The 56,317-nt window shown below is 73.1% G+C and carries 48 protein-coding genes and 5 tRNA genes (1 of these 53 cut by a window edge); 29 read left to right on the top strand and 24 right to left on the bottom strand.

Translation table 11 applies throughout. The features are described from left to right. The first annotated feature begins 350 nt into the window (after positions 1 to 350). Positions 351 to 530: a DUF397 domain-containing protein gene (locus FYW95_RS16765; RefSeq protein WP_159945723.1), complete on the top strand. Its 180-nt coding sequence runs from the start codon at positions 351 to 353 to the stop codon at positions 528 to 530. 118 nt (positions 531 to 648) lie between these two features. Here FYW95_RS16765 and FYW95_RS16770 read toward each other — a convergent pair whose 3' ends face one another. The 10 genes from FYW95_RS16770 to FYW95_RS16815 all read right to left on the bottom strand — a co-directional run bounded on the left by FYW95_RS16770 (position 649) and on the right by FYW95_RS16815 (position 11,613). Then, positions 649 to 2,388, bottom strand: a complete 1,740-nt coding sequence (locus FYW95_RS16770; RefSeq protein WP_160050551.1) for an ABC transporter ATP-binding protein — start codon at positions 2,386 to 2,388, stop codon at positions 649 to 651. Between the two features lie 134 nt (positions 2,389 to 2,522). Then, positions 2,523 to 4,277, bottom strand: a complete 1,755-nt coding sequence (locus tag FYW95_RS16775; RefSeq protein ID WP_160050552.1) for an ATP-binding cassette domain-containing protein — start codon at positions 4,275 to 4,277, stop codon at positions 2,523 to 2,525. Between the two features lie 138 nt (positions 4,278 to 4,415). Beyond that, positions 4,416 to 4,553: a SapB/AmfS family lanthipeptide gene (locus FYW95_RS16780; RefSeq protein WP_236567739.1), complete on the bottom strand. Its 138-nt coding sequence runs from the start codon at positions 4,551 to 4,553 to the stop codon at positions 4,416 to 4,418. A gap of 25 nt (positions 4,554 to 4,578) precedes the next feature. Then, positions 4,579 to 7,239, bottom strand: coding sequence for a class III lanthionine synthetase LanKC (gene lanKC / locus FYW95_RS16785; RefSeq protein WP_160050553.1), 2,661 nt, complete (start codon positions 7,237 to 7,239; stop codon positions 4,579 to 4,581). A gap of 884 nt (positions 7,240 to 8,123) precedes the next feature. Further along, positions 8,124 to 10,364: a phosphodiester glycosidase family protein gene (locus FYW95_RS16790; protein WP_159942302.1), complete on the bottom strand. Its 2,241-nt coding sequence runs from the start codon at positions 10,362 to 10,364 to the stop codon at positions 8,124 to 8,126. 227 nt (positions 10,365 to 10,591) lie between these two features. Further along, positions 10,592 to 10,665: transfer RNA gene (locus FYW95_RS16795), tRNA-Val, on the bottom strand. A 29-nt stretch (positions 10,666 to 10,694) separates the two neighbouring features. Next, positions 10,695 to 10,766: transfer RNA gene (locus tag FYW95_RS16800), tRNA-Cys, on the bottom strand. 48 nt (positions 10,767 to 10,814) lie between these two features. Next, a tRNA-Gly gene (locus tag FYW95_RS16805) sits at positions 10,815 to 10,887 on the bottom strand. A gap of 72 nt (positions 10,888 to 10,959) precedes the next feature. Then, positions 10,960 to 11,032, bottom strand: a tRNA-Gly gene (locus FYW95_RS16810). A 149-nt stretch (positions 11,033 to 11,181) separates the two neighbouring features. Further along, positions 11,182 to 11,613: a roadblock/LC7 domain-containing protein gene (locus FYW95_RS16815; RefSeq protein ID WP_159942301.1), complete on the bottom strand. Its 432-nt coding sequence runs from the start codon at positions 11,611 to 11,613 to the stop codon at positions 11,182 to 11,184. Between the two features lie 382 nt (positions 11,614 to 11,995). On the opposite strand from FYW95_RS16815, the gene FYW95_RS16820 reads away from it, so the two are divergent. Next, positions 11,996 to 12,838 (top strand): aminotransferase class IV, encoded by an 843-nt coding sequence (locus FYW95_RS16820; protein WP_159942300.1) that lies wholly within the window; start codon positions 11,996 to 11,998, stop codon positions 12,836 to 12,838. Positions 12,839 to 12,914: 76 nt separating this feature from the next. Here the strand turns inward: FYW95_RS16820 and FYW95_RS16825 are convergent, their stop codons facing one another. Further along, complete coding sequence (locus FYW95_RS16825; RefSeq protein ID WP_159942299.1) at positions 12,915 to 13,337, bottom strand: SsgA family sporulation/cell division regulator; 423 nt, start codon at positions 13,335 to 13,337, stop codon at positions 12,915 to 12,917. Between the two features lie 474 nt (positions 13,338 to 13,811). On the opposite strand from FYW95_RS16825, the gene FYW95_RS16830 reads away from it, so the two are divergent. Further along, positions 13,812 to 13,885: transfer RNA gene (locus tag FYW95_RS16830), tRNA-Val, on the top strand. 77 nt (positions 13,886 to 13,962) lie between these two features. Here FYW95_RS16830 and FYW95_RS16835 read toward each other — a convergent pair. Further along, complete coding sequence (locus FYW95_RS16835; protein WP_160050554.1) at positions 13,963 to 14,253, bottom strand: PGPGW domain-containing protein; 291 nt, start codon at positions 14,251 to 14,253, stop codon at positions 13,963 to 13,965. Positions 14,254 to 14,759: 506 nt separating this feature from the next. On the opposite strand from FYW95_RS16835, the gene thrS reads away from it, so the two are divergent. Further along, on the top strand, positions 14,760 to 16,733 hold the full coding sequence (gene thrS / locus FYW95_RS16840; RefSeq protein ID WP_159942297.1) for a threonine--tRNA ligase: 1,974 nt from the start codon (positions 14,760 to 14,762) through the stop codon (positions 16,731 to 16,733). 86 nt (positions 16,734 to 16,819) lie between these two features. Here thrS and FYW95_RS27760 read toward each other — a convergent pair whose 3' ends face one another. The 3 genes from FYW95_RS27760 to FYW95_RS16850 all read right to left on the bottom strand — a co-directional run bounded on the left by FYW95_RS27760 (position 16,820) and on the right by FYW95_RS16850 (position 20,104). After that, complete coding sequence (locus tag FYW95_RS27760; RefSeq protein ID WP_201294898.1) at positions 16,820 to 16,981, bottom strand: hypothetical protein; 162 nt, start codon at positions 16,979 to 16,981, stop codon at positions 16,820 to 16,822. Positions 16,982 to 17,071: 90 nt separating this feature from the next. Next, the gene (locus FYW95_RS16845; RefSeq protein ID WP_160050555.1) at positions 17,072 to 17,716 is read right to left on the bottom strand and encodes a hypothetical protein; all 645 of its coding nucleotides are present in this window, start codon (positions 17,714 to 17,716) and stop codon (positions 17,072 to 17,074) included. A gap of 492 nt (positions 17,717 to 18,208) precedes the next feature. Beyond that, the gene (locus tag FYW95_RS16850) at positions 18,209 to 20,104 is read right to left on the bottom strand and encodes an AfsR/SARP family transcriptional regulator (protein ID WP_159942295.1); all 1,896 of its coding nucleotides are present in this window, start codon (positions 20,102 to 20,104) and stop codon (positions 18,209 to 18,211) included. A gap of 313 nt (positions 20,105 to 20,417) precedes the next feature. Between FYW95_RS16850 and FYW95_RS16855 the strand changes: the two genes are divergently transcribed. The 5 genes from FYW95_RS16855 to FYW95_RS16875 all read left to right on the top strand — a co-directional run bounded on the left by FYW95_RS16855 (position 20,418) and on the right by FYW95_RS16875 (position 24,084). Beyond that, positions 20,418 to 20,624 (top strand): hypothetical protein, encoded by a 207-nt coding sequence (locus FYW95_RS16855; RefSeq protein ID WP_159942294.1) that lies wholly within the window; start codon positions 20,418 to 20,420, stop codon positions 20,622 to 20,624. Positions 20,625 to 20,711: 87 nt separating this feature from the next. Further along, positions 20,712 to 21,266 carry a TlpA family protein disulfide reductase gene (locus tag FYW95_RS16860; RefSeq protein ID WP_159942293.1) on the top strand — a complete coding sequence of 185 codons (555 nt, stop codon included), beginning with the start codon at positions 20,712 to 20,714 and terminating at the stop codon, positions 21,264 to 21,266. Positions 21,267 to 21,269: 3 nt separating this feature from the next. Beyond that, positions 21,270 to 23,105 carry an ABC transporter ATP-binding protein gene (locus FYW95_RS16865; RefSeq protein WP_159942292.1) on the top strand — a complete coding sequence of 612 codons (1,836 nt, stop codon included), beginning with the start codon at positions 21,270 to 21,272 and terminating at the stop codon, positions 23,103 to 23,105. Continuing rightward, on the top strand, positions 23,099 to 23,554 hold the full coding sequence (locus tag FYW95_RS16870) for a S26 family signal peptidase (RefSeq protein ID WP_159942291.1): 456 nt from the start codon (positions 23,099 to 23,101) through the stop codon (positions 23,552 to 23,554). The genes FYW95_RS16865 and FYW95_RS16870 overlap by 7 nt, the downstream gene beginning before the upstream one ends. After that, positions 23,554 to 24,084 (top strand): MauE/DoxX family redox-associated membrane protein, encoded by a 531-nt coding sequence (locus FYW95_RS16875; protein WP_159942290.1) that lies wholly within the window; start codon positions 23,554 to 23,556, stop codon positions 24,082 to 24,084. Before FYW95_RS16870 ends, FYW95_RS16875 begins: the two co-directional genes overlap by 1 nt. Positions 24,085 to 24,242: 158 nt before the next feature. On the opposite strand, the gene FYW95_RS16880 is transcribed toward FYW95_RS16875, so the two are convergent. Genes FYW95_RS16880 through FYW95_RS16890 form a run of 3 tightly spaced genes read right to left on the bottom strand, consistent with a single transcriptional unit; the run spans position 24,243 to position 29,129 of the window. Continuing rightward, positions 24,243 to 25,400 carry an acyl-CoA dehydrogenase family protein gene (locus FYW95_RS16880; RefSeq protein ID WP_159942289.1) on the bottom strand — a complete coding sequence of 386 codons (1,158 nt, stop codon included), beginning with the start codon at positions 25,398 to 25,400 and terminating at the stop codon, positions 24,243 to 24,245. After that, the gene (locus tag FYW95_RS16885) at positions 25,397 to 27,496 is read right to left on the bottom strand and encodes an ATP-binding protein (protein WP_159942288.1); all 2,100 of its coding nucleotides are present in this window, start codon (positions 27,494 to 27,496) and stop codon (positions 25,397 to 25,399) included. The genes FYW95_RS16880 and FYW95_RS16885 overlap by 4 nt, the downstream gene beginning before the upstream one ends. Before the next feature lie 7 nt (positions 27,497 to 27,503). Next, the gene (locus tag FYW95_RS16890; protein WP_370462374.1) at positions 27,504 to 29,129 is read right to left on the bottom strand and encodes a carboxyl transferase domain-containing protein; all 1,626 of its coding nucleotides are present in this window, start codon (positions 29,127 to 29,129) and stop codon (positions 27,504 to 27,506) included. A 99-nt stretch (positions 29,130 to 29,228) separates the two neighbouring features. Between FYW95_RS16890 and FYW95_RS16895 the strand changes: the two genes are divergently transcribed. After that, a complete protein-coding gene (locus FYW95_RS16895; protein WP_159942287.1) occupies positions 29,229 to 29,807 on the top strand; it encodes an SACE_7040 family transcriptional regulator in 579 nt (192 codons plus the stop codon). Positions 29,808 to 30,018: 211 nt separating this feature from the next. On the opposite strand, the gene FYW95_RS16900 is transcribed toward FYW95_RS16895, so the two are convergent. Further along, a complete protein-coding gene (locus tag FYW95_RS16900) occupies positions 30,019 to 30,423 on the bottom strand; it encodes a hypothetical protein (protein WP_159942286.1) in 405 nt (134 codons plus the stop codon). A gap of 276 nt (positions 30,424 to 30,699) precedes the next feature. Here FYW95_RS16900 and FYW95_RS16905 point away from each other — a divergent pair, with 276 nt between their 5' ends. Then, positions 30,700 to 32,079 carry an NAD(P)/FAD-dependent oxidoreductase gene (locus FYW95_RS16905; RefSeq protein ID WP_159942285.1) on the top strand — a complete coding sequence of 460 codons (1,380 nt, stop codon included), beginning with the start codon at positions 30,700 to 30,702 and terminating at the stop codon, positions 32,077 to 32,079. 96 nt (positions 32,080 to 32,175) lie between these two features. Here the strand turns inward: FYW95_RS16905 and FYW95_RS16910 are convergent, their stop codons facing one another. After that, positions 32,176 to 32,466, bottom strand: coding sequence for a metal-sensitive transcriptional regulator (locus FYW95_RS16910; RefSeq protein ID WP_160050556.1), 291 nt, complete (start codon positions 32,464 to 32,466; stop codon positions 32,176 to 32,178). A gap of 250 nt (positions 32,467 to 32,716) precedes the next feature. Between FYW95_RS16910 and FYW95_RS16915 the strand changes: the two genes are divergently transcribed. The 4 genes from FYW95_RS16915 (at position 32,717) to FYW95_RS16930 (ending at position 36,660) form a co-directional block, all read left to right on the top strand. Next, a complete protein-coding gene (locus FYW95_RS16915; protein ID WP_159942283.1) occupies positions 32,717 to 32,962 on the top strand; it encodes a DUF2630 family protein in 246 nt (81 codons plus the stop codon). Positions 32,963 to 33,066: 104 nt separating this feature from the next. Beyond that, on the top strand, positions 33,067 to 33,693 hold the full coding sequence (locus tag FYW95_RS16920; protein WP_159942282.1) for a DUF4126 domain-containing protein: 627 nt from the start codon (positions 33,067 to 33,069) through the stop codon (positions 33,691 to 33,693). Positions 33,694 to 33,762: 69 nt separating this feature from the next. Further along, complete coding sequence (locus FYW95_RS16925) at positions 33,763 to 34,437, top strand: HAD family hydrolase (RefSeq protein WP_160050557.1); 675 nt, start codon at positions 33,763 to 33,765, stop codon at positions 34,435 to 34,437. Positions 34,438 to 34,665: 228 nt separating this feature from the next. Continuing rightward, positions 34,666 to 36,660 (top strand): acetoacetate--CoA ligase, encoded by a 1,995-nt coding sequence (locus FYW95_RS16930; protein ID WP_160050558.1) that lies wholly within the window; start codon positions 34,666 to 34,668, stop codon positions 36,658 to 36,660. An 82-nt stretch (positions 36,661 to 36,742) separates the two neighbouring features. On the opposite strand, the gene FYW95_RS16935 is transcribed toward FYW95_RS16930, so the two are convergent. Beyond that, positions 36,743 to 37,291 (bottom strand): hypothetical protein, encoded by a 549-nt coding sequence (locus tag FYW95_RS16935; protein ID WP_159942279.1) that lies wholly within the window; start codon positions 37,289 to 37,291, stop codon positions 36,743 to 36,745. Positions 37,292 to 37,412: 121 nt separating this feature from the next. Here FYW95_RS16935 and FYW95_RS16940 point away from each other — a divergent pair, with 121 nt between their 5' ends. Beyond that, positions 37,413 to 38,684, top strand: coding sequence for a heparan-alpha-glucosaminide N-acetyltransferase domain-containing protein (locus FYW95_RS16940; protein ID WP_236567738.1), 1,272 nt, complete (start codon positions 37,413 to 37,415; stop codon positions 38,682 to 38,684). Here the strand turns inward: FYW95_RS16940 and FYW95_RS16945 are convergent. Next, positions 38,662 to 39,348, bottom strand: a complete 687-nt coding sequence (locus tag FYW95_RS16945; RefSeq protein ID WP_159942277.1) for a hypothetical protein — start codon at positions 39,346 to 39,348, stop codon at positions 38,662 to 38,664. The genes FYW95_RS16940 and FYW95_RS16945 overlap by 23 nt on opposite strands. A gap of 9 nt (positions 39,349 to 39,357) precedes the next feature. Further along, a complete protein-coding gene (locus tag FYW95_RS16950) occupies positions 39,358 to 39,957 on the bottom strand; it encodes a GNAT family N-acetyltransferase (RefSeq protein ID WP_159942276.1) in 600 nt (199 codons plus the stop codon). A 356-nt stretch (positions 39,958 to 40,313) separates the two neighbouring features. Here FYW95_RS16950 and deoC point away from each other — a divergent pair, with 356 nt between their 5' ends. The 5 genes from deoC (at position 40,314) to FYW95_RS16975 (ending at position 46,174) form a co-directional block, all read left to right on the top strand. After that, positions 40,314 to 41,261, top strand: a complete 948-nt coding sequence (gene deoC, locus FYW95_RS16955) for a deoxyribose-phosphate aldolase (RefSeq protein ID WP_159942275.1) — start codon at positions 40,314 to 40,316, stop codon at positions 41,259 to 41,261. A gap of 7 nt (positions 41,262 to 41,268) precedes the next feature. After that, positions 41,269 to 42,699 (top strand): aldehyde dehydrogenase family protein, encoded by a 1,431-nt coding sequence (locus tag FYW95_RS16960; RefSeq protein WP_159942274.1) that lies wholly within the window; start codon positions 41,269 to 41,271, stop codon positions 42,697 to 42,699. Next, entirely contained in the window at positions 42,692 to 43,621 is a 930-nt protein-coding gene (locus tag FYW95_RS16965; protein WP_159942273.1) for an aldehyde dehydrogenase family protein, read from the top strand. Before FYW95_RS16960 ends, FYW95_RS16965 begins: the two co-directional genes overlap by 8 nt. A 73-nt stretch (positions 43,622 to 43,694) precedes the next feature. Beyond that, positions 43,695 to 44,492, top strand: a complete 798-nt coding sequence (locus FYW95_RS16970; RefSeq protein ID WP_159942272.1) for a purine-nucleoside phosphorylase — start codon at positions 43,695 to 43,697, stop codon at positions 44,490 to 44,492. An 11-nt stretch (positions 44,493 to 44,503) separates the two neighbouring features. Continuing rightward, positions 44,504 to 46,174 (top strand): phospho-sugar mutase, encoded by a 1,671-nt coding sequence (locus FYW95_RS16975; protein WP_159942271.1) that lies wholly within the window; start codon positions 44,504 to 44,506, stop codon positions 46,172 to 46,174. Between the two features lie 7 nt (positions 46,175 to 46,181). On the opposite strand, the gene FYW95_RS16980 is transcribed toward FYW95_RS16975, so the two are convergent. Then, on the bottom strand, positions 46,182 to 46,673 hold the full coding sequence (locus tag FYW95_RS16980) for an Lrp/AsnC family transcriptional regulator (protein ID WP_159942270.1): 492 nt from the start codon (positions 46,671 to 46,673) through the stop codon (positions 46,182 to 46,184). Between the two features lie 662 nt (positions 46,674 to 47,335). On the opposite strand from FYW95_RS16980, the gene FYW95_RS16985 reads away from it, so the two are divergent. From FYW95_RS16985 to FYW95_RS17020, 8 genes are all read left to right on the top strand, one after another. Further along, entirely contained in the window at positions 47,336 to 48,373 is a 1,038-nt protein-coding gene (locus tag FYW95_RS16985; RefSeq protein WP_159942269.1) for a thiamine pyrophosphate-dependent enzyme, read from the top strand. Next, positions 48,370 to 49,386, top strand: coding sequence for an alpha-ketoacid dehydrogenase subunit beta (locus FYW95_RS16990; RefSeq protein WP_159942268.1), 1,017 nt, complete (start codon positions 48,370 to 48,372; stop codon positions 49,384 to 49,386). Before FYW95_RS16985 ends, FYW95_RS16990 begins: the two co-directional genes overlap by 4 nt. Before the next feature lie 5 nt (positions 49,387 to 49,391). Next, positions 49,392 to 49,730, top strand: a complete 339-nt coding sequence (locus FYW95_RS16995; protein ID WP_159942267.1) for a biotin/lipoyl-containing protein — start codon at positions 49,392 to 49,394, stop codon at positions 49,728 to 49,730. 168 nt (positions 49,731 to 49,898) lie between these two features. Beyond that, positions 49,899 to 50,600: an alpha/beta fold hydrolase gene (locus FYW95_RS17000; RefSeq protein ID WP_236567745.1), complete on the top strand. Its 702-nt coding sequence runs from the start codon at positions 49,899 to 49,901 to the stop codon at positions 50,598 to 50,600. A 364-nt stretch (positions 50,601 to 50,964) separates the two neighbouring features. Continuing rightward, positions 50,965 to 52,020 carry a BMP family lipoprotein gene (locus FYW95_RS17005; protein ID WP_159942265.1) on the top strand — a complete coding sequence of 352 codons (1,056 nt, stop codon included), beginning with the start codon at positions 50,965 to 50,967 and terminating at the stop codon, positions 52,018 to 52,020. Between the two features lie 183 nt (positions 52,021 to 52,203). Beyond that, positions 52,204 to 53,778: an ABC transporter ATP-binding protein gene (locus FYW95_RS17010; RefSeq protein WP_159942264.1), complete on the top strand. Its 1,575-nt coding sequence runs from the start codon at positions 52,204 to 52,206 to the stop codon at positions 53,776 to 53,778. Continuing rightward, a complete protein-coding gene (locus FYW95_RS17015) occupies positions 53,771 to 55,336 on the top strand; it encodes an ABC transporter permease (protein WP_159942263.1) in 1,566 nt (521 codons plus the stop codon). Before FYW95_RS17010 ends, FYW95_RS17015 begins: the two co-directional genes overlap by 8 nt. Then, positions 55,333 to 56,317: the 5' portion of an ABC transporter permease gene (locus tag FYW95_RS17020; RefSeq protein WP_159942262.1), read on the top strand. It continues 278 nt past the right edge of the window; 985 of the gene's 1,263 nt are visible here — the first part of the coding sequence; its start codon is at positions 55,333 to 55,335; its stop codon lies beyond the right edge, outside the window. The genes FYW95_RS17015 and FYW95_RS17020 overlap by 4 nt, the downstream gene beginning before the upstream one ends.

The raw sequence follows: 56,317 nt of genomic DNA on the forward strand, positions 1-56,317 counted from the left end.
GCGGTCCCGTGTTTCGGGCGCCGCCCGGACTCCGGGGTTCTCTCTTCGGTGCTGTTCGTCATGGGTCACGACGGTAGGAGGTGGACCTTTCCGTTTCCTGTGGACCGCGTTAGAGCACGGTAGGAACCGGACGCCCTTCCCGGCCCGGGGCGGGCGGGCCGGCGGTCCGGCCGGGTGCGCGGGCTCCGCCGTGTGCCGGGCGGGGTCCGTCGCCGTGACGGGTCAGTGGTCCTGTCCGCGTGCGCGCCTCCACTCGCTTCGGCGGGGGACAAGATAGAGGGGATTGTGACGCATGTGATCGGTCGTTGCTTCCCCGTGGGCGACACGGCCCGACTGCTGGAGGAAATGTTGTGAACGCGTGGTTCAAGTCCTCGTACTCGGAGAACGCCGCTCACTGCGTGGAACTGCGCCACCGGAACGAACGCGTGCAGGTGCGCGACACCCAGAACCGGCAGGCGGCCACCCTGGCCTTCCCCGCCACCGAGTGGGCCGCCCTGCTCACCAGCGAGCGCGGCGCCTCCGCCCGCTGATCCCCTGACCCGTCGGTTCGGGCCCGCCGCCCTCCTCCTCGGGCGGCGGGCCGCGCCGCGTCCGACGCCCCCGTGGGCGGCCTCCCCGCGCCCTGCGCGGTCCGCGGGGGCGCGGCCCTCAGCCGGAAGCGTTCCAGTGCCCCGCCAGGTCCCGGTAGAGCGGGGAGTCGCGCAGCAGGGACTCGTGCGTGCCGAACGCCGTGCCCGCGCCGTCCAGGACGAGGACCCGGTCGGCCCGCAGAGCCGACGACAACCGGTGCGCGATGACGATCAGCGTCGTGTCCGGCCGGTTCGCCAACGCGTCCTCCGCGTGCGCCTCGGCGGCCGGGTCCAGGTGGCAGGTCGACTCGTCCAGGATGAGAAGCGGCGCCGGGGACACGTAGGCCCGGCCCAGGCAGAGCGCCTGCCGCTCCCCGGCGGAGAGGGTTCCGGGGTCCACGTCGGCCTCCAGGCCGCCGAGGCGGCCCACCAGCGAATCGAGGCGCAGCGCCGCCACCGCCCGGGCGACGCGGTCGTCCCCGGCCCCGGGATCCAACTGGGCGAGGTTCTCCCGGACCGAACCGGCGAAGACGTAGCCCTGCTGGGGGAGGAGGACCCGCATCCGGGCCAGCTCCCGGGGGGAACGCCCGGCGATCGGCTGGCCCGCCAGCCGTACGGAACCCTCGTCGGGGGCGTGCAGCCCGGACAGCACGTGTGCCAGCGTGGACTTGCCGATCCCGCTCGGGCCGACGATCGCGACGCGCTCCCCGGCCTCGATCGAGAGATCGAGCCCCTCCACCAGGGGACGCGCCCCCGCTCCGTAGGACACCCGCACCCCGCGGCACCACACCGCCGGTGCCGATCCCGCGGCGGGGGGGTCGTCCGGCCCGTGGTCACCGGCCTCCGCGGTCCGGGAACCTCCCCCGTCGGCGCCTTCCGCCCCCGCGGACACGAACCGGTCGAGGACCACCACCAGGCGGCTGCCCGCGGCGCCCACGGCGGTCATCATCGTCTGGAGCGCCGGCAGCAGGGACTGCACGAGATAGGCCAGGGCGCCCATGAGCGCTCCCGTGGTGACGCCCTGGTCGCGCAGCCACGGCGTGGCGACGAGCAGCAGGACGACGGGGAGCTGCCCCGCCACGCCGAGCGCCAGCGTCCTCACGGCCGTCCACCGGGCCAGGGACCGCGTCGACGCCGCGGCCTCGTCGACCAGGACCCCGGCGCGGTCGGCCGCCGCGCCCGTGGTCCCGCAGGCCACCAGGTCGCGCAGCTGGCCCCGCAGGGCTCCCGCACGGTCGGTGAACGCCTCGTCGGCGTCGAGGAACCGGCGTTGCGCCGTGGCCATGGGAGCGAGTGTGAGGAGGAAGAGCACCAGTCCGAGCAGCATGGGCGGTACCACGACCAGCAGCAGTTCGGGGGCGAGGGTGAGCATCCCCGCGAACGCCCCCGCCGCGGTGAAGAGGAAGGACCGCAGCGTCAAAACCAGCCCGGCGAAGCTGTCACGTGCGATCTCGGTCTGCTGGGTGAGCCGCGAGACCGCGGACCGCTCGGCCACCGCCGCCTGTGCCGGGTCGGTCACGGCGCGGTGCAGGGCCTGTCCGACCGCGCGCCGCACCAACCCGTCCCGCAGCGGTTCGACCAGCTCGGAGAGCTGGCCGAACACGCCGCGCAGTACGGGGCCGGCGAGGAGGACCGAGCCCGCGGCGACGGCGAGCCACACCAGGCCGACGGCGGGCCTCCCCGCCAGGAACCCCTGGTCCAGGGCGCGGGCCAGGCAGATCCCGAGGAGGAAGGTCTGCGCGGACTCCAGCAGAGACCAGGCGCCCAGGCGCAGCAGCGCACGCCTGTGACGCCACAGGAAGGACCGGGCGTGCGGCATCAGTCCACGCAGTGCGCCCCGGCGGCGGTCCGGCCTCCGCCGCGGGTCCGGATCGCGGCGCCGCGGGCGGGTGCGCCCGGACCGCGGGGGGCGCCGGGTGGCCGCCCCGGCCCCGTCCACCACCGCCTCGGGCCTCACCGGTTCCCCTCGTCGGAGGTGTCGGTGTGGCCGAAGGCCGCGCGGTAGTCGGGGTCCCGCCACAGTTCGGCGTGTGTGCGGACGGCCCGGACGCGGCCGCCGTCCAGCCACACCACCAGGTCCGCGCGCGCCGCCGTGGAGAGCCGGTGCGCGATGACGACCCGGGTGCAGGGACGGACCTCGCTCGCCAGCGCCCGCTCCACCTGCCGTTCGGTCGCCGTGTCGAGGCTGGAGGTGGCGTCGTCCAGGATCATCAGCCGTCCCGCGTGGGCGAACGCCCGCGCCAGCCCCAGCCGTTGCAGCTCCCCGCCGGAGAGCGGCGCCTCCTCCAGCGGTGTGGCGTATCCCCGGGGAAGCGCCCGGACGAAGCCGTCGGCTCCGGCCGCCCGTGCGGCCGACCGTACGCGTGCGAACGGAGCGCGCTCGGCCCCCGACGCGATCGCGTCCCCCACGGTGGTGCCCTGGAGCGACGGACGCTCGAACGCGTACCCGACCTCCGTGCGGAGCACGTCGGCCGCCACGGCGTCGAGGGGTACGCCGTCCAGGCGGACCTCGCCCTCGTCGGGGTCGGTGAGCCGTCCGGCGACGGCCCCCAGCGTCGACTTGCCGGAGCCGGAGCGTCCCACGACGGCCACCGTCCGACCGCCGGGAACGCGCAGGTCGACGCCGCGCAGCACCCACACGCCGCCGCGTTCCACCCCGACACCGCGCAACTCCAGCGCCCCCGGCCCGTCGGAGGGAAGCCGGGCCCGCCCGTGGGCCAGCGGGGGGACCGTGAGGAGCGCGTTCACGCGGCGCGCCGCCGTCCGGCCGCGGACCAGCGCTCCGAGCGGACCGGCCACCGATCCCAGCCCCGCGGCCAACGCGGCGTACCGCGACACCGCCAGCAGGTCGCCGACGCTGATCCTCCCGTCCGCCAGACCGAGCCCGCCGACCGCGAGCACGGCGGTGATGAGCAGGGGCATGAGTACTCCGCTGCGCGCCGTGGCGGAGCCGTGCACCGACCACATGCGCCGCCCCTCGGTGCCGAGCTCGCCCAGGGGCAGCAGGACGCGGGCGCGCTCCTCGTCCACCGTCCCGGCGGCGGCGATGGCGCGCGCGCCGCCGAGGGCGTCCGTCAGCCGCGTCGCGATCAGGGCCTGCACCCGCTGGTACCGAAAGACGCTGTCGGAGGAGTGGCGGGCGAAGGAGCGCAGCACCAGGAGCAGGAGCGGGAGCCCCAGGACGAAGGCCAGGCCCGTCCACACGTCGATCACGAACAGCGCGACCAGGGCTCCGGCGGGTGCGAGGACCGCCGCGACGATCTGGGCCGCACCGGCCGGGGCGGCCCCGGCCTCGGTGGCGTGCGCCGAGAGACGGGTCGCCACGTCGCCGGGGGAGAACCGGCTCACGCCGTGGGGCGCGGCGGCCAGCAGGCGACGGATGGCCCGCCGTCTCAGCCAGGCCGTGGACCGCGCGCCGACCGTTCCCGACAGCAGGGCGACGGCCGCGTCCAGCACGACGTCGGCGGCGGTCAGGGCCACGGCCACCGCCAGTGCGCGCCCGGCGTCCGGGTGGCCCTCCAGGAGCAGGTCGAGGGTGCGGCCGAGCACGGCGGGCAGGGCGATCGAGGCGGCCGCCGCTCCGGCGGCGCACAGCAGGATCCCCGCGGTGCGTCCGGCGCTCGCCCGGGTCATGCGGGCGAGCAGGACGTCCGCGGACCGTGTGACGTTCGTGCCGGCCGTGCCGTCACGCGGGCGGGTGGACACCATCCGGTCGCCTTCCTACCTGGCTCGTGGCGGAGCCCGGCGGCGCCCCCGGGCGCCGCCGGACCGAAGGGGGAGTCCGTTCACCGGACTCGGCGCCGTGGGGCCGGAACCCGGCCCCACGGCTCGGTCACGCCGCGCTCATTAGCGGCAGGTGGTGAGGCTCAGGCTGCTGTCGCCGCACAGGAGGAGGCTGGCAGCGCTGGGGCTGGCGGCCTCACCGTGCGCCTCGTCCTTGACGGTCTCCAGGGACTGCAGGTCGAGCAGGGACATGGCTGACATCCTTTCGTCGATACTTTCTTCTCTTCTATTCATTTGTTCCGGACCACGTCAGTGGCCGGTTCTGGGTCCGCCGCAGCGGAGGGAGGAAGGGCAGCTGGGCGGGTTGTTCTCCCCGCGCTGCGGCGAGCGCGAGGAGGCATCCCGCGGTGCCCGTGGAAAGGTCCATGGAGAGCCGCATCAACTGTTCTCCGGGGAAGGCCAGGTGGCCGCGGTAGCGCATGGCGTACCGGGACAGGGCGTCGACCTGGCGGCGCACCTCCCCGGGGCCGGTGCCGGGTCCGGGGGCTGTCGTCCGGCTCAGGTACAGGACCATGCCCGCCAGTCCGCGGAAGAGGCCGGGCTGAGCGTAGAAGCGGGACCGCGCGGCGTTGACGATCGACGGCCGGACCCGCTCGAACTCCTCGTCGGAGCGGTGCTCCAGGTAGTCGTCGAGCACGGTTCCCACCCCGACGCTGCCCGCGCCGAGATAGGGCAGGGTCCGCCATCCCTCGTCCACCTGGAGCGTGCCGAAGACGCTGGTGACGCAGCGGTCGAGGTCGGCCCGGAGCGTTCGCCCGGCCAGGTCGAGCAGTGCGGTGTCGCCCGTGCGCTCGTACAGGCGCAGGCAGAGCAGGGCCACGCCCGCGCCCCCGTGGAGCAGCCCGGCGCGGCGCCGCTCGGGCGGGGCGCCCAGGAATCCGTGTGCGGCCAGCTCCGCGCAGCGCAGCGCGCCCGAACGCAGCTCCGCCTCTCCGGTGGCGGCGGCCAGGGAGTCGAGGGCCAGGCCGATTCCGGCCGTCCCACCGTGCATCCCGGGGCCGAGCCCCTCCCACGGCTGCGCCAGGACCAGTTCGGTCAGCGCCAGGGAGGGCTCCCCGTGGCCGAGGCGGTGCAGGGTCCAGGACAGGCCCGAGAGTCCGTCGAAGAAACCCAGGGGGGTCCCGGGAGCGGGTTCCTTGCTGTGCCGCAGCAGCCATTCCTCGGCCTCGGGGCACCGTGCGGCGCCGCTCTCGGCGAGGGCGTAGAGCACCCCGGCGGCGCCGTAGCCGAAGGAGAGCCCGCCGCCCGCCGTCGAGAACTGGGCGATGTCGCCGGGAAAGTAGCGGTCGTCCCGGTCGGGGGTGGCCGAGGCGAGGATGGCGCGGACCATCGAGTCCCGGCTGCGCGGCCAGTCCCCAGGCTCGGCCGGCGGGTAGGGGTCGCGGGTGCCGACGGGTGCCGGGAGCGCTCCCGGCGAGGACGCGCCCGCCCCCGGACCGCCGTCCGGGTCGCGTAGGATCTCCGCCACGCCGAGTTCCAGGAACTCCCGGGCCTCGGGGAAGACGCGCGCGGCCTCCTCGGCCAGGTGGACGGCCTTGCCCCGGTCCACGGCCAGCACGCTGGTCAGCGGCAGGAGGAGCGCGATGCGCAGGCAGGCCAGCGCGTACAGGTCCACGTCGAAGCCCCGCCGCCCGCGCGGGGCGACGAAACCCGGGTTGGCGACCGTCTGGCGGCTGTCCTCGTCGGCGTCCCGGGCGGCCTCGAAGTCGAGCAGCACCACCGAGGACTCGTCCTCGGAGACCATGATGTTGAACAGGTGCAGGTCGTTGAAGACGATGCCGCGCGCGTGCACCGCCTTGACCGCCTCCTCCACCAGGCCGTGCAGGCGCATCGCCCACCGGCCGTACTCCCTCAGCCTCTCCGGTTCGGGTTCGGCGTCCACCAGGGGGTGGCGGTGGGCGAAGAAGGAGTTCAACGGTGTGCCCTGGACGTACTCCATCACCAGGAAGTGGTGGTCGCCGAGGGTGAAGGCGTCCCTGACCTCGGGCGTGCAGGCCAGTCCGGAGAGGCGCTCCAGGGCGGTGCGCTCCTGCTCCAGGCGGCGTACCGCGTCGGCGCCGTCGGCGGCCAGACCCGCGTGCGGCCGGGCCTCCTTGAGCACCACGGGCTCGCCCGTGCGCCGGTCCCGCCCGGCGTAGACGCCGCCGCCGTTGGAGAAGTGCAGGGCGCGCTCGACGTCGTACGGCAGAGCGGTGACGTTGACGGCCTCGCGCGCCTCCAGGTGCGGACGGAGGAACCCGGGGACGGCCACCCACTCCGGAGTCCGGAAGACGGGGCCGCGCTGGTCGGGCACGAGCACGCCGTCGGGGTTCTCCAGCGCGGGCACCGGCTCGCCGTGATCGTCGTAGCAGTGCCTCCTGGTGAAGCTCCCGTAGCGCAGGTGGACCGGGCCCGTGTTCCAGCGCACGTCGCTGAGGATGTACGGGCCGGGTTCGCCGCCCACGAGCGCGTCCAGCCCGGAGGCCAGCGAGGCGCACTCCTCCTCGTCGGCCGGGTAGACGGTGATGAACTTCCCGCTGCTCCCGCGGTCGGCGTACTTGGCGTTCCGGTTGTGCAGCAGGTACCGGGTGGGGACGAACTTGAAGGGGACACCCCGCGCCACGCAGTGGTCCCAGACCCGGGACAGGATCGACTCCGCGTTGTCCAGGCAGGCGGAGATGTGAATCTTCCACCCCTGCTCCGGCAGGCGGTGCTCGACGGGGCGCAGTGCCAGCCAGTCGCCGGAGCGGTGGCTCTGCCACCCCTCGGGCACCGGTCGCTCGGCCGCCTCGAACACCCGGTCCCGTTCGCCGACCGTGCCGGAGGACTCGGAACCCGACCACAGGCGGTGGGGCGTGTCGTAGAAGTGGCGGTCGGCGTCGCAGAATACACCGTACCCCTTGATCATACGAACTCCCTCGCCGTTGTCCGGGTCAGTGACATTCCAGATGGTGGCATGGGGATATCCGCGTGTCCATACCTTTGCGCCCATTTTCTTCGGGATATCGACTACTCGCGATTAACTTATGTGAGTTCGCTCCGGGGGCCTTCTCTGTGTTTTGCCTGCTTATTCGCCTTCTCTGTCCCGGGATTCGGGCGCGGGTGCTCTCGGGTGGCATGCACGTGCATCTTTCGTCGTCTCGCGTGGCGAGAAATGCGCGGGTTTTCCGCCGTCGCACATCGCGGCAGGTCAGGATGGTGTGCGGTCCTTTATATGGTGCTTATTGAGTTATTTGGCTTTTTGGGCTTTCTGTGTACTTAAGTAGGTTTGAGAGGTATGTCAACGTCTGTGGCCAGGGGGGCGAGGGTCGGGTGGACCCGGTGGTCAGGGCCTCGGGGTGCACGGAAGGCGGACCGCATGGCCTGGGAAAACCGTCGGGGGCGCGGAGGGGTTCGGTGGGATGTCCGCACGACGGGTGCTGGTGGTCGGAAAGATTTCCTTCGCCGTTGGCATCCTTTCCTGTTTGGGGATCGGGCGTTCGGGTAGTCCCGCCCGGCCGCGGGCAAACCTTTGTCAGTGAGTTCTGTATCACACTTATCCGGTGCTCCCCATGCCGTTTCCCATTCGGATGGCCCCGGTGTCCGATCTGATCAGAAAGATCAGAGGAGGTCAGATCATCCGAACGGGAGCCCGTGGGCCGCATAACGCCCCACCGCCGGGGAGGCGCCATTTCCCTCCCCCCACGGGAGAGGAATTGGCAGGTCGTGCGGTGTCTTTATGTCCGGCGACCGCGCCCGTGAATGGCCGGACTCTCCGCGCACCGGTGCCGGAGCCCTGAACGCCGCCGGGGCTCAGCCGGCGGAGTGGGGCTCCACCGCGGTCTCGGCGGTGAGGCCGTCGAATACCGCCTCACCCTTGTAGACGCGGCCCGGATCGTCCTCCACCAGGTACACGCGCGAGACCGCGACCGGGTGCCCGACCCCGTCGGGCACCTCCAGGCGCACGTCGCGCCAGCCCCGCCAGTCGACCGCGGGACCCTCCAGGGAGTGGCCGAGGCCGTGGGCGTCGGTGAGGCCGATCCTGAGGCGGGCGCCGTTGCCGTCACCGCGCACGCCCACGGTGAACGCGAAGGCCCGGCGGTCGAGGGCGAGCGGCTCGGGCGGGTGGGCGGCGGCGGTCCGGGGACGGATGTCGCGGGAGAAGTCGTAGGCCAACGCCAGCGCGGGGCCGGCGCGCCCGGCCGCGGGGCGCACCCCGGCCCCGCCGCGCGCGGAACGCGCCGTCCACCCCTCGGCGCCCTCGAAGGCCGCCACGGGAACCGTCCGCGTGCCGACGGAGAACGGCACCTCGGTGCTCACCCCGCCGGCGGACACCGTGAGGGCGCCCGCCCCCTCCTCCACGCGCGGCCGCACCTCGAAGCGGCCGTCGTCGTGGGCCACGACCTCGAGCTCGGGTACGGCCCGGACCTCGGCGTCGACCGGTTCGACGGGTGCGCGCTCCCCGCCCTCCGCGGCCCCGGTGAGCACGAAGGAGGCGGTGTCCTCGGACGAGGCCAGGTCCAGGCGCCCCGGTGCGGCGCGCAGGGTGTCCGGGGCGGGCAGCACCTCCAGGTCCACGGTGCCCCGGACGGCGCCGGCCCTTCCCGTGACGGTCACCGGACCGGGGTCTCCCGCGACGAACCGGGGGCCGTCACCGTGCCCGGTGGGCGCGGACAGTCCGAGCGCGCCGGTGCGGTCGTCGGGGACGCGGGGCGCACCGGGGCCGGAGGGACCGAAGACCTCGTCGTGACCGGTGGCGGCGAGGGTGCGGTGCATGCCGGTGAACACGCGGCGGGGATCCTCCTGGGGCGGCGCGGGGGAGCCGTACCCGGGCCGGGACCGCAGCGCGGGCCGCAGCCGCAGGCCCGAGGTCCGGGCCGACCCCTCGGGCGCCGTGACCACCAGGCCGTCGGGGACCTTCCGGAGCCGGTCCCCGGCGCGGTTGCGCAGTACGGGGCGCACGCCCCCCGCCTCGCGGACGAGCAGGGTCGAGGATCCGCCGCCGTCCAGTTCCAGCGCCTGGGCGGCCCCGGCCGCGGCGAGCAGAGCGGCGACCTCCGCGAGAGTGGACCCGGCGGTGCCGGGGACGCGCCCGTCCGTGGCCACCACGTGCATGGTGCCGCCGTCCCGGGAGAACCCGATCGCGGTGCGCGGCGCGCGGGAGGTGTCGTCGACGGGGACGGGCTCGCCGTCGCGGACCAGGACGTGCCGTCCGCCCAGGACCACGCGGGGGTCGGTGCCCTCGGCGGTGAGGGCGTACTCCAGGCCGACCGGGTCCCCCTCGGACAGGGCGGCGATCCGCTCCGCCGCGGAGCCGCGCGCCACGAGGACCCGCTCTTCCCCGCCGATCGGGCCGCTGCCGGGGGTGTCGCCGACCCGCTCGACGGTGCCCCCGGAGATGACGGCCTCGGCGACGGGGGCGGTGGCGCCCCCCGGTTCGTGCACGACGTGGGCGCGTGGGTGCCCGCCCCAGTCCGAGGTGTACAGACCGAGGCCGTCGTCGGGGACGGTGGGGGCGTTGAGGGCGTCCAGGTCCAGAGTCCCCGAGGGCAGGGACACCGTCCCCTCGAAGGCCACCCGCCGTACGCCGCCCGAGCCGTCGGCGTCGATGACCACGGCGTGGGCGAACCCCGCCTCCGGTGAGGTGAGCACGCGCCCGTCGCTCATCCCGGCGCCCCTGGGGGCCTGGGTCGCGCCGAGGTCGAAGTAGCCGCCGTTGACCGCGGCGACGACGGTGGAGCCCTCCGGGGGCCGTGCGGCGGCCGCCATGTCCGCGACCGTCGCGGGTGAGGTGAGGCTGTCTCCGCTGACGTACTCGACCCCGGTCCCCCCGGTGAGGCCGACGGTGAGGAGGCTGGCGAACCCCTCCCCGGCGCCCGCGGGGCCGGAGGCCAGGTCCACCCCGGGGGCGATCCGCTCCTCCACGGCCCCGCTCACCGGCGGGGCGGCGTCGGCCGTCACCGGGGGCGGCGGCGTGAGGAGGGCCGCGGCGGTGACCACGGCGACGGCCGCCGAGCGGACGGGGCCCGCGGGCCCCGGGCGGGACAGGTTCAAGGGACGCCCCTTCGCGTGCGGATTCACGCGGAGGCGAGCGCCGTGCGCGGCCTCCACGACAGAGCATCCTCGCAGGGACGATCAGCACCGGAGGGTAATGACACGAACGCGGAACGGAACCGCGTGGCCTCCGCCGACGGTCCCGGGCCCGGCTCCTGGGCGCGGCGAGGGCGGGCCCAGGAAAACACCTCAGGCCAGAGCCGAAGCTCTGGCCTGGAAGGATACGGTGGGCGATACAGGATTCGAACCTGTGACCTCTACCGTGTCAAGGTAGCGCTCTAACCAACTGAGCTAACCGCCCTCATCGGGGGATGAGGTCAAACTGAAGTGAGGCGGAGACGGGAATCGAACCCGTGTGCAGGGATTTGCAGTCCCTTGCCTCAACCACTCGGCCACTCCGCCGGAAACGACATGGGAAGCCGTCGAGTGACACCCATGCGGGCCTCTCCGAGCGGACGACGGGATTCGAACCCGCGACCCTCACCTTGGCAAGGTGATGCTCTACCAGCTGAGCCACGTCCGCGTGCGCCCCGGGGCGAACCCCGGGGCCGGAACCACTCTGCCACCCGAAGGCGGCGGAGTCGAACCGTTTCCGAGCGGACGACGGGATTCGAACCCGCGACCCTCACCTTGGCAAGGTGATGCTCTACCAGCTGAGCCACGTCCGCGCGGCGAGTCCGGCGGCTCCCGGGGTTGTGCCCCGTCAGCGCCGCTCGCTGCGTTAAGAACTCTAGCGGATTCCCGGCCAAGCGCGAAATCGGCCGACCCGCCCCCGCCCGTGGCAGGTCCAGCGGACGACCCGCCGAGGGACGGGGGACTACTTCTCCACGTGGGCGGGGGTGGAGGGCATGTCGGGGCGTGGAGGCGCCGAGAGGTACTGGCCGACCCGCTCGATCACCTTGTTCATCTCGTAGGCGATCAGGCCCACGTCGCTGTCGGCGTCCGACATCAGGGCCATGCAGGCCCCCTCGCCGGCCGCGGCGACGAACAGGAAGGCGCGGTCCATCTCGATGATGCTCTGCCGGATGCCGCCCGCGGAGAACTGCCTGCTCGCGCCGCCGGCGAGGCTGTGCAGCCCCGAGGCGATCGCGGACAGGTGCTCGGCGGCGGGACGGTCCAGGCCGCTGGAGGTGGCCATGAGGAGGCCGTCGGTGGACAGGACGATGGCGTGCTGTGTACCGGAGGCCCGGGTGAGGAGGTCGTCCAGCAGCCAGCTGAGCTCTCCACGGGCGGTACTCGGTGGGGTCATGTCTCTACTTTGCTCTGTCCGTTGGGCGTGGTCGGGACACGCGCACTGCGGGTCGCCGCTGACCGTCTGTGGGTGAGAGGGTCTCGATCAGCTGCCACCGGTCCCGCATAAGCGTTGCCCAGATGATAGTCATTCGTAACTTATCTGTCCGGCCGCCACAGTGGACTCCGGGTGGGGCGGCCGCCCGGACGGGGCTTGTGACCAGTCGCTATGGTGACGCGACCGAGGTGGGCGCGTCCGTCGGACGGCCGGTGCTGGTCAAGGCCCTTGCCAAGGTCCGGGGGTGGCGGGTACGGGCGCGGGGGCTCCGGGGCGCGGCCGAGGTGGCAGGATCGGAGGAACACCGGTCCTACCTGGGCGATCGAGAACTTGGGGGTTGGACATGAGGGTGTGGATCGCGGGTGCCGGGTACGGCCGCGGCGCCGTCGTCGACGCGGAGGAGGCGCGCATCCCCGTGCTGGACCACGGGATCACCGTGGGGGACGGGGTGTTCGAGACCGTGCGCGCCAGGGGTGGCCGCCCCTTCGCGCTCACCCGCCACCTGAGGCGGATGGCCCGGTCCGCCGAGGGCCTGGGCATGGCCGAGCCCGACCTGGACCTGATCGCCGACGGCGTCGAGCGCGCCCTGGCCGCCAACCCCGGGCTGGACGACGCCCGGGTGCGGATCACGGTCACCGACGGCACGGGGCCGCTGGGTTCGGACCGCTCCCCGGGCGAGCAGACCGCCATCGTCGCCCTGGGACCCTTCCCCGGTATCGCCCCGCACGCCGACGTGGTGACGGTGCCCTGGCCGCGCAACGAGTTCGGCGCCCTGGCGGGCCTGAAGACCACCTCCTACGCCGAGAACGTGCGCGCCCTGGCCCACGCCCGCGAGCGCGGCGCCGGTGAGGCCCTGTTCCGCAACGTGAGCGGCAACCTGTGCGAGGGCACCGGCAGCAACGTCTTCGTGGTGCTGGACGGCCGCCTGCTCACCCCTCCGCTGTCGGCCGGGCCCCTGGCGGGCATCACCCGCGAACTGGTCCTGGAGTGGTTCGGCGGCGAGGAGGAGGACGTCCCGATGGAGCGCCTTCCCGAGGCCACCGAGGCCTTCCTGACCTCGACCGGGCGCGACGTGCAGCCCATCCTGCACATCGACGGCCGGGAGGTGTCCTCCGGGCCCGGACCGGTCACGGCCAAGGCCATGGCGGTGTTCGCCGAGCACTCCGCGGCCGACATCGACCCCTGACGGCGGACACGACTGAGGGGGCGGCGCCCGGGCGCCGCCCCCTCAGTCGTGGAAGGCCCCCGCGGGGGCCGGGTGGTCAGGAGTGGAGGTGCTGCTGGATCTCGGCGTCGAGATCCACGAACTGGCCCTCCTGGCCCGCGGGAACGATCTCGTAGGTCCGGTGGAGGAACTCGGCCAGGGGGGCGACCTGGGTGTCGAACTCGGCCTGGCCGAAGGGGGAGGAGAGCGCGATGCTCACGCCGCGCTCGCCGCCCTCGTCCTTGGAGGGCCACACGCGCACGTCGCCCTCGCCGACCGGGCGCACGATGCCCACGGTCAGGAGCTCGCGGGCGAAGATCCACTCGACGGGGTTGTCCTCGCCGGTGTGGAAGGCGACCCGGATCGCGTACGGGTCGTCAGCGCTGTAGTCGAGTCGTGCGACGAGGGGAACCGCCGTGCGTTCGGGGACTACGAGCCGCAGGCCCAGCTCGGCGGTGGCAGTGGTGTCGCTACTGTTCATGTTCGCCAAACCTTTTCTCGTCCGCCCTTGCTGTTGCGGCGCGGGGTCGGTTGCCGTCTCACTGGCTCCAACGCGGGTTCCCGCGGAACATGACGTGAGTACGGAGGCTTTCTTGGTGGGTGGGACCGGAGGTCTCGCCGCCCGCCCAGCGGGCGCGGCGGGCCGCGGTGCGGCTCCACGATCCTTCGTCACTGTAATGACCAGGAGAAACCAAAGATTTCCCAATGTCGGGTGTCCCACGTCACGCGGAGGCAACGCGGGGGTGCTCCTCGACGGGTCCATGGGGGCTGGAACTCCTTATCACTGCGGGGATCGCGGCTGAGAGCAGACACTCCCACGAACCCCTCGAAAGAGTAATGTGACCTCCGTCACATGTCGGCGCGCCGCCCGGAGGGGCCGTGTGCGCCGAGCACTCCCGAACATGCGCTAGAGTCTTTGTTGTCCGGCCGACAGGGCGGACGGAGCAGCAGCTCAGGGCGATTAGCTCAGTTGGCTAGAGCGCGTCGTTCACACCGACGAGGTCACTGGTTCGAGTCCAGTATCGCCCACACGAATCCGAGGCGGTCCCGGTTGGAGGTTTTACCTCCGCATGGGGCCGCCTCGCGGTTTCCGGGGCCGTTCGCGCCTACTCGGCGGGCGGGCCCCCGGGCAGCGCGCGGCGTCGGCGCAGGCGCCGCAGGAGTTCGCCCCGCAGGCGCATCCCGTACCGCTCCGCGCGGCGGAACCACACCCGGGCGGGACGCAGCAGCCGGTGGGCCCAGCGGAACTCCGTGCTGATGATGACCAGGCCCAGGAGCACGGCGGCCACGCCGGGGCCCGGAGTGACCATCATGAGGAGCCCCGCGAGGACCACCAGGGCCCCGGCGGTCCCCACGAGGACGCGCCAGGGCAGGCGCAGGGCTGGATGGGCGTGCATGCGCCTGCGGAACAGGCGCAACCGGGCTCGAAGCCGCCGCCACCTGCGTACGCGGGTGTGGCGGCCGGGGGATGTCTCCGGGGCAGACGGGCCGTGTGCTGGGCTCGGTGACATGCGCTCACAGTATTCGGTCGATGCGAGTGGGTGCATTCGGGTCGACTGGGGGCGGTCATCGGATGTCTGCTGATTGTCACCGATCCCGGTGCCGGGATCAATGGTCCCGCCCACGGTTGTGGACAACCCCCGAAAAAAGAACATTCCAGGACAGAACAGTGTTCCTGCTGAACTTCTGCCCGCTCCGCCAGCCTTCACACAGGTACGTCGGGGGCATCCGAATCCCCGGTCCGAATCCCCAGTTCGCGGCGCCCGTGCGGGCCCGCGTACCCCTGTGGACGGCCGGGGCGGGGCCCTCCGGGAGCCGATAGCATCGGGGGCACGCGCCCGACCGCCCTCCCGCGGCGGCCGCCGCGCGTTCGACACCAGTCCACGTCTTCCTAGGAGTCACCGTGTCCGCCGCGCCTGAGCTGCACATCACCCTCGCCGGAACCCCGCGTGCGGTGGCGGCCACCACGACGGCGGGGCAGGCGCTGGAGGCCGACGGCAGGACCGTCATCGCGGCACTGGTCAACGGGGAGCCGCGCGACCTGGCCCGCGAGCTGCGCGACGGCGACACCGTGGAGCCGATCACCATCGACTCCGAGGAGGGGCGGGCCATCCTGCGCCACTCCACCGCGCACGTGCTCGCCCAGGCCGTCCAGGAGCTCTTCCCCGAGGCCAAGCTGGGCATCGGCCCGCCCGTCGAGAACGGCTTCTACTACGACTTCGACGTCGCCGAGCCCTTCACCCCCGCCGATCTCAAGAGCATCGAGAAGAAGATGCAGCAGATCATCAAGCAGGGGCAGCGCTTCGACCGCCGCGTCGTCTCCGAGGAGCAGGCCCGCGCCGAACTGGCCACCGAGCCCTACAAGCTGGAGCTGATCGGCCTCAAGGGCGGCGCCACCGAGGCCGCCGAGGGCGCGGGCGTGGAGGTCGGCGCGGGCGAGCTGACCGTCTACGACAACGTCCACCCGCGCACCGGGGAGCTGTGCTGGAAGGACCTGTGCCGGGGACCGCACCTGCCCACCACCCGCGTCATCCCGGCCTTCAAGCTCATGCGCACCGCCGCCGCCTACTGGCGGGGCAAGGAGACCAACCCGCAGCTGCAGCGGGTCTACGGCACCGCCTGGGAGAGCAAGGAGGCCCTCAAGGACTACCTGACCTTCCTGGAGGAGGCCGAGAAGCGCGACCACCGCAAGCTCGGCGCCGAGCTCGACCTGTTCTCCATCCCGGACGAGATCGGCTCGGGCCTGGCGGTCTTCCACCCCCGCGGCGGCACCGTCCGCCGGGTGATGGAGGACTACTCCCGCAAGCGGCACGAGGAGGGCGGGTACGAGTTCGTCTACACCCCGCACGCCACCAAGAGCACGCTGTTCGAGAAGTCCCAGCACCTGAACTGGTACGCGGACGGCATGTACCCCCCCATGCAGCTCGACGGCGGCCAGGACTACTACCTCAAGCCGATGAACTGCCCGATGCACAACCTGATCTTCGACGCGCGCGGGCGCTCCTACCGGGAGCTGCCGCTGCGCCTGTTCGAGTTCGGCACCGTGTACCGGTACGAGAAGTCGGGAGTGGTGCACGGCCTGACCCGGGCCCGCGGCTTCACCCAGGACGACGCGCACATCTACTGCACCAAGGAGCAGATGGCGGACGAGCTCGACTCGCTGCTGACCTTCGTGCTCGACCTGCTGCGCGACTACGGCCTGGAGGACTTCTACCTGGAGCTGTCCACCAAGGACCCGGAGAAGTACGTCGGCGGGGACGAGGTCTGGGCGGAGGCCACCGAGACCCTGCGCGAGGCCGCGCAGAAGCAGGGGCTGGAACTGGTCCTGGACCCCGGCGGAGCCGCGTTCTACGGCCCCAAGATCTCGGTCCAGGCCAGGGACGCCATCGGCCGCACCTGGCAGATGTCCACCATCCAGCTCGACTTCAACCTGCCCGAGCTGTTCGACCTGGAGTACACCGCGGCCGACGGCTCGCGCCAGCGCCCGGTGATGATCCACCGCGCCCTGTTCGGCTCCATCGAGCGCTTCTTCGCCGTGCTGCTGGAGCACTACGCGGGCGCCTTCCCGGCATGGCTGGCCCCGGTGCAGGCGGTCGGCATCCCGATCGCCGACGAGCACGTGCCCTACCTGCGCGAGGTGGCCGCGAAGCTGCGGGCCGAGGGCATCCGCGTCGAGGTGGACGCCAGTGACGACCGCATGCAGAAGAAGATCCGCAACGCCCAGAAGCAGAAGGTGCCCTTCATGCTGCTGGCCGGCGACGAGGACATCAGCAAGAACGCGGTGTCCTTCCGCTACCGGGACGGCTCCCAGAACAACGGCGTCCCCGTGGACGAGGCGGTGGCCGAGATCGTGGCCGCCGTCCGTGAGCGCCGCTAGACGCCCTCCTGCCGTGCCGTAGGCGCCGCGAACGCGATGAAGGCGCCCATCTCTCCGGATGGGCGCCTTCGCCGTCTCAGGCGGCCTCAGCGCTCCTGGCTCCGCCCGGCGGGGGGTTCGTCGTCGTCGCGGAACAGGTCCGCGCGGGAGATGCGCGCGGTCGCGTTGGGGTCCGGGGTGGTCTCCTCCTCGTCGTCGCGGAACAGGTCCGCGCGCGAGATGCGGTGCGTCGCGTTGGGGTCGCTCATGAGGGTGCTACTCCTTGTTGCTACGGGGCAAGCGGATCCTATCCGCCTCCGGGGCGCGGGCCCGCGCGTCCGCGCGGGCCCCGGCGCCGCTCAGCGGCCCGGAGCGCCCCGCTTCCAGGCGTCGGCGGGGATTCTCTCCACGAGGTCGATCAGGTAGTCGGCGGCGGTCAGGGCACGGTCGGGGTCCAGCCGCATGGCCGCCCACGTCAGGACGTAGTCCCCGCTGAAGCGCACGGGCAGGGAGCGCGACCGGGGGTCGGCCAGCAGCCACTTGGTGACCACGCCGTCGAGCACGGCCGCGGTGAAACCGGGGTCGCGGCCCACGGCCTGGAAGGCGCTGCCGAAGGTGTCGTCGGAGGTCTCGGAGCCGCGCCTGCGCACGATCTGCAGTTCGGCGCCGGGGCCTGGGGTGCGCACCGCCACGATCCGGTGGACGTGCCGGACCCTGTCGGTGCCCCTGCCGGTCGTGTGCGTCTGCTCGAAGGCGGTCACCAGGTGCGGGCCCCGGCGCCCGGTGAGCACGTGCTGGGCCCGCGGGTGCGGGCCCAGGGCGGACCGGGGCAGCACCGCCTCCCCGAGGGGGTCGGGAAGGTGTTCGGTGTAGGTCCACCCGTGCGCGTGCGCCCAGTCCCGCAGTCCGGCCGCCCGTTCCTTGCGGAAGTGCGCGGCGACCGCGATCGTGCCAGCCGACAGGACGACGGCGACCAGCGCGATCACAGACAGGGCGCCTTCCATCCGGTGTCTCCTCCGGGCGGGGATGTGGGGTGGCCGTGGACCCGTCCACCGTGAGCGGGCCGGGTCCGTCGAAAGGGAACCCGCACTGGCCGTACGGATCCATTCTGTGTGGATTGCGGGGTCTTGTCACCCCTTGCTGTTGTCCTCCGGGAACGGTCAGGGGCCGCGGGGTTCCGAGCTTCCGCCCCTACCTACCCGAAACGGACACGGAGTCACCCTCACGAAGCGTCCTCACCCGGTCACCACCTGCGTGAACACACCCCGTTCCCCGGGTGGGCGGTGCCCCGCGCGCGGCGCGGAGGCCTTCCGCTCCGGCGCCGCCGCGGGTGTCCTGCCGTCACACCGCTGGCACGGAGGGTGAGGGTTGTCCGGAACCGGCCACGGCGGGCCCGGCGGCCCCGGGGCGGAGGGCGCCTCCCGCGGGCTCGGGGCGCGGGAGGTCCGGGACGCGGGGCCAGGGCCGTCCCGGCGCGGAGGGGCGGACGGCCCCCCTCAGCAGACCTGGTGCGTCGGAAGGGGCAGGCCCGCGGCGCGGAGCGTGTGGCCCGGCGCGGGGAACCCGCTGACCAGCGGCCGTTCGCTCCGGGCGGGGCCCTCGGTGACGGAGAGCCGCCGCGCGTACTGCTCCCGGGCGTACAGGCGGACGAGGTCGTGCATCTCGTACCGCCCGGGGCCCGCGGAGTCGACCAGGTTCGCGTTGAGCAGCGGTTCCAGGGTGCGGTCCACGCTCTCCACCGGGACCCCGAGCAGTTCGGCCGCCTCCTGGAGGGTGAACGCCGCGCCGCGCGCCCCGCCCAGCCGCCGGAACGCCTCGGCGGCCGTGGCCTGTCCGCCGTGGTGCAGTGCCGTGAGGCTGGCGCCGATCCGGTCGGCGATCCCGAGGCCGTCGGTGCGCAGAACGTCGAGGCGGCATCGCACGTCCGAGAGCCGCGCGAGCAGGTGGTCGGCGTAGCCCGCCGGGTGCGGGAGCAGACGGTCGGCCACGGCCTGCAGGGCGGCCGGCAGGTGTCCGGCCAGCCGCGCCAGCGCCCGCGCGGTGGGGGAGCCGGGCGGCAGGCGGTCCTCGCCGACCGTCCGGGTGAGCATGGAGACGGCCGGTTCGGGTGAGAGGACGGACAGGCGGACCCTGAGGGAGGGGCGCAGCGACGCCAGGTTCCGCCGGGCGGTCACGAGCACTGCGCACGCCGGGTCCGACGGCAGGAGGGGGAGGACCTGGCCGGCCGAGGCGGCGTCGTCCAGGACGATCAGCACCCGTTTCCCGGACAGCGCCGTGCGCAGCCGGGACGCGGCCTCCTCGGCGTCGGCCGGCGCCCCCTCCACGCCGAACGCCCGCAGGAAGCGGGTGAGCACCGCGTGCGCGGTCAGCGGCTCGGTGCCCGGGAAGGCTCCGTGCAGGTCGACGTACAGCCGCCCGTCGGGGAACGCGCCGGCCGCCCGGTGGGCCACGTGCACCGCCAGGGCGGACTTGCCCACCCCGGGGCAGCCCTCGACGGACACGACCGGCGGGGCCGAGGACCCCGGGGCGGCCAGGTGAGCGCTGATCAGCTCCACCTGTTCCTCGCGCCCGTAGAGCGTCGGGACGTCGATCGGCAGCTGCTGCGGAGTGCTGGACCGGTGGCCGCGCAGCGAGGGGTACTCCCCGGACTCGGGGCACAGTTCGGGGGAGCGGGCCAGGATCCGGCTGTGCAGCTTGCGCAGCGCCGGACTGGGGTCCACCCCCAGCTCCTCGACCAGGCGGGAGCGGATGTCCTGGTAGGCGTTGAGCGCCTCGGCGCAGCGCCCCTCCCGGCTCAGGGCCGTCATCCGCAGGACCCACAGCTGCTCGCGCAGGGGGTGGTGGGCACCGATCACCGAGTTCAGCCGGTGGAGGACCTCGGTGTGCCGTCCTTGGGACAGCCGGACCTTCATGAGCTCCTCGAAGCAGGCGAGCCGCTGCTCGTCCAGGTGCGTGTGGGTGAGCGCCAGGTCGCCGTCGAGCGGGGTGTCCTGCAGGGCGCTGCCGCGCCACAGCCCCAGCGCCTCCTCCAGGAGCGGTTCCGCGTCGTCGGTCCCTCCCCCCTCCGCCGCACGCAGGCCCCGGCGCAGCGCCGCGTCGAACACGGCGGAGTCCAGTTCGCGGGGCTCCACACGGATCCGGTAGCCGTCACCGACGGTCTCGATCCGGTCCAGCAGCTGGCGCAGGTGGGAGACGTAGGTCTTGATGTTCCCCTTCGCCGACCTCGGTGAACCCGCCCCCCAGATATCGCTGATCAGCTGTCCGAAGGACACCGTGGTATTCGCTCTCAACAGGAGCGCGACGAGGAGTTGTCGGTGTTTCAGCCGGTTGACGGGTACGTGGCTTCCGGCGTCGTCCAGGATTTCGAGCGGTCCCAGTAATTTGAATTCCATGAATGTCTCATATCATCTTTATTCCAGCTCGATGCCGAGAGTCGGGAACCTCGGTGAATCTCTGCTCCTCTCGGCGTATCCCCCGGTCAAGGCGGCGCACGGTAACCCATGTCCACCAGTTTGCGCAGCGTAACACGGGTTTCAGGGCGGGAAAGGGAACTGGCCGAATCCGGCCGAGGTGGTTCCCGGTACTCCGGAAGAAGGCCCGGTCGCGGTTTCCGTGACGCGGTGAACCGTCAGTGAACCGCCTGTGTACCCGCTGCTGGTTGTCTGTTGATTGTCAGCTATGGCGCTTACCGAGAAAGGAAGAGACATGATCGGCATGATCACGTCGATGAGTGACCGGATGCTCCGGTCGTTCGCTCCGCAGGTGCGGGCCGAGGCGGCCGCCTGCGGGCCGTGGCGCAATTCCCACTGCAACCGCTGTGGGCTCTTTTGGACCAACAAGGTCCAGTACCAGAGCCGGTACTGCACCGGCTCCGGCACCCAGATCCGCGAGCTGGACTGCGGCACCTGCTGAGCGGGCTGACCCGCTCGCGGTGAGATCGCGGGGGCGGGGCCGCGCGGCCCCGCCCCCGCGGAACCGGTTCCGAGAGAAAGGCGTGTCGTGTTCTTCGTCGTCGTCGCGGTGGTACTGGTCGGGGCGCTGGGCCTCGTGAACCTGCTGCTGTCCATCGGGGTGGTCCGCAGGCTGCGGCAGCACACCGAACTCCTGGAAGAACGCCCCTCCTCGACGGAGGAGGACGTCCCGGCCTCCGCGGTGTCCGTCGGCACCCCGGTCGGGGAACTGCGGGCCACGTCCACCCGGGGCGCGGAACTGTCCTTCGGAGCGGACACCGACCGCCTCGTGGTGGCCTTCCTCTCCCCGGACTGCTCGCCCTGCCGCAAGCGGCTGCCCCTCCTCCTGGACTACGCCGCGCGGCACCCGGACGCGCGCGTGCTCGCCGTGGTGGTCGAGGAGGACGGGACGGAGGAGGAGATGGTCGACCGGCTGGAACCGGCCGTTCCGGTGGTGGTCCAGCCCTGGGAGGGGCCGCTGCCCAGGCTCTTCGACATCCAGGGCACCCCCGCCTTCGTCACGCTGGAGAACGGTGTGGTGACGGCGACCAGCCTCTTCGCGCCCAGGGCCGGCGGTGCCGCGCTGAGCACGGCGGCCGGGTGAGGCATGGACACCGAGGAGAACAAGCCGGGGCTCGGCTGGCGCGAGGTCGTCGCCGGACTGGGCCCCGCCGTGGGGCTCGTGTGGCGGGCGGGCCGCTGGTGGGCGCTCGGACTGGCGGCACTCGCCGCCGCGGCGGGCGCGGTACCGGTCGCCACCGCCTGGCTCATGCGCACCGTGCTCAACGACCTGTCCGTCGGCGCCGCGGCGGCGACCGTGCTCACCCTCGCCGTGGTGCTGGCGGCGCTCGGACTGGTGACCGCGACGACCACGGCGCTGCAGATCTACGCGGAGGACGAACTGGGCCGCAGGGTCGGCCTGCACGCCGACGACCGCCTGTTCAGCGCGGTCAACCGGCTCCCCGGGCTCGGCCGGTTCGAGGACCCCGCCTTCCTGGACCGCCTGCGGCTGGCCGCCGACAACGGCGGGCAGACGCCCGCGCAGGTCCTGCAGGCCGTCCTGGGGCTGCTCGGCGGGCTCGTGACCATCCTCGGTTTCGTCGGCTCCCTCGTGGTCATCCACCCCCTGCTGGCCGGAGCCGTCCTGCTCGGCACCCTGCCCGCGCTGTGGGCGCAGCTGGAGCTGTCGCGCCGACGGGCCGCCATGGTCTGGAGGCTCGGCCCGGTCGAGCGCCGCGAGCTCTTCTACCGGGACCTGATGTCGAGTGTCGAGGCGGCGAAGGAGATCCGCCTCTTCGGACTGGGTGACATGCTGCGCGGACGCATGCTGACCGAGCGCAGGACCGCCAACGCCGAGCTGCGGCGCATGGACCGCAGGGACATGCTCGTCCAGGTCGCGGCCGGGCTGCTGGCCGCGCTGATCTCCGGCGGCGGGCTGGTCTGGGTGATCTTCCAGTCCGGCTCGGGTTCGGGCGCCGTGGGAGACGTCGCCCTCTACATCGCCGCCGCGGGAGCGGTGCAGCAGGGCATGGCCGGGGTGATCTCGCTCCTGGCCCAGGCCCACGGGCGCCTGCTGCTGTTCACGCACTACCGCGCCGTGGTCGCGGTCCGCCCCGACCTGCCCTCGGAGTCGGCACCGCTCGCCCCCCTGACCGGCCGGATCGAGCTGCGCGACGTGTGGTTCCGCTACACCCCCGACCACCCCTGGGTCCTGCGCGGCGTGGACCTGGACATCCCGGCCGGGACGGCGCTCGGCCTGGTGGGGCGCAACGGCTCGGGCAAGAGCACCCTGGTCAAGCTGCTGTGCCGGTTCTACGACCCGGACCGCGGTTCCATCACCTGGGACGGGACCGACATCCGGGAGGTGGACCCGGCGGCCCTGCGCGAGCGGATCGGCGCGGTGTTCCAGGACTACATGACCTACGACATGACCGCCGCCGAGAACATCGGCCTGGGGGACCGCGCCCACTCCGGGGACCGGCGGGCCATCGAGTCCGCCGCCCGCCGGGCGGGCGTCCACGACGTGATCTCCGCGCTCCCGCGGGGGTACGACACGCTCATCACCCGGACCTTCTTCCAAGGGGAGGAGGGCGCCGGGGGCGTCGCCCTCTCCGGCGGACAGCAGCAGCGGGTCGCGATCGCCCGCGCGCTGCTGCGCGAGAAGCGCGACCTGCTCATCCTCGACGAGCCCAGCGCGGGGCTGGACGCGGAGGCGGAGTACGAACTGCACACGCGGCTCAGCGAGCACCGCCGGGACCGCACCAGCCTGCTCGTGTCCCACCGGCTCGGCGCGCTGCGCGACGCCGACCGGATCGTGGTGCTCGACGGGGGGAGGATCACCGAGACCGGTACGCACGCCGAGCTGATCGCCGCCGAAGGGGTGTACGCCCGGCTGTTCTCGGTGCAGGCCGAGGGGTACCGCGAGGAGGGCGCGCCGTGCTGATCCTGCTCGTGTCCGCCGCGACGGCCGTGGTCGCGGTCGCGGCTTCGGGGCTGGGGGTCCTGCTGTGGATACGCGGCAGGGTCTTCGTCACGGAGGTCTTGGGGGAGAGCATGCTGCCCACGCTGTCCCACGGGGACCGGATGCTCGCCGTGCGCGCGGGCCGGGACACGGTGTTCTCCCGGAGCCAGCTGGTGGTCCTGCGCGACCCGGAGGCGCCCGTGGTCCGCGACGAACGCAACCGCCGAAGAAGGAACTACCTGGTCAAGAGGGTGGTCGCGGTGGCCGGTGAGCCCCTGCCCGAAGGCGTCGCCCACGACACCGGCACGGTGCCCGAGGGGCACCTGGTGGTGATGGGCGACAACCTCGGCCGCAGCCGCGACTCGCGGGACTTCGGGCCGGTGCCGGTCGTCCGGGTCGCGGGGACCGTACTGCGACGGCTGGAGGGGTGATGGCGTTGCCGTGGGAGTACGTGGTTCCGGGGGCGGCGGCCCTGCTCGCGACCGTCTTCGCCGTCTCCGCGTTCGGCAAGTTCCGGGACCCGCGGGCCTTCGCCGAGGCGCTGGAGCCGCTGCGCCTGGTCCCCCGGCGCCTGCTGCTCCCCGTGGCCGTGGGCGTGCCCGCGGCGGAGACCGTCGTGGTCGCCGCCTTCGGCGGTTACGCGGTGGGGGTCGAGAGCGCCGCGGGGCTCGCCTTCGCCGGCGCACTCGCCCTCCTGGGGGTGTTCACCGCGGTGGTCGTGTTCTCCCTGCGGCGCAGGCCCTCCGCGCGCTGCCACTGCTTCGGGCGCACCGGTGCCGCGTACGCGCCGCGCCACGTGGTCCGGAACGCGGGACTGGGCGCGGCGGCCGTGCTCGGCGTACTCGGCGCGGCGTCCGCGGGCGTGCCCGAGCCCGCCGGAGTGGCCGTCGCCGTGCTGGCGGGGGCGGTCGCCGGCGTCCTCGTCACGGCCATGGACGACGTCGTGGAGCTGTTCGCCTGAGGCGGGGCGGCGGCCGGGGCCCCGGAACCGTGTCGTTCCCGGGCCCTCCGGGGCGGGGTCCGGGCGCCCGCGGTGCGCGAACACCGCGGGAGCCCGAACCCGCTTCGGACCTCCGGCGCGCTCCGGGCCCCGCGGGCCCGGGCCCCTCCGGAGAACGGTCAGGCGGGCAGGCCCAGCTCCCGGGCGATGAGCATCTTCTGCACCTCGCTGGTGCCCTCGCCCACCTCCAGGATCTTGGCGTCGCGGTAGAAGCGGCCCACGGCGTAGTCGTTCATGAACCCGTAGCCGCCGAACACCTGCGTGGCGTCGCGCGCGTTGTCCATGGCCGCGTTGGAGGCGACCAGCTTGGCGATGGCCGCCTCCTTCTTGAACGGCTCGCCCGCCAGCATCCGCGAGGCCGCGTCGTAGTAGGCCAGCCGCGCGGTGTGCGCCCGCGCCTCCATCTCGGCGATCTTGAACTGGATCGCCTGGTAGTGGCCGATGGGGTTGCCAAAGGCGCTGCGCTCGTGGGCGTAGCGCACGCTCTCGTCCACGCAGCCCTGGGCCAGGCCCACCGACAGCGCCGCGATGGCGATGCGGCCCTCGTCCAGGATCCGCAGGAACTGGGCGTACCCGCGCCCGCGCTCGCCGACGAGGTTGGCCTCGGGCACCCGGCAGTCCTCGAAGACCAGCTCGTTGGTGTCGGAGGCGTTCCAGCCCACCTTCGAGTACTTCTGGCCCACCGAGAAGCCCGGCGTTCCGGCGGGCACCAGGATCGAGGAGATCTCCGGGCGCCCGTCCCCACGCCTGCCCGTCACGGCCGTCACGGTCACCAGCGCGGTGATGTCCGTGCCCGAGTTGGTGATGAAGGACTTGGTCCCGTTGATCACCCACTCCCCGCCCTCCAGGCGGGCCGTGGTCCGGGTGGCCCCCGCGTCGGAGCCCCCGTCCGGCTCGGTCAGGCCGAACGCGCCCAGGGCCTCGCCCGAGCACAGCCGGGGCAGGTAGGCCTTCTTCTGCTCCTCGGTGCCGAACCGGTAGATGGGCATCGCCCCCAGGGACACGCCCGCCTCCAGGGTGATGGCCACAGAGGAGTCCACGCGGGCCAGTTCCTCCAGGGCCAGGCACAGCGCGAAGTAGTCGCCGCCCATGCCCCCGTGCTCCTCGGGGAAGGGCAGCCCGAACAGGCCCATCCGCCCCATCTTGGCGATGACCTCGTACGGGAAGGCCTCGCGCTCGTAGTAGTCGCCGATGACCGGGGCGACCTCGGTGCGGGCGAACTCCTCCACGGCGGCCCGCAGGTCGGCGTGCTCGGTGGAGAGCTGGTGACGGTTCATGGCTGGTGCTCCTCGCTGGTGGCGGGGGAGGACGCTTCCCGGGTGTGGGCGGACGCGTCCCGGACGGGTTCGACGGTGACCAGGAGGGCGTCCATGGGTACGGACGCGCCCGGGCGTACCGCCACGGCGGTGACGGTCCCGTCGACGGGTGAGGTGACGGAGTGCTCCATCTTCATGGCCTCGACGACGGCGAGCGGGGTACCCGCGCCCACCGTCTGCCCCACCTCCACCGCGACGGAGAGCACCGTCCCGGGCATGGGGCTGCGCACGGTCCCGTCGGCGGCGGCGTCGTCCGCGCGCAGCGCCGAGGCCACGGGCTCCTCGTGCAGGGTCCACGCCCGGCCCCCGGCCCCCAGCCACCGGTGCGCGGTGGCGGGGTCGTCGGCGCGCGTGTAGGTGCGGGTGCGGCCCGCGTAGGTGACCGTGAGCCGCGTGCCGTCGGCCGAGCGGCGGGCCCGGGCCGCGACGGGCCCGTCCGACGCCTCGGCCCCCTCCACGCGCACCAGGTAGGAGCCGGGCGGGCCGTCGCGGCGCACCCGGACGACGGCGGAGTCGTGCCGGGGCGCCCGCAGCCGCCAGGGCGTCCACGCCGGAGCTCCCATCCGCCACCCGTCGGGGGTGGCGAACCGGTCCGCTGAGGCCGCGCCCTCCAGGTCCAGCTGGTGGTCCAGGGCCGCCGCCGCGTACACCTCCTCCGGCAGGGCCGACGGCGCGGGCTCGGGCGGGTCGGTCTCGATCAGGTCGGTGCTCAGGTCCCCGGCCAGCACCCGCGGGTGGCGCAGCAGGCGGCGCAGGAACGCGGTGTTGGTGACGCACCCCAGCAGCACGTAGCCGCCCAGGGCCGCGTCCATCCGGCGCAGCGCCTCGGCCCGGTCCGGCCCCCAGGTGATCACCTTGGCCAGCATCGGGTCGAAGGCGGAGGTCACCTCGCCGCCCACGGCCACACCCGAGTCCACCCGGGCCCCGGCGGGCTCCTCCAGCGCCAGGACCGGACCGCCGGTGGGCAGGAAGCCCCGGTCGGCGTCCTCGGCGTAGATCCGCGACTCCACGGCGTGGCCCTGCCAGGACACGTCCGCCTGGCCGAAGGGCAGGGGCTCGCCCAGCGCCACCCGCACCTGGAGCTCCACCAGGTCGACGCCGCGCCGCCCGCGCACGGCCACGACCTCCTCGGTGACCGGGTGCTCCACCTGGAGGCGGGTGTTCATCTCCAGGAACGAGAAGGACAGCCCGCCGTCCGCGTCCGCCTCGGCGATGAACTCCACCGTGCCCGCGCCCACGTACCCGCAGGAGCGGGCGGCGGCCACGGCGGCCTCGCCCATGGCGGTGCGCTGCTCCTCGGTGAGCAGGGGGGAGGGCGCCTCCTCCACCACCTTCTGGTGGCGCCGTTGCAGACTGCACTCGCGCTCACCCAGGTGGAGCACGGTGCCGTGGCCGTCGGCCAGGACCTGCACCTCGATGTGCCGGGGGCGCTGGACCAGCCGCTCCACGAGCAGGGTGGAGTCGCCGAAGGCGGCCCGGGCCTCCCGGCGCGCGGCGGCGGCGCTGGCGGCCAGGTCGTCGGGGGAGTGCACGGCCCGCATGCCCTTGCCGCCGCCTCCGGCGGAGGGCTTGATGAGCAGCGGGTAGCCGGTCCGCGCGGCGGCCTCCAGCAGTTCGCCGTCGTCCAGGGGCTGCCCGGGCTTCTCGGTGAACCCGCCCAGCACGGGCACCCCGGCGGCGGCCACCGTGTCCTTGGCGCGGATCTTGTCGCCCATCGCCTCGATGGCCGCCGCGGGCGGGCCGACGAAGACGAGCCCGGCCTCGGCGCAGGCCCGCGCGAAGTCGGCGTTCTCGGACAGGAAGCCGTAGCCGGGGTGCACCAGGGTGGCGCCGCCCTCCAGGGCCGCGGCCACGATCGAGGAGGCGTCCAGGTAGCCCTCCACCCGCAGCGCGCGGTCGGCGGCCAGGGTGTGCGGGGCGTCGGCGTCGGCGTCGGTGTACACCGCCACCGAGCCGAGGCCCATCCGGCGCAGGGTGCGCAGGATCCGCAGCGCGATCTCGCCCCGGTTGGCGACGAGCACCGTCGCGGGGGTCAGGGGTCGTGTCGTGGTGGTCAAGGGTTCCTCACATCCGGAAGACGCCGTAGCCCACCGGGTCCAGGGGCGCGTGGCGGGCGGCGGACAGGGCCATGGCGAGCACGTCGCGGGTGTCGACGGGGTCGATCACGCCGTCGTCCCACAGCCGCGCGGTGGAGTAGTACGGGCTTCCCTGCTCCTCGTACTGGTCGCGGACCGGCGCCTTGAAGGCCTCCTCGTCCTCGGCCGACCACTCCTCGCCGCGCGCGGCGAGCTGGTCGCGGCGCACCGTGGACAGCACCGAGGCGGCCTGTTCGCCGCCCATCACCGAGATCCGCGCGTTGGGCCACATCCACAGGAACCGGGGGGAGTAGGCCCGGCCGCACATGCTGTAGTTGCCCGCGCCGAAGGACCCGCCGACGACCACGGTGAACTTGGGGACGCGGGCGCAGGCCACGGCGGTGACCATCTTGGCGCCGTGCTTGGCGATGCCGCCCGCCTCGTAGTCCCGGCCGACCATGAACCCGGAGATGTTCTGCAGGAACACCAGCGGCACGCCGCGCCGGTCGCACAGCTCGATGAAGTGGGCGCCCTTGAGCGCGGACTCGGCGAAGAGGATGCCGTTGTTGGCCACGATCCCGACCGGGTGGCCGTGGATGTGGGCGAAGCCGGTGACCAGGGTGGTGCCGTACTCGGCCTTGAACTCGGTGAACTCGCTGCCGTCCACCACGCGGCCGATGACCTCGCGCACGTCGTAGGGGGTGCGTGTGTCGGCGGGCACGACCCCGTACAGCTCGGAGGGGTCCAGCGCGGGAGGACGGGGTTCGCGCACCTCCCAGGCGGGGGGTCCGGGCGGGCCCAGGGTGTCGGCGATGCGCCGCACGATCGTCAGGGCGTGGGCGTCGTCGTCGGCCAGGTGGTCGGTGACCCCCGACACCCGCGAGTGCAGGTCGCCGCCGCCCAGCTCCTCCGCGGTGACGACCTCGCCGGTGGCCGCCTTGACCAGGGGAGGGCCGCCCAGGAAGATCGTGCCCTGTTCGCGGACGATGACCGCCTCGTCGCTCATCGCCGGGACGTAGGCGCCGCCCGCGGTGCACGAGCCCAGCACCGCCGCGATCTGCGGGATGCCCAGCCGCGACATCGTGGCCTGGTTGTAGAAGATCCGGCCGAAGTGCTCGCGGTCGGGGAACACCTCGTCCTGCATGGGCAGGAACGCGCCGCCGGAGTCGGCGAGGTAGACGCACGGCAGGCGGTTGTGCAGCGCCACCTCCTGCGCGCGCAGGTGCTTCTTGACGGTCATCGGGTAGTAGCTGCCGCCCTTGACCGTGGCGTCGTTGGCGACCACGACCGTCGGGCGGCCCATGACCCGCCCCACGCCCGCGATCATGCCCGCTCCGGGGGCGTCCTGGCCGTCGGCGCCGTAGAGCCCGTAGGCGGCCAGGGGGGCGATCTCCAGGAAGGGGGAGCCGGGGTCCAGCAGGAGGTCGACGCGGTCGCGCGGCAGGAGCTTGCCGCGTTCGACGTGCCGTGCCCGGGTCTTCTCCGGGCCGCCCAGGGCCGCGGTGGCGATCCGCTCGCGCAGCTCCAGGGCGAGGGCGCGGTTCGCCGCGTCGTTGGCGGCGAACGCGGGCCCGGCGGTGTCCACCGCCGTGCCGAGCACAGGTGCCCTGCTCATGGTGTCCTCTCGTGGAGGGTGTTAATGCTCACTAACATCTGCGATGTTAGTAACTACTAACATGGGTGTCCAGGGCCTGGAGGAACACGGGGAGGGGCGATGTCGGTCAGAGGGCGGCGCCGGATCGCGATCCTGGGCGCGGCCGCGCGGCTGTTCGCCGAGCGCGGCTACCGGGGGGTGTCCATCGACGACCTCGGCCGCGCCGTCGGCACCACCGGCCCCGCCCTGTACCGGCACTTCGCCGGCAAGCAGGCCCTCCTGGGGGAGGTGCTGGTGGACGTCAGCGACCGGCTGGCGCACCAGGGCCGCGAACGGGTGGCGCGCGCGACCGGACCGGAGGAGGCCCTGGACGCGCTGCTGCGCGGGCACATCGCCTTCGCGCTGGACGAACCCGACCTCATCACCGTGCACGACCGGGAGCTGGGCAACCTCACCGACACCGACCGGCGCCGGGTGCGCCGCCTGCAGCGCGGCTACGTGGAGCAGTGGGTGGGGGTGCTCGCCCGGCTGCGCCCCGACGCCCCTCCCGCCGTGCTGCGCGCCGCCGTGCACGCCGTCTTCGGCCTGCTCAACTCCACCCCGCACAGTCGGGGGGAGCTCTCCCGCGAGCAGATGGCGGAGCTGCTGCTGGACATGGGCCGGGCCGCGCTGACCGTGCCCGCCGCCCTCCCGCGCTGAGGTATCCGCCGGGGGCCCGCGCGCCCCGCGCCCCGCCGCCCCGCGCCCCGCCGTCCCGGGGCCGCCGCCCCTCAGCGGGCGCGGACCCCGGAACCGGCGCTGGTCGGCCCGACGCGGACCGGTTCTTGGCCGGAAGCTGTACCGGACCCCGGACAGACGGCGGAGGGCGGGCCGTCCGCGGACGGCCCGCCCTCCCCGCCGGCGCGGTGCGCTACGGCGTCATGCCCCCGAAGTCCGGGGTCCCCTGCGCCGGGCCCTGCGACCCGGTGCCCTGCTGTCCGGGGACCTGGCCCCCGGGGAACTGCCCGGGGGTCTCCTCCGGGGCGGTGGCGTCCTCGGGCGCCCCCTCCTCCGGCGCGGTGGTGTCCCCCTGCGTGTTCGGGACGTCCGCCGGAACGGGGTCGGCGTCGTCCTCGGGGTCGGACGTCGGAACGGTGGTGCCTCCGCCCGAACCCCCCTGGCCCAGCAGGTCCTGGAGGACCATGCCGAGGACCCCCTGGAGCGGGCGCTGCTGCCCGCCGGCGGCCTCCGGTACGTCGGCGAGGGCGGCCCCCGCGCCGGACAGGGCCAGCGCGGCGGCCAGAGCGGTGGTGGTGGCTCTGGTGAACGAACGCATACGCGTTCACGGCTCCTCTCGTGTCGCTTCCATGCCGTACAGTTATAATTCTGTTACATAAAGTGTCCACGCGTCACGTACCAGCCGTTTCCCGGGAGTTTCGGGGGCTTCCGGGCGGCCCCGACCGGGTTCGGCGGAGGCGGAGGCCCCCGGAGCGCCCCGGGCGCCGCGCTCCGGGGGATCCGGGGCGCCACACATTCGCCGCGGTGAAGTGGGTAGTGCAGCGACGACGGCACACAGACGTCCCGCCCCACGACACGGAGAGGAGCGCTGTCTATGTCCCGGCCTCGGATCGTGGTGGTCGGCGCGGGTTTCGGTGGACTGCACACCCTGCGCCAACTCGAACGCCGTATCCCCGTGGGTGCGGCCGACATCGCCCTCGTGGCGCCGCACGACTACATGCTCTACAGCCCGCTGCTGCCCCAGGTGGCCTCGGGGCTGCTCACACCCCAGTCGGTGGCCATGTCGGTGCACCGGCTGACCAGGCAGACCCGGCTCGTCCCCGGGCACGCCGTCGGCGTGGACACCCGGGACCGCGTGGTCATCGTCTGCCGGCCCACCGGCGAACTCGCCCCGGTCCGCTACGACCGCCTGGTCCTGGCCCCGGGAGGGGTGACCCGGGCCTTCGACATCCCCGGCCTGACCGAGCACGCCTACGGGGCCAAGACCCTGGCCGAGGCGGTGCTCCTGCGCGACCACGTGCTCGCCCAGCTGGAACTGGCCAACGACAGCCGCGACCCCGCCGAGCGGGAGGAGCGCTGCCGCTTCATCGTGGTCGGGGGCGGCTACACCGGCGTGGAGACCGCCGCCTCGCTCATGCGCCTGTGCGAGGAGGCGGCCCGGCGCTACCCGGAGCTGCGTTCGGTGATCCGCTGGCACCTGGTCGACATCGCGCCCAAGGTGCTGCCCGAGCTCGGCGACCGCCTGGGCCGCAAGGCGCTGGACATGCTGCGCTCCATGGGCATCGAGGTCAAGCTCAAGGTGAGCGTGCGCGAGGTGACCGCGGACAAGGTGGTCCTCACCGACGGCCGAGCGCTGCCCTGCCGCACCCTCATCTGGACGGCCGGGGTCTCGCCCAGCCCGCTGATGCAGACGCTGGACAAGCCCACCCAGAAGGGCCGCCTGGAGGTGGGGTCGGATCTGCGGGTACCCGGCCTGGACGACGTGTTCGCGCTGGGCGACGCCGCGGCGGTGCCCAACCTCTCGCACGAGGAGAGCGCCTACTGCCCGCCGACGGCGCAGTACGCCACGCGCCAGGCGGCCACCGCCGCCGAGAACGTGGTCGCCTCCGTCCTGGGCCGTCCGCTGAAGGAGTTCCGGCACCGGGACCTGGGCCTGGTGGTGGACCTGAGCGGGAACGACGCGCTGGCGCGCGTCATGAACATCGAGCTGAGCGGGCTGCCCGCGCTGGGGGTGACGCGCGGCTACCACACGCTCGCGGTGCCCTCCGCGACGGCTCGGGCGCGCATCCTGGCCAACTGGGCGATCCGCAAGTTCACCGGCGGCGACATCTCCCGGCTGGGCTTCGCCGACCAGGGCAGGCCGTCCTCGTTCGTGGCCAACGAGGCGGTCGACTACCTGGACGCGCAGAGCTCGCGCCGCGAGGGGGCGCGCCTGCTGGACAACCTGAGCCAGCGCTACGGCGACGGGGAGTGAGGCCCCGCGCCGCCCGTACCCGTCGGCCGGCCGTCCCGCGCGGCTGGCCGACACGCGCGGGCGGCCGCTCCTCCGTACACCCCGGACGGGGGGCCCTCAGGAGCGGACCAGGCGGGCGATCGCGTCGGAGGCCTCGCGCACCTTCTCGTCCGCCTCGGTGCCGCCGTTGGCCACGGCGTGGGACACGCAGTGCTTGAGGTGCTCGTCGAGCATGGACAGCGCGAAGGACTGCAGCGCCTTGTTGGCCGCCGAGGTCTGGGTCAGGATGTCGATGCAGTACTGGTCGGACTCCACCATCCGCTGCAGGCCGCGGATCTGCCCCTCGATACGGCGCAGCCGGTTGATGTGACTCTGCTTGTCGTTACTGTAACCGTGGGTCGCAGCCATGCTTCCGCTTCCGTGTCGTTCCTGCTCAGATGCCATTACCATACCCCCTCGCGGTATCCAACCGCCGGGGGTGGGAACGCATTCCGCCGGTGCGCGCCGCCCGGGCGCGCGTCGCCGCCAATACGACCGTAGTAGGAGTTTCCCAGACGAAGGGAAAACCGGGCACCATCCGTAAACACCGCGTCCGCTCCGGGCAACCGGAAGGCGGGGGTCCTTGCCCGCGAGCCCGTCCCGCACCGACCATGGCGGTATGACTGACAGCGCCGAGAACGACATCATGGCCACCATCCGGGGACTCATCGACGAGGAGCACGCGCTGCGTTCCAGCTCCGACGGCCTGGACCCGCGCGAGCGCTCTCGCATGAAGGAGGTCGAGCAGGCCCTCGACCAGTGCTGGGACCTGCTCCGTCAGCGCCGGGCCCGCAGCGAGTTCGGTCAGGACCCCGACGAGGCCGAGGTCCGGCCCGCCTCCGAGGTCGAGAACTACCGCCAGTAGACCCTGGGCGAAACCCCGCGTGCTCCGCGCGCGTCAGAGCGGGTACACCGGCGCCGGGGCGGGGCCGGCACGGCCCCGCCCCCTCGGAGCACACAAGGACACGCATGTTCGCCACACTCACCGGCCTGGGCCTGGCCTCCGCGGCCGGGCTCAACGCCTACATCCCCCTCCTGGCGGTCGGGCTGCTCGCCCGCTTCACCGACCTTGTCCCGCTCGGTGAGTCCTGGCAGTGGCTGGAGCACCCCGTCACCCTGGCGACCCTCACCGTGCTGCTGGCCGTGGAGTTCACCGCCGACAAGGTGCCCGCCCTGGACAGCGTCAACGACCTCCTGCAGACGGTGGTGCGCCCCACCTCCGGCGGCGTCACCTTCGGCGCCGGGGTCTCCTCCGTGCGGCTCGACGAGGTCACCGCGGCCTCCGGAGCCACCGCGGGGGACGGCGTCTCGTGGGGGCCGGTGGTGGCGGGCGCGGTCGTGGCCCTGCTCTTCCACCTGGCCAAGTCCCTGGCCCGGCCGCTGGCCAACACCGTCACGGGCGGGTGCGCCGCCCCCGTCGTCTCCTTCCTGGAGGACGTGGTCAGCGCCGTCTCCTCACTGCTGGCCCTGCTGCTGCCCGTCCTCATCATCGTGGTGTTCCCGCTCATGGCGGCGGCCGGGGTGTGGGCGGCCCGGCGCGGGCGCCGCCTGCGCGCGCGACGGCGGGAGGCGGCGGCGGAGGGAACCTCCCCCTAGGACAGGAAGAGGACGAGGTGGCGTAAAACGCATACCCTGACCGGGGCGGGTGCCCGTAAAGTGCGGTCAATGGCTGAGACGACTTTCGACCGACGCGACATCACCCACATCGTCTGGGACTGGAACGGCACCCTCCTCAACGACAACCACGCCAATCTCGCCGCGGTGAACGCCGTGTGCGAGCTCTTCGGGCGCGATCCGGTGGAGATGGACTACTGGCGCTCCTTCTTCCGCCGCCCCCTCCTCCCCTGCTACGAGGAACTCCTCGGACGCACCCTGGCCGAGGGCGAATGGGAGCGGATGGAGAGGCTCTACGACAGCAGCTACCTGGAGCACCTGCCCTCCTGCGACCTGACCCCGGGCGTGCCCGACGTGCTGCACGAGTGGTCCCGGGGCGGGGGCACCCAGTCCCTGCTGTCCATGGCCTCGCACGGCCACCTGGTCCCGCTCGTCGAGGAGCGCGGCCTGACCCCGCACTTCACCCGCGTGGACGGCCGCCAGTTCGAGACCGAGCACGACTCCAAGGCCGAGCACCTGGTACGCCACCTCGACCACCAGGGCATCGACCCCTCCCGGGTCGTGCTGATCGGCGACATCGACGACGACGCCCGCGCCGCCCGCGAGGCCGGGGCCTCCGTCATCCTGGTGGCCAGCGGCCTGATGTCGCGCGAGCGCCTGACGGCCACCGGCGCCCCCGTGGTCGACTCCCCGGTGGCCGCCGTCGCCGCGCTGCGCGGAACCTGACATCCGGTCGTCGGACCCCCGGACCGGGCGTGTCAACGGGGGGCCGCCACGCTTCGGCGCCCCCTCGGAGTGGGCCTCCCACAGTCCGGACGGCTTCCCGGGTGACCTGCGCACTCGTCGCCCGCCCCGGTCCCCTCCACCCCCGGGCCGGGGCGTCCCCGCCTCCGCGGTGTGTTGTTAGATGGGTCTCACACCAACGCACAGCCACGTGAATGGGAAGGCGGGCCAATGACGGAGAGCAGCGTGCCCCGTGTGCTCTGGCAGCCCGACGAGGAGAGGATCGCCTCCTCCAACATCGTCGCGTTCGCCAGGTGGGCCGCGGAGAACAAGGGGGTCCGGGCCTTCGGGGAGGGGGGAACCGACCCCCGCTCCTTCGACTACGACTCCCTGTGGCGCTGGTCGGTCACCGACATCGACGGGTTCTGGGAGTCGGTCTGGGAGTACTACGGCGTGCGCTCCCACACCCCCTACCAGAGGGTCCTGGGCGCGCGGACCATGCCCGGCGCCGAGTGGTTCCCCGGCGCCGCACTCAACTACGCCGAGCACGTCTTCGAGGGCCGCGACGACGACCGCGTGGCCATCCGGCACGCCACCGAGCTGCGCCCCCTGGGGGAGTGGACCTGGGGCGAGCTGCGCCGCCGCACCGCCGCGATCGCGGCGGGCCTGCGCGAACTCGGGGTGGGACCCGGCGACCGCGTCGTGGCCTACCTCCCCAACCTGCCCGAGACCGTCGCCGCGTTCTACGCCACGGCCTCCCTGGGCGCCGTGTGGTCCTCCTGCTCCCCCGACTTCGGCGTGCGCAGCGTCATCGACCGCTTCGCGCAGATCGAACCCACGGTCCTGCTCGCCGTCGACGGCTACCGCTACGGAGGCAAGGACTTCGACCGCCTGCCCGTCGTGGAGGAGCTGCGCGCGGCCCTGCCCACCGTCCAGCACACCGTCCTGCTGGACTACCTCCGCCCCGGCCGGACCCTGGAGGGCACCCTGCCCTGGGAGCGGCTGGAGGACTCCGGCGCCGGAGCCGACCTGGAGTTCACCCCCGTCCCCTTCGACCACCCCCTGTGGGTGCTCTACTCCTCGGGCACCACCGGCCTGCCCAAGGCCATCGTCCAGGGGCACGGCGGCATCCTCCTCGAACAGCTCAAGAACCTGCACCTGCACCTGGACGCCCGGGAGCACGACCGCGTCTTCTGGTTCACCACCACCGGCTGGATGATGTGGAACTTCCTGGTCAGCGTCCTGCTGACCAGGGCCTCCATCGTCCTGTACGACGGCAGCCCCGCGGCACCGGACATGAACGCGCTGTGGGACCTGGCCGCCGACGCCGGGATCACCGTCTTCGGCACCAGCGCGGGCTTCCTCTCCTCCTCCATGAAGGAGGGCGTCCACCCCCGCCGGGGGCGCGACCTGTCCGCGCTCAAGGCCATCGGCTCCACCGGATCCCCGCTCAGTCCCGAGGCCTTCGCCTGGGTCTACGAGGAGTTCGGCTCGGACCTGTGGCTCTTCTCCACCTCCGGCGGCACCGACGTGTGCAGCTGCCTGGTCGGCGGCACCCCCACCCTGCCCGTCCACGAGGGCGAGATCCAGTCTCGCGCCCTGGGCATGGCCGTCGCCTCCTGGGACCCCGACGGCAAGGAACTCGTCAACGAGGTCGGCGAACTCGTGGTCACCGAACCCGCCCCCTCCATGCCCCTCTTCCTGTGGGGGGACGACAGCGGCGAGCGCCTGCGCGACAGCTACTTCTCCGTCTACCCGGGCGTGTGGCGCCACGGCGACTGGATCACGATCACCGACCGCGGCACCGCCGTCATCCACGGCCGCTCCGACTCCACCATCAACCGCGGCGGCGTGCGCATGGGCACCAGCGAGATCTACCGCGCCGTGCTCGCCCTGGACGAGGTCGTCGACGCCCTGGTCGTGGACGTGCCCCAAGCCGACGGCTCCTCCCGGATCGAGCTGTTCACCGTCCTGCGCGAGGGCGCCGACCTGGAGGGCGACCTGCCCCAGCGGATCGCCCGCCGCATCCGCTCCGACTGCTCCCCCCGGCACGTGCCCGACCGGGTCCGCGCCATCGCCGCGGTGCCCCGCACCCTGTCCGGAAAGGTCCTGGAGGTACCGGTCAAACGCATCCTCATGGGCGAGGACCCCGAGCGCGTCGCCAGCCGCGACTCCCTGGCCAACCCCGAGGCCCTCGACGCCTTCAGCGCCCTCAAGGACGCCTAGGAGCGGGGAGGGCCCGTACGGGCCCTCCCCGCCGCCCGCAACCCGGAACCGGCGGTCCGCCCCGCCCGCCGGTCCGGGCCGGTCACCTGCGCATGCCCGGCGTGGGCGCGTACACCGCCGAGCACGCGAGCACGCACGCCAGCCCACCGGCGGCCATGGCGGGCCCAGCGCCCAGCGGCGGGGCGACCAGCCCGGCGCGGATGTTGCCCAGGTGCGGACCGGCGATCCCGACCGCCAGCTCCAGGGCGCTCACCCGGCCGCGCACGCCCTCGGGCGTGGCGGACTGCACCAGGACGCCCCGGCTCACCACCGACCACGTGTCGGCGGCCCCCGCCAGCGCCGCCACCGTCGCGCACCGGGCGAGGATCACGGCCCGGGCGGCGCGGGCGCGGTCGACGGTGTCGATGAACGCCATCCCGACGGGCACGGCGACGAACCACGCCAGCGCGCTCACCAGGCCCAGCGCGCCGACCGTCACGGTGGACCGGGGCAGCTCCCACACCGCGAAGGTCGCGGCGAACACCGTGAACTGCCCGCACAGCGCCGAGGCGGCCGACCCGAGCCAGAACCGGCGGAAGCACGGCACCTCCCGCAGCGGCGCCACATCCAGCAGGAAGCGCGAGGAGGGCATGCGCCTCATCGTGGAAGTCCGGGAGTCCCCGGGGGATGCCGCCGCCCGTGGCCGCCTCCGGCCATCCACAGGCGGAAGGAGCGCTGTCGCCACCGGGCCGCGGGGGCATAGCCTGGCGGTCGTGGCACAGAACCAGTCAGACGACACCTCCGCCCCGGTCCAGGCCGCGCCCCCGGGCGGCGCGCGCATCGACGGCATCGACGCCGCGCGCGCCCTCGCGGTCTTCGGGATGTTCATCGTCCACCTCGGCGTGGACTCCATGGGCCTGCTCTCACCCGAGGACTACGCCTGGGACGTGCACAGCGTCGTGCGGGGCAACTCCTCGGCCCTGTTCGCGCTCCTGGCGGGGGTCTCCCTGGCCATCATGACCGGGCGCACCGCGCCCGTCAGCGGCGACCCGCTGCGCCGGGCCGCCGTGCGCATCCTCGCCCGCGCCCTCCTCATCGGCCTGCTCGGCCTCATGCTGGACCTCATGGCGGTCCCGATCGCCATCATCCTCACCTACTACGCGGGCTTCTTCGTCCTGGCGCTCCCCCTGGTCCGACTGCGCGCGGGGGCCCTGTGGGCGGTGGCGGGCGTCCTGGCGGTCCTCGGCCCGCCCGTCTCGTTCCTGCTGCGGGACGCCTTCTTCCCGCCCGTGCCGCGCACCGGGGCGGTCACCTCGTTCACCGAGTTCTTCCTGACCGGCTACTACCCGGCGGTCACCTTCATGGTCTACGTGTTCGCCGGCATGGCCGTGGGCCGCACGGACCTGACCGCCACCGCGGTGCGGCTGCGCCTGCTGGCCACCGGGGCGGCCCTGGCCGTGGTCGGCCACGTCGGCCCCTGGCTGCTGCTGTACCGGCTGGGCGGCCTGGACCGGCTGGTGGAGGCCAGCGGCCCCGGCCTGACCGGCCTGCCGCCCGGCACCTTCACCGACCCGGCGGTGCTGGAGGAGGTGCGCTACGCGGTGACCGACGAGATGAACTCCATCTCCGGCCAGGTGCCCACCGACTCCTGGTGGTGGCTGGCGGTCGGCACCCCGCACACCGGCACCACCTTCGAGATGGCCGAGGCGGTCGGCCAGGGGCTCGTCGTCCTCGTGGCGTGCGTGTTCCTGTGCGAGCGCCTGCGGATCCTGATGTACCCGCTGACCTCGGTCGGCCGGATGCCGCTGTCGGTCTACACCGGACACGTCCTGGCCCTGGCGGTGGTCATCTCCGTGACCGGCTACGACTGGCACCAGCCCTGGCTGCTGGAGCAGTTCATCCTCGTCTCGCTGGCCCTGGCCACCCTGTGGCGGCTGGTCGTGGGCCGGGGGCCGGCCGAGCTCGTCCTGGCCGAGGCCGCCAACGGCGCGGTCGCCCTGGTGGAGGAGCGCAGGGCTGCGGTCAGCGGTCGTTCCGGCGGGTGATGTTGGCCGAGGTGCGGTCCCGGTGGGCCAGGGAGTCGGTGGTGGTCCGGGTGCTCTGCCGCATGAGGCGGCGCGCGTCGTCGGCCGCGGACCGGGCCACCGCCGGGCTGGCCACCGGCCGCTGGGAGACCTCGGCGTCCTCGGGCAGGCCGATGTCCACCGGCAGGCCCGCCCGGCCGATCACGCGCAGCTGGGCCGCCTCCTGCGACTGCGAGGGCCGGATGTCGCCGTCGGGGGTGCGCCAGGCCTTCATGCGGGCTCGCAGCCAGTCGGTGCCCTGGTACCCCTCACCGCTCGGCCAGGGCACGCCGTCGGGGCGGTGACCCAGGGCGTGCAGCACGTCGGCCACGGTCCACCCGGCCGAGAAGAACCGCGCGGTCTCCTGGCGCAGCACCCGGAAGTCCACCCGGCGCAGCGAGGCCTCCTCGCGGCGCAGGGTCTCGCAGGCCTCGTGCACGGCGCGCGGCGTGTGCCGGGGGCGGTGCAGCGGGTCGGCCTCGGGCCGGCGCAGCAGCGCGTCGTCCACCGTCACGATCACCTCGCCGCGGCGGTTGTCCCAGATGCTGACGTCCTCGCGCGCCCACCCCTGCGACTCGGCCAGGGCGGTCGCCATCCTGCGCAGGTCGATCCGCTCGTCATCGCTACTGATCCGCAACTCCGCCATGCCACCAGACTAGGCTCTGTCGGTTCGTGCGGCGTCGCCCCGCGGATCCAGGGGGCGGACCATCACCAGCTGCGGCTTCCCCGCCTCGTCCACGTGCCGGTGCCCGGTGAAGGCGAAACCGGCGCGGCGGTACACCTGCGCCGCCGCCCGGTTGGCCTCGTCGACGCACAGCACCAGCGTCGTGGCGTGCGGCGCCACCTCGGCGGCCAGCCGGTCCAGCAGCGGTGCCGCGCACACGGTCCGGCCCACGCCCCTGCCCTGCCAGGCGGTGGTGACGTAGAAGGCGCGCAGCAGCACGGCGCGCGCCGGGTCGGGGACCAGGTCGCGGGTGTGCACGGCCCGGTCCAGGACGCCGAAGCCCGCGCAGGCCTCCCGCGCGGTGCCGGCGTCCAGCGGGCCGGCGACGACGGCGAAGGGTGTGCGCGCCGGGTCGGCGTCGGCGGCGGGCAGGGTGGTCACCGGAAGCCCCACGTGCCCCCGCTGGCCCGGCGGCAGGCGGTGCCGCAGCACGGTCCGCCGCAGCAGGTCCACCTCGGCGGAGTCCCCGTCCAGGCGCACCAGGCGCACCCCGGGTCTGTCGCCCTCCGCGTCGCTCCGTCCGATCTCCATCGGCGGCCTTCCCCTCTCGTGTGCGGACCAGTCTGACATCCGTGCCGGAGGCGGCAGGGGAGTGGTCCGGTCTAGACCGCGGGGTCGCCCGGCGGGGCCGCCGCGGCGTCGCGAACGCCGCTTTTCCGGCCTCCGGAGGCTGGAATTGGACCAAAGCACGACGCGGGCCGGTGGAGCGGTTTGGAGTCTTCTCCAACCTTGGACGGCGCGGTCCGCGCGGATGCTGACGCCGCCCCCGCCCGGCGTTAGGGTGACTGCCTGACGGCCGGGGCCACCCGCCTGCGGGCCGTGTCGAACACCCACCGTTCCCGCTGGTCGCAGCGGACGGAACGGCCATTGAACCGATCGAGCTGTAGGTGCCCGTGCCCCACACCGCATTCGCGCCCGAGGCGACGACCAACCGCGAACTCCGGGCCTTCCTGCACGGACTCCCGGGCGTGGACGAGGTCGGCGCGCGCGCCCGCGCCCAGGACCTGTCCACGCGGTCCATCAAGACCACCGCCAAGGCCGAGGCCATCGACCTGGCCATCAGCATGGTGGACCTGACCACGCTGGAGGGAGCCGACACCCCCGGCAAGGTCCGCGCCCTGTGCGCCAAGGCCGCCCACCCCGACCCCACCGACCGCACCGTGCCCCGGGTGGGCGCCGTGTGCGTCTACCCCGACATGGTGGCCACCGCCGTGGAGGCGCTGCGCGGTACCGGGATCGGCGTGGCCTCGGTGGCCACCGCCTTCCCCTCCGGCCGGGCGCCCATGGAGGTCAAGCTCGCCGACACCCGCCGCGCCGTCGCCGACGGCGCCACCGAGATCGACATGGTCATCGACCGCGGCGCCTTCCTGTCCGGCGACTACCTCAAGGTCTTCGAGGAGATCGCCGCGGTCAAGGAGGCCTGCGGCACCGCGCACCTGAAGGTCATCCTGGAGACCGGTGAGCTCGTCACCTACGACAACGTGCGCCGCGCCTCCCACCTGGCCATCCGGGCCGGGGGCGACTTCGTCAAGACCTCCACCGGCAAGGTCTCCCCGGCGGCCACGCTGCCGGTCACCCTGGTCATGCTGGAGGCGGTCCGCGACCACCACGCCGACACCGGTAGGCGCGTGGGCGTCAAGCCCGCGGGCGGCATCCGCACCACCAAGGACGCCATCCGCAACCTGGTCCTGGTCAACGAGGTGGCCGGCCCCGAGTGGCTGACCCCCGACCTGTTCCGCATCGGCGCCTCCAGCCTGCTCAACGACCTGCTGATGCAGCGCACGAGGCTGTCCACCGGCACCTACCCGGGCCCCGACTACTACACGCTGGACTGAGAACGCCGTGACCTTCGAGTACGCGCCCGCCCCGGAGTCCCGCTCCGTCGTCACCCTGCGCGAGACCTACGAGCTGTTCATCGACGGTGCCTTCACCCCGGCCGAGGGCGGTGAGTACCTCACGACCGTCAATCCCGCCGACGAGACCAAGCTCGCCCAGGTGGCCGTGGCCGGGCCCGCCGACGTGGACCGGGCCGTGGCCGCCGCACGCCGCGCCTACGAGACCGTGTGGAGCCGGATGCCCGGCGCCGAGCGCGGCAAGTACCTGTTCCGCATCGCCCGCATCCTCCAGGAGCGCTCGCGCGAGCTGGCCGTGCTGGAGTCGATGGACAACGGCAAGCCCATCAAGGAGACCCGCGACGTCGACCTGCCCCTGGTCGCCGCGCACTTCTTCTACCACGCCGGATGGGCCGACAAGCTCGCCCACGCCGGGCTGGGCCCCGACCCGCGCCCCCTGGGCGTGGCCGCCCAGGTCATCCCGTGGAACTTCCCGCTGCTCATGCTCGCGTGGAAGATCGCCCCGGCCCTGGCCACAGGCAACACCGTCGTCCTCAAGCCCGCCGAGACCACCCCGCTCACCGCGCTGGCCTTCGCCGAGATCTGCCAGGAGGCCGACCTGCCCCCGGGCGTGGTCAACATCCTCACCGGCGCGGGCGAGACCGGCCGCGCCCTGGTGGAGCACCCCGGCACCGACAAGGTGGCCTTCACCGGCTCCACCGAGGTCGGCCGCCAGATCGCCCGCGCGGTCGCGGGCACCGGCAAGCGCCTGACCCTGGAACTGGGCGGCAAGGGCGCCAACATCGTCTACGACGACGCCGCGCTCGACCAGGCGGTCGAGGGCGTCGTCTCGGGCATCTTCTTCAACCAGGGCCACGTGTGCTGCGCCGGGTCCCGGCTCCTGGTACAGGAGTCCATCGCGGAGGAACTGCTGCCCCGGCTGAAGGCCCGGATCTCCCGGCTGCGGCTGGGCGACCCGCTGGACAAGAACACCGACATCGGGGCGATCAACTCCGCCGCCCAGCTGGAGCGGATCCGGGAACTCACCGACACCGCCGAGGCCGAGGGCGTCCAGCGCTGGTCGCCCGAGTGCGCCCTGCCCGGGAGCGGCTACTGGTTCGCGCCCACCGTCCTGACCGGGGTCAGCCAGTCACACCGGGTGGCCCGCGAGGAGATCTTCGGCCCCGTGCTCTCGGTGCTGACCTTCCGCACCCCCGAGGAGGCCGTGGCCAAGGCCAACAACACCCCCTACGGCCTCTCCGCCGGGGTGTGGACCGAGAAGGGCTCGCGGATGCTCTGGACCGCCGAGCGCCTGCGCGCCGGGGTGGTCTGGTCCAACACGTTCAACAAGTTCGACCCGACCAGCCCCTTCGGCGGCTACAAGGAGTCGGGATACGGCCGCGAGGGCGGGCGGCACGGATTGGAGGCCTACCTTGGCTGAACGGCGCACATCCCGCAGGACGGCCAGGGCCGCGGAGGGCGGGCCCCCCGCCCGCCTGGCGGTCCGCAAGACCTACAAGCTCTACCTGGGCGGGGCCTTCCCCCGCTCGGAATCGGGCAGGAGCTACCCCGTGACCTCCGCCAGCGGCCAGCACCTGGCCAACGCCTCGCTCGCCTCCCGCAAGGACGCCCGCGACGCGGTGGTCGCCGCGCGTAAGGCCTTCGGCGGCTGGTCGGCGCGCACCGCCTACAACCGCGGCCAGGTCCTCTACCGGGTCGCCGAGGTGCTGGAGGGCCGCCGCGCGCAGTTCGCCGCCCAGGCCGTCGCGGCCCAGGGGCTGTCCCCGGACCTGGCCGACCGGGTGGTCTCGGCCGCCATCGACCGGTGGGTGTACTACGCGGGCTGGACGGACAAGGTCGCCCAGGTGCTCGGCGGCGCCAACCCGGTCGCGGGCCCCTACTACAACCACTCGGCCCCCGAGCCCACCGGCGTGGTCGCCGTCCTCGCCCCCCAGGACGCACCCCTGCTCGGCCTGACCAGCGTGCTCGCCCCGGTGATCGCCACCGGCAACACCGCCGTGGCGGTCACCTCCGAGACGGCCCCGCTGGCCGCCGTCGACCTGGCCGAGGTACTGGCCACCTCCGACCTGCCCGGCGGCGTGGTCAACCTGCTCACCGGCCGCGTGCCCGAACTGGCGCCTCACCTGGCCGCGCACGCCGACGTCAACGCCCTGGACCTGACCGGCGCGGGCGACCTGGCGGTGGAGCTGGAACGGGAGGCCGCCGCCACCCTGACCCGGGTGCTGCGCCCCGGCCCCGAGGCCGGGGGAGGGGAGGAGGCCTGGCTCGACCCCGACCCGGGCACCGCGCGGATGACCCCCTTCCTGGAGACCAAGACCGTCTGGCACCCCGTCGGGGTGTAGGGCCCGCCCGCGAGGAGGGGGCGCGCCCGCGGGACGCCCCCTCCGCGCCGCACCAACGGAAACGGAGACACTTGTGACTGGCACACCCCAGGCCGCCGCCGAGGAGGCCGCGGACGCCCTGCGCTCGCGCACCGGTGTGGATTCCTACGACGTCGCCCTGGTCATGGGGTCGGGCTGGGCGCCCGCGGCCGACCTGCTCGACGGCGCGGGGCGGGAGGTGCCCCTGGCGGAGCTGCCCGGCTTCGTCCCCCCGGCGGTGGAGGGCCACAGCCCCGTCCTGCGCAGTGTCACCGGCCAGGGCCGCAACGTGCTGGCCTTCCTGGGCCGTACCCACCTGTACGAGGGCCACGGCACCGACGCCGTCGTGCACGGCGTGCGCACCGCGGTGGCCGCCGGGGCCACCACCGTCGTGCTGACCAACGCCGCGGGCGGCATCAACCCCGCCTACCCCGTGGGCTCGCCGGTGCTCATCGCCGACCACATCAACATGACCGCGCTCTCGCCCCTGAGCGGCGCGCACTTCGTCGACCTCAGCGAGACCTACGACCCCTCCCTGCGCGCGCTGGCCCGCTCGGTCGACCCCGGCCTGCCCGAGGGCGTGTACGCGGCCATGCCCGGCCCGCACTTCGAGACCCCGGCCGAGATCCGCATGCTCAGCGCGATGGGCGCCGACCTGGTCGGCATGTCCACCGTGCTGGAGGCCATCGCCGCCCGCGCGGCGGGCGCCCGCGTGCTCGGCCTGTCCCTGGTCACCAACGTCGCCGCCGGTCTCACCGGCGCCAACCTCGACCACGAGGACGTGCTGGCCACCGGTCGGGAGTCGGCGGGAACCGTCGGCCGCCTGCTCGCCGACATCGTCGCCAAGCTCTGAGGGGACAGCCGATGACCGTGCTCGACCAGGCCAGACAGTGGCTCGCCGAGGATCCCGACCCCCGCACCCGGGCCGAACTCGCCGCGCTGGTCGAGCGCGCCGAACGGGGCGAGGACGCCGCGCTGGCCGACCTCGCCGACCGCTTCGGCGCGCGCCTGGAGTTCGGCACCGCCGGACTGCGCGGCGCCCTGGGCGCCGGGCCCAACCGGATGAACCGCGTCGTGGTCATGCGGGCCGCGGCCGGGATCGCCGCCTGGCTCGGACCGGAATCCGGGCACGTGGTCATCGGCTACGACGCCCGGCACCGCTCGGCGGACTTCGCCCGCGACAGCGCCGCCGTCCTCGCCGGTGTCGGGCACCGGGTCTCCCTCATGCCCGGTCCGCTGCCCACCCCGGTGCTGGCCTTCGCCGTGCGCGACCTGGGCGCCGACGCCGGGATCATGGTCACGGCCAGCCACAACCCGCCGGCGGACAACGGCTACAAGGTCTACGCCGGGGCCGCCAAGGCGGGCGGGCCGGAGGACGCCGGAACCCAGATCGTCTCCCCGGCCGACACCGAGATCTCCGCCGCCATCGACGCCGCGGGACCGGTGGGCGCCCTGCCCCTGGGGCGGGACTGGACGGTGCTCGGGCCCGAGGCGGTGGAGCGCTACCTGGACGCGGTCACCGCGCTGGTCCCCGGCAAGGACCGCGACCTGGCCACCACCTACACCGCGATGCACGGCGTGGGCGGCCGGGTGCTGCTGGCGGCGATGGAACGCGCCGGGTTCCCCCGCCCCTCCGTGGTCGCCGCGCAGTTCGACCCCGACCCCGACTTCCCGACCGTGGACTTCCCCAACCCGGAGGAGCCCGGGGCCATGGACCTGGCGCTGGCCGCCGGCGCCGCCGACGGCTCCGACCTGGTCCTGGCCAACGACCCCGACGCCGACCGGCTCGCCCTGGCGGTCCCCGGGCACGGGCTGCTCACCGGCAACGAGGTCGGCGGGCTGCTCGCCGAGTACGTGCTGGACCACACCAGCGGCCCGGACCGGGTGGTGGCCGCCTCGATCGTCTCCTCCAGCCTGCTCGGCCGGATCGCGCGCGAGCGGGGGGTGCGCTACGAGGAGACCCTCACCGGTTTCAAGTGGCTGGCCCGCGCGGGCGGCCCGGGCCAGCGGCGGGTCTTCGCCTTCGAGGAGGCACTGGGCTACTGCGTGGGCGGTGACGGCGGCCGCCCGGTCGCGGACAAGGACGGCATCAGCGCGGCCCTGGTGGCGGCGGCGCTCGCGGCCCGGGCCAGACGGGACGGGCGGACCCTGGTCGACCTGCTCGACGACCAGGCACGCCGGTACGGCCTGCACCTGACCGACCAGCTGTCGGTACGGGTGACGGACCCGGCGGTGCTCTCCGCGGCGATGCGGCGGTTGCGCGCCGAACCGCCCGCCGCGTTCGGACCCCTGCGTGTGGTCGGGGTCGACGACTTCGCCGCCGGGCACGCGGGTCTGCCGCCGACGGACGCCCTGCGCTTCCGGTTGGAGGACAGGGGGCGTGTGACGCTGCGGCCCTCGGGCACCGAACCCAAGCTGAAGGCCTACGTCGAGGTGGTGCTGGAGGTCGGGGGCGACGTCGCGGCCACCCGCGCACTGGGCTCGGGCCTGCTCGCCGAGCTGATGGCCTCGGTCGCCGGGGTGGTCGGGGGCTGACGGTCCCTCAGCCGTTGTCGGAGGGTTCCACGACCGGCCGGTGTACGACCTCGTCGATGACGGTGAGCGTCTGGGTGGACGTCACACCGGGAAGGGACTGCAACCGGGTCAGGATCAGGTCGCGCAGCTGGTTGGTGTTGGCGACGCGGACGAGCAGGACGATGTCCGCCGAGCCCACCACGTACCAGCAGTACTCGATCTCCGGGTAGGAGGACAGGATCTCCCGGTTGGCCCGCCAGTCCGGCTGGCTGCCCGAGATGAGGACGAGCGCGGTCACGCCGAGCCCCATCTTGGAGTGGTCGGTCACCACGGAGTAGCCGCGGATGACACCCTCGTCGGTGAGCCGCTTGATCCTGTTGTAAGCCGTCGCCCGGGACACGTTGGCCAGTGCGGCGATCTCGGTGATCCCGGTCCGCGCGTCCTTGGCGAGGGCGCTCAGGATCGTCTGGTCGGTGGTGTCCGGCCGCCGGCCGTTCCTGCGCTGGTCGCCCATGGCCATGTGCGTGCTCCTCGTGTGCTCTTGTTTCAGGATGGCGCCCCTTGGCGTCGTCATTGACCGGGGCTAACGAAGTACCAGGTAAACGTTGTTTCCGTCCATCGGAATCTCAGCCGGCGAGATCGCCGGTCGGTCACCGGGGGTGGGGGACCGGGGGAGGGCGGGGAAGCGGGGGACCCGGGGGTCCGACGGACGGGAAGCGCGTCGGGGTGGCCGACTGTACCCATGGTTGACGCGGCTGGTGGGTTGGTGGTTTCCCTGACTGGCGGGTAACTACACCGGGGTTTCCGGAACACAGCAGAAATTCTTGCCGAAGTACCGTTTCCTGTCTCAAGTGTCGTCTGTTCGCCGGGTTTCCCTGACGGGATGGTCGGGGCTTTTCCCGTGCGGGGACCTGGCGTCGAAGCCCCTGGCGCGGCGTCCGCCGGTCCGTGCCGCGGCTGGCGGCCGGGGAGGAGGCGGCCCTGTGTGGTTTTCGCGGTCGGCCGAAGGTGAAACCTAGACGTATGAGCACCACAAGCGCGATTTTCTGCTCTTATGTATCAAGTATGCGCTGCTATCTAGCGAAAGTGTCGAGTCTTGCGGAGAATCGTGTCCTAGACAGTCACCGCCAGGGCCCGACCCGCGCCACCGCGCGCGGCGGGCCACGTTGGGAGCCGCTCGACATGCCACCCCACACGTCAGCGGGCCGGGAGTCCATCACCGTGGACCACCTGTCCCCCGACCTCACCCGCGCGCTCTACCGCCACATGAGAACCGCGCGCGACCTGGACACCGAGGCCATCGCCCTGCAGCGCCAGGGCGTCTTCCCCGCCTACGTGTCCGTGCGCGGCCAGGAGGCCGCCCAGGTCGCCAGCGCCTCGGCCATGGACCCGGCGCGCGACTTCGTCTTCCCCACCTACCGCGAGATGGCCGCCGCCCTGGCCTACGGCGTGGAGATGGTCGGCTACATGGCCACCCACCGCGCCCTGTGGCACGGCGGCCTCTACGACGTCGCGGCCTCCCGGTTCGGCGCCGTCAACGCCGTGGTCGGCGGTCCCGTCCCGCACGCGGTCGGGTGGGCCGTGGGAGAGCGGCTGCGCGGTGACGACGGCGTGGCGCTGGCCTACTTCGGCGACGGCGCCAGCTCCGAGGGTGACGTGCACGAGGCGATGAACTTCGCCGGGGTCTTCGGTGCCCCCGTGGTCTTCTTCTGCCAGAACAACCAGTGGGCGCTGTCGGTGCCCAACGAGCGCCAGGTCGCGGGCGGTTCGGTCTCCGCGCGCGCCGCGGGCTACGGCTTCCCGGGCGTCCTGGTGGACGGCAACGACGCGGGCGCGGTCTACGAGGCCACCGCCGAGGCCGTCGCCCGCGCCCGCCGGGGCGAGGGCCCCACGCTGGTGGAGGCGCTCACCTACCGCGTCGAGCCCCACTCCACCTCCGACGACCCCGGCCGCTACCGCGACGAGGCCGAGGTCCGGCGCTGGCGCGAACGCGACCCCCTCACCCTGCTGCGCGCCGCCCTGCTCGCCGCCGGGCACGCCGACGAGGCCCACCTCGCCGAGGTGGACGCCCGGGCCCGCCGCGAGGCCGAGCGCGTCCGCGACGGCGTGGCCACCGCGCCCGAGCCCGACGGCTCGGAGCTGTTCACCCACGTCTTCCGGGAGAACACCAAGGAGCTGGCCCGGCAGCGCCGCACCTGGCAGGAAGAGGTCGAGCTGTGACCGAGCTGATCGAACGCGCCGCCGCCGCCGACACCCCCGCGGTCGAGCTGTCCATGCAGCAGGCCATCAACCGCGCCCTGCGCGTCCTGCTCGCCGAGGACCCGGACGTGCTGGTCTTCGGCGAGGACGTGGGCGCCCTGGGCGGGGTCTTCCGCGTCACCGACGGGCTCCAGGAGGAGTTCGGCGACAAGCGGGTCTTCGACACCCCGCTGGCCGAGTCCGCGATCATGGGCATGGCGGTCGGCCTGGCCATGAACGGCTGGCGTCCCGTCCCCGAGCTGCAGTTCGACGGTTTCGCCTATCCCGCGATCGACCAGATCGTCAACCAGGTGGCGCGCATGAACTACCGCACCCGCGGCGCGGCGCCCATGCCGATCACCCTGCGCCTGCCCTCCTTCGGCGGGATCCAGGCGCCCGAGCACCACGGGGAGAGCCTGGAGGCGCTCTTCGCGCACACCCCCGGCCTCAAGGTCGTGGCGCCCTCCGACCCCGGCGACGCCTACAGTCTGATGCTCCAGGCGGTGCGCTCCGACGACCCCGTCGTCTACATGGAGCCCAAGGCGCGCTACTGGGACCGCAGACCCGTCCGACTGCGCGAACCCAGCGACCCCATCGGCACCAGCCGCATCGTGCGCCCGGGCCGCCACGCCACCCTCGTGGCCTGGGGCGCCATGGTCCAGCGCTGCGTCCAGGTGGCCGAACTCGCCGCCGAGGACGGCGTGGACCTGGAGGTCCTGGACCTGCGCTGGCTCAAGCCCCTGGACGCCGAGGGTCTGGCCGCCTCGGTCTCGCGGACCCGGCGCGCCGTGGTCGTGCACGAGGCCCCGCTGACCGCCGGGCTCGGCGCCGAGGTCGCCGCCCTGGTCACCGAGCACTGCTTCCGGGACCTGTCCGCGCCCGTACAGCGCGTGACCGGGTTCGACGTGCCCTACCCCGCGGGTCCCCTGGAGCCGCAGTACCTGCCCACCATCGACCGCGTCCTGCTCGCGGTGCAACGGACCCTGGAGTACTAACCGCCATGGCACAGGAGAACATCACCTTCACCCTGCCCGACCTGGGCGAGGGGCTGGTCGAGGCGACCGTCCTGGAGTGGCAGGTGGCCGTCGGCGAGACGGTCGAGCGCAACGCCCCCCTGGTGGAGGTGGAGACCACCAAGTCCGCGGTGGTCATCCCCTCGCCGCACACGGGCCGCGTCGTCGAGCTGCACGCCGAGGAGGAGCAGGCCGTCCCCGTGGGCCGGCCCCTGGTGACCTTCGCCGTGGAGGGCGCCCCCGACGCGCCGGGCATCGTCGGACGGGTGCCCGCCGAGGAGGCCCGCCCGGCCCGCCGGGTGCGCCTGCGACCCCCGACGGACTGACCGGCACCGGGCCGCCCGGACTCTTTCGGAGAAAAACACAAAAGGCCGGGCGGATTCGCGCCGGTCATTGGGAGAAAAATCTGACCGGGTGCCTTTGGCGCATGCGCACATTTCACAGGAAGAGGGAGAGAGGGTTTCATGTCCGCGAATCTCGTCGACGGCGTGACAATGCACTATGTCGATGTGCGCCCGTCGGCCGGGGAAGCCGGAGTTCCCGTGCTCCTGCTGCACGGTTTCGGCACCGATTTCGCGATGAACTGGCGTGCCGCCGGATGGGAGCGGGCCCTGGAGGCGGCCGGCCGCCGGGTGCTCGGACCCGACCTGCGCGGCCACGGCGCCAGCGACAAACCCCGCGAGAGCACCGCGTACCTGCCCGAGTGCTTCGTCGCCGACCTGCTGGCCCTGCTCGACACCCTGGAGGTGGAGCGCGTGGACCTGGTCGGCTACTCCATGGGCTCGCGCCTGGCCTGGGAGCTGGCCCTGGCCGCCCCAGACCGGATCCGGCGCCTGGTCCTGGGCGGGTTCGGGCCCCGCGACGCCTTCGCCGGAACGGACCTGTCCGACCCCGGTGCGGGGGAGGGCGCCTTCGACCGGGTCTACCGCACCGTGGCAGCCCTGCCGGGCAACGACGCCGAAGCCCTGGCCGCCTGTGCCCGGGGCCAGGCCGCCCGTCCCTTCCGGGAGGAGCCCGCGCCCGCGGGGATCCCCCTGCTGCTGGTCGCGGGGGCCCGGGACGAGCTGGCCCGGGACGCGGCCGGACTCGCCGAGCGGTGCGGCGGCTCCCACGTGGAGGTCGCGGGCCGCGACCACGCCAACGCCGTCTCCGCCCGCGGCTTCCGGCAGGCGGTGCTGGCCTTCCTCGACTCCTGAGCCGCGTCGGGCCCCGGGCCGGGCCGGCCCCGACCGGCCCGTTCCGGGGCGGTCAGTCCGGTCTAGACCGGCCCCCTCCCACGTGCGGTGGTGACGCGGGGTGCGGGAAGGGAAACCCAGGGCAGTAACGCCGTGTCGGAGCGGGTTTGCTGAGACCTGGAACACCGTGGCCAATGACGGTTGTCCCTGCCGGGTGTGCGCTTGGTAACTTCCGAGTGGGTCCCCGTGTCGCTCCGCTCTCGCCTTCATAACAACTCCGTCCGTTGGTTAGATGTACTTTCGGCCACCGGATATCGTCCGGCTGCAGAACTCAGCTCGGTCACACGCGAATGCTGGCCGCTGAGAGGGCGTAAGGGAGTGAGAAGTGAAGCGCAGCAACGCAGTCAGGTTCGCCGCGGTCGCGGCGGCCGGTGTGCTCGCCCTCACCGCGTGTGACAACGCGGCGGAGGAGAGCGGTGGCGGCGACGAGGGCGGCGAGGAGTCCGCCTCCGAGTTGCAGGTCGGCCTGGCCTACGACGTCGGCGGTCGCGGCGACCGCTCCTTCAACGACTCCGCCTACCGGGGTCTGGAGCGGGCCGCCGAGGAGCTGGGGGTGGAGACCACCGACTTCGAGCCCACCGACGGTGAGGCCGAGTCCGCCAAGGAGGAGCGCCTGGCGACCATGGCCGAGGAGGGCTACGACGTCGTCATCGCCGTCGGGTTCGCCTACGACGGCGCCGTCCAGGCGGTCGCTCCCCAGTACCCGGACGTCGAATTCGCCATCGTCGACTCCGAGATCACCGGCATCGACAACGTCACCAGCCTGGTCTTCGCCGAGGAGCAGGCCTCCTTCCTGGCCGGCGCCGCCGCCGCGCTGACCACGGAGGAGGACCACGTCGGCTTCATCGGGGGCGTCGAGACCCCGCTGATCCACAAGTTCGAGGCCGGCTACACGGCGGGCGTCGAGCACATCGACGAGGACATCGCCGTCGAGGTCGACTATCTCAGCCAGCCGCCGGACTTCAGCGGTTTCAGCGACCCCGCCAAGGGCCGCGAGCTCGCCCAGGCCCAGCACGACCGCGGCGCCGACGTGATCTACCACGCCGCCGGAGCCTCGGGCAACGGCGTCCTGGAGGCGGCCGTGGCCAACGACTTCACCTTCATCGGCGTGGACAGCGACCAGTACGAGAACGCCAGCGAGGAACAGAAGCCGCACGTGCTCACCTCCGCCATCAAGCAGGTGGACGTGGCCGTGTTCGAGCTGATCAAGTCCGCCACCGAGGGCGAGGTCGAGGGCGGCGTCCAGCGCTTCGACCTGGCCGACGGCGGCGTGGACTACACCACGTCCAACGAAGAGGCGATCAGCCCGATCCAGGACCGGCTGGACGAGATCAAGCAGCAGATCATCGACGGTGAGATCGAGGTTCCGACCGAGCCGTAGACCGCGTTACGCGCGGACACCGCCGCGGGAGAGGTCCGCGGCGGTCGCATCCACGGGCGGCACCGGACCGGGAGACCCCGGCCCGGTGCCGCCCCGGTTGCCGTTTCGCGGCGGGGACACCGGGCGGTGGCCGGGATCCGGCCCCTCCGGCGGGCACCGCGCCGCAACTTCACGAGGAGACAGATGAGCAGCACGCCATCGGGCGCGGGGGCCCAGGATCCCCCCGCCGTTGAGCTGCGCGGGATCACCAAGCGTTTTCCCGGGGTCGTGGCCAACCACGACATCGACATCACCGTGGCTCCCGGTACCGTGCACGCCATCGTCGGCGAGAACGGTGCGGGCAAGTCCACGCTGATGAAGACCCTGTACGGCATGCACCGGCCGGACGAGGGGCACATCCGCGTCCGGGGCCGGGAGGTGCGCTTCGGCTCGCCCTCCGACGCCATCCGGCACGGCATCGGCATGGTGCACCAGCACTTCATGCTCGCCGACAACCTCACCGTCCTGGAGAACGTGGTCCTGGGGGCCGAGCGCCGCTTCGGCATCGGCGGCCGGGCCAGGGCCAGGATCCGCGAGCTGTCCGCCCAGTACGGGCTCGGGGTCGACCCCGACCGCCTCATGGAGGACCTCGGCGTGGGCGAGCGCCAGCGCGTGGAGATCCTCAAGGTCCTCTACCGCGGCGCCCAGACCATCATCCTCGACGAGCCCACCGCCGTCCTGGTCCCGCAGGAGGTCGACGAGCTCTTCGACAACCTGCGCGAGCTCAAGCGCGAGGGCCTGACCGTCATCTTCATCTCCCACAAGCTGGACGAGGTGCTCTCGGTCGCCGACGAGATCACCGTGATCCGCCGCGGCACCACCGTGGCCACCGCCGACCCGGGCACCACCACCGCCCGGGAACTGGCCACGCTGATGGTCGGCGGCGAACTGCCCGTGCCCGAGCTGCGCGAGTCCACCGTCACCGACCACGTCGTGCTCTCCCTGGACGGGGTCACAGTGCGCTCCTCCGACGGCCGGGCCGTCGTGGACGGGGTCAGCGTGGACATCCGCCGGGGCGAGATCGTCGGCATCGCCGGCGTGGAGGGCAACGGCCAGTCCGAGCTCATCGAGGCCGTCATGGGCATGCGCCCGCTGGCCTCCGGGCGCGTCCTCCTGGAGGGCCAGGACGTCACCGGCTGGCCCACCCTGCGCATCCGCGAGGCGGGCGTGGGCTACATCCCCGAGGACCGCCACCGGCACGGCGTGCTGCTGGAGTCCCCGCTGTGGGAGAACCGCATCCTGGGCCACCAGACCAAGGAGCCCAGCGTGCGCGGCCCGTGGATCGACAGGGCCGGGGCCCGTGCCGACTCCGAGCGCATCGTGGCCGAGTACGACGTGCGCACCCCCGGCATCGACGTGATCGCCGACGCCCTGTCCGGCGGCAACCAGCAGAAGTTCATCATCGGCCGGGAGATGAGCGGATCCCCGCGCTTCCTGGTCGCCGCGCACCCCACCCGCGGTGTGGACGTGGGCGCCCAGGCCGCGATCTGGGAGCAGCTGCGCGACGCCCGCGCCGCCGGCCTGGCGGTGCTGCTGGTCTCCGCCGACCTGGACGAGCTCATCGGCATGTCCGACACCCTGCACGTGATCCTGCGCGGCCGCCTGGTCGCCCAGGCCGACCCGACCACCGTCACCCCCGAACAGCTGGGCTCGGCCATGACCGGCGCCGGGCTGGACGGCGACCAGAGCACGGAAGGCGAGGGCGGCGCGCATGAGTAGGATCCCCCGTCCCAACACGACCCTGCCCGGCCCCGCGGCGCTGGGCGCCGCGATCGTCCTGGGCGTCGCGGTCACCCTGGCCCTGGACACGGCGCTGCTGTGGTGGGTCGCGCTGATCATCGGCGTGGCGGCGGCCTTCGCCGCGGTGGTGTGGACCGGCCCCCTGGTACCCGACGGGCGCAGCGGCTCCAGCGGCACCCGTGAGGAGGGCACGGGTCTGCACGAGACCCTGGTCGTGCCGACCGCCCTGGTGCTGTCGGCGGCCTCGGGGCTGCTGGCCGCCTGGTTCCTGGACCTGTCGCTGATCGAACCGGTGGCCGCGGCGCTGGGCGCCCTGGTCGGCTCCGCCATGGCCTTCGTGCTCTTCCACCGGCTCTCGGCGATGCTCGCGCTCTCCTTCGCCGCGGTCCTGGCCGCCGGGGTCATCGCCGTCGCGGTCACCGCGGCCGTGCTGTACCTCAGCGGCATCCCGCCGCTGGCCACGTTCGAGCGCATGCTGGAATACGGCAGCAGGCCCGACAGCCTGGTGCGCATCATCAACGACGGCACCACCTACTACCTGGCCGCCGTCGCCGTGGCGATCGGCTTCAAGATGAAGCTGTTCAACATCGGCGTGGACGGCCAGTACCGCCTCGCCGCGCTGCTGGCCGCGGCCGTGGGCGGCTACCTCGTGCTGCCGCCGGTGCTCAGCCAGATCGTCATCGTCGTCACCGCCGTGGCCGTGGGCGGCGTCTGGGCCGGCATCGCCGGGTACCTCAAGGTGGCCCGGGGCGTGTCCGAGGTGATCTCCACGATCATGCTCAACGCCGTGGCCACCGGCATCACCGCCTACCTGCTGAGCACCAACCGCCTCGCGGTGGAGATCAGCACCAACAACATCGGCACCCCGCCGATCCCCGAGTCGTCCTGGGTGCCGGGCATCCCCGCCACCTTCCTCGGCTCCGACCACGAGATCTTCGGCCTCGTGCTCCTGGCCGTGGCCGTGGGCGTCGGCTACTGGGTGATGCTCAACCGCACCCGCTTCGGCTTCGAGCTGCGGGCCACCGGCCAGTCGCAGACCGCGGCCGAGGCCAGCGGTGTGAACGTCAAGAAGATGGTGTTCCTGTCCATGCTCTTCTCGGGCATGGTCGCCGGGCTGGTCGGCCTGCCCCAGCTGCTGGGCAGCTCGCACTACTACGCCCTCGACTTCCCGACCGGGATCGGCTTCATCGGCATCGCCATCGCCCTGCTGGGCCGCAACCATCCGGTGGGCATCGTCTTCGCCGCCCTGTTCTGGTCCTTCCTGAACCAGGCTTCGGGCATCCTGCCCTTCGACGGCGTCCCGCAGGAGATCGCGGTCATCTCCCAGGCCACCATCGTGCTCACCGTCGTGGTCGTCTACGAGGTCGTGCACCGCTGGGGCCGCCGCTACCAGCAGCAGCAGATCGGCAAGCAGCTCGGCGGGACCGCCGAGCAGGACACCGAACCCGTCCCCTCGGCCGCCGAGGGCGGGACCACCGACGGTGAGGACGGGGCCGCCCCCGACTCCGGCGGCGAGCGCGGAGGGAAGACGCAGTGAGCCAGGAGATCAAAGTGAAGCGGTCGGCGGACAAGCCGCCGCTGTTCCCCAGGGGATGGGCGCGCTGGCGCCTCCTCACCCTGTTCGGCGCGGTGCTGGTGGCCCTGGCGGGGCTCCGGGTCATCACCGGCCACGACATGCTCACCGACACGGGCACCATCCGCACCACCCTCATCTTCGCCGTGCCCATCGGGCTGGCGGCCCTGGGCGGCCTGTGGGCCGAGCGCGCGGGCATCATCAACATCGGCCTGGAAGGCATGATGATCCTGGGCACCTGGTTCGGTGCCTACTTCGCATGGTCCACGGACAACCCGTGGGCGGGCCTGCTGGCGGGCGTGCTCGCCGGAATGGCCGGCGGCCTCCTGCACGCCGTGGCCACGGTGACCTTCGCGGTGGACCACATCGTCTCCGGCGTGGCGATCAACATCCTCATGCTCGGCGCGATGCGCTACCTGTCCATCCTGGTCTACTCCGACATCCCCGGTGCGGGCGCGGCACAGTCGCCGACCGCCCCCTCGTTCCCGGTGCTGGACCTGCCCCTCGTCGCCGACCTGCTCGGACCCGTCGCGGGCAGCGGGATCTTCCTGGTCGGCGACCTGGCCTCGCTGGTGGTGGGGCTGACCACCCGGATGTCGGCCCTGACCCTCATCGCGATCCTCATGATCCCGCTGACCTACCTGGTGCTGTGGCGGACCGCCTTCGGCCTGCGCCTGCGCTCGGTGGGGGAGAACCCCGACGCCGCCGAGTCCCTCGGCGTGCCGGTGTACACCCTCAAGTACGTCGCGGTGATCGTCTCCGGCGGCCTGGCCGGCATGGGCGGGGCGTTCCTTTCCCTGGTGGCCTCGCACATCTACCAGGAGGGGCAGACCGGCGGCCGCGGCTTCATCGGCCTGGCCGCGATGATCTTCGGCAACTGGCGCCCGGGCGGACTGGCCATGGGCGCGGGCCTGTTCGGCTACACCGACGCCCTGCAGATCCGCG

Source organism: Nocardiopsis sp. FR4, assembly GCF_009830945.1.
Lineage (GTDB): Bacteria > Actinomycetota > Actinomycetes > Streptosporangiales > Streptosporangiaceae > Nocardiopsis.

Excerpts from the sequence above, each read along its gene's own strand:
- FYW95_RS16770 (WP_160050551.1), bottom strand. The coding sequence starts at position 2,388 with ATGCCGCACGCCCGGTCCTTCCTGTGGCGTCACAGGCGTGCGCTGCTG.
- FYW95_RS16775 (WP_160050552.1), bottom strand. The coding sequence starts at position 4,277 with ATGGTGTCCACCCGCCCGCGTGACGGCACGGCCGGCACGAACGTCACA.
- FYW95_RS16780 (WP_236567739.1), bottom strand. The coding sequence starts at position 4,553 with ATGTCAGCCATGTCCCTGCTCGACCTGCAGTCCCTGGAGACCGTCAAG.
- lanKC (WP_160050553.1), bottom strand. The coding sequence starts at position 7,239 with ATGATCAAGGGGTACGGTGTATTCTGCGACGCCGACCGCCACTTCTAC.
- FYW95_RS16815 (WP_159942301.1), bottom strand. The coding sequence starts at position 11,613 with ATGACCCCACCGAGTACCGCCCGTGGAGAGCTCAGCTGGCTGCTGGAC.
- FYW95_RS16820 (WP_159942300.1), top strand. The coding sequence starts at position 11,996 with ATGAGGGTGTGGATCGCGGGTGCCGGGTACGGCCGCGGCGCCGTCGTC.
- FYW95_RS16825 (WP_159942299.1), bottom strand. The coding sequence starts at position 13,337 with ATGAACAGTAGCGACACCACTGCCACCGCCGAGCTGGGCCTGCGGCTC.
- FYW95_RS16835 (WP_160050554.1), bottom strand. The coding sequence starts at position 14,253 with ATGCACGCCCATCCAGCCCTGCGCCTGCCCTGGCGCGTCCTCGTGGGG.
- FYW95_RS27760 (WP_201294898.1), bottom strand. The coding sequence starts at position 16,981 with ATGAGCGACCCCAACGCGACGCACCGCATCTCGCGCGCGGACCTGTTC.
- FYW95_RS16845 (WP_160050555.1), bottom strand. The coding sequence starts at position 17,716 with ATGGAAGGCGCCCTGTCTGTGATCGCGCTGGTCGCCGTCGTCCTGTCG.
- FYW95_RS16850 (WP_159942295.1), bottom strand. The coding sequence starts at position 20,104 with ATGGAATTCAAATTACTGGGACCGCTCGAAATCCTGGACGACGCCGGA.
- FYW95_RS16855 (WP_159942294.1), top strand. The coding sequence starts at position 20,418 with ATGATCGGCATGATCACGTCGATGAGTGACCGGATGCTCCGGTCGTTC.
- FYW95_RS16865 (WP_159942292.1), top strand. The coding sequence starts at position 21,270 with ATGGACACCGAGGAGAACAAGCCGGGGCTCGGCTGGCGCGAGGTCGTC.
- FYW95_RS16875 (WP_159942290.1), top strand. The coding sequence starts at position 23,554 with ATGGCGTTGCCGTGGGAGTACGTGGTTCCGGGGGCGGCGGCCCTGCTC.
- FYW95_RS16880 (WP_159942289.1), bottom strand. The coding sequence starts at position 25,400 with ATGAACCGTCACCAGCTCTCCACCGAGCACGCCGACCTGCGGGCCGCC.
- FYW95_RS16890 (WP_370462374.1), bottom strand. The coding sequence starts at position 29,129 with ATGAGCAGGGCACCTGTGCTCGGCACGGCGGTGGACACCGCCGGGCCC.
- FYW95_RS16895 (WP_159942287.1), top strand. The coding sequence starts at position 29,229 with ATGTCGGTCAGAGGGCGGCGCCGGATCGCGATCCTGGGCGCGGCCGCG.
- FYW95_RS16900 (WP_159942286.1), bottom strand. The coding sequence starts at position 30,423 with ATGCGTTCGTTCACCAGAGCCACCACCACCGCTCTGGCCGCCGCGCTG.
- FYW95_RS16905 (WP_159942285.1), top strand. The coding sequence starts at position 30,700 with ATGTCCCGGCCTCGGATCGTGGTGGTCGGCGCGGGTTTCGGTGGACTG.
- FYW95_RS16910 (WP_160050556.1), bottom strand. The coding sequence starts at position 32,466 with ATGGCTGCGACCCACGGTTACAGTAACGACAAGCAGAGTCACATCAAC.
- FYW95_RS16915 (WP_159942283.1), top strand. The coding sequence starts at position 32,717 with ATGACTGACAGCGCCGAGAACGACATCATGGCCACCATCCGGGGACTC.
- FYW95_RS16920 (WP_159942282.1), top strand. The coding sequence starts at position 33,067 with ATGTTCGCCACACTCACCGGCCTGGGCCTGGCCTCCGCGGCCGGGCTC.
- FYW95_RS16925 (WP_160050557.1), top strand. The coding sequence starts at position 33,763 with ATGGCTGAGACGACTTTCGACCGACGCGACATCACCCACATCGTCTGG.
- FYW95_RS16930 (WP_160050558.1), top strand. The coding sequence starts at position 34,666 with ATGACGGAGAGCAGCGTGCCCCGTGTGCTCTGGCAGCCCGACGAGGAG.
- FYW95_RS16935 (WP_159942279.1), bottom strand. The coding sequence starts at position 37,291 with ATGCCCTCCTCGCGCTTCCTGCTGGATGTGGCGCCGCTGCGGGAGGTG.
- FYW95_RS16945 (WP_159942277.1), bottom strand. The coding sequence starts at position 39,348 with ATGGCGGAGTTGCGGATCAGTAGCGATGACGAGCGGATCGACCTGCGC.
- FYW95_RS16950 (WP_159942276.1), bottom strand. The coding sequence starts at position 39,957 with ATGGAGATCGGACGGAGCGACGCGGAGGGCGACAGACCCGGGGTGCGC.
- FYW95_RS16975 (WP_159942271.1), top strand. The coding sequence starts at position 44,504 with ATGACCGTGCTCGACCAGGCCAGACAGTGGCTCGCCGAGGATCCCGAC.
- FYW95_RS16980 (WP_159942270.1), bottom strand. The coding sequence starts at position 46,673 with ATGGCCATGGGCGACCAGCGCAGGAACGGCCGGCGGCCGGACACCACC.
- FYW95_RS16985 (WP_159942269.1), top strand. The coding sequence starts at position 47,336 with ATGCCACCCCACACGTCAGCGGGCCGGGAGTCCATCACCGTGGACCAC.
- FYW95_RS16995 (WP_159942267.1), top strand. The coding sequence starts at position 49,392 with ATGGCACAGGAGAACATCACCTTCACCCTGCCCGACCTGGGCGAGGGG.
- FYW95_RS17000 (WP_236567745.1), top strand. The coding sequence starts at position 49,899 with ATGCACTATGTCGATGTGCGCCCGTCGGCCGGGGAAGCCGGAGTTCCC.
- FYW95_RS17010 (WP_159942264.1), top strand. The coding sequence starts at position 52,204 with ATGAGCAGCACGCCATCGGGCGCGGGGGCCCAGGATCCCCCCGCCGTT.
- FYW95_RS17015 (WP_159942263.1), top strand. The coding sequence starts at position 53,771 with ATGAGTAGGATCCCCCGTCCCAACACGACCCTGCCCGGCCCCGCGGCG.